The organism is Mesorhizobium sp. M0016 (assembly GCF_040324035.1).
Classification (GTDB): Bacteria; Pseudomonadota; Alphaproteobacteria; order Rhizobiales; family Rhizobiaceae; genus Mesorhizobium.
In genome coordinates, this window is sequence record NZ_JAMYVM010000008.1 from 112,979 (window position 1) to 170,649 (window position 57,671).

Below are 57,671 nucleotides of genomic sequence, written 5' to 3' on the forward strand. Positions count from 1 at the left end.
ACCGCTTTGGCTTCGCGGCGCACCCGGCCGGGGTTGAACAGCAGCGGCGCGCCCTTGCCGGTCAACCGGTCGAGCGTCAGATTGGTGGCGACATCGAGATCGGCGACGACGCCGTCATTGATGTTTTGGTGCACGGTAACGACACCGGCGCGGATCGCCTCTGCCGGCGTGTTCGGCGCAAAGTTGCCGCCAGCGAGGTGCATGATGCCGCCTTCATGGTCGTAGACGCCGCTGATGATCTTGACGAGGGTGGACTTGCCGGCGCCGTTGGCGCCCATCAGCACGGTGATCTCACCGGCATGCAGTTCGAGCGAGACGCCGCCAAGCACCTCGATATGGCCGAAGGATTTCCTCAGCCCGTCCACGCGGAACACGGCATCATTGCCCATTCGTTCCTCCCTGAAGATGACGCTATGGGCTACGTCATCAATTGTCAACTCGATTGACAATTGCCAGTCAGCTTCCTAGCTTGGCCTCACCGCCATCGCTCCACTATGATTGGAGCGAGCAAGCGGGAGGGTGAGGAATGACTGCGAAATTGCCGTTTGAAGCACTGTCGGTGGAGACGCTTGCAACGCGCCTCGGTACGAACGAAGCGCTGTGCGCCAAAATCGGCAAGGGCCCTTGGAAGGTGCGCGAGGTCGGCGACGGCAATCTGAACCTCGTCTTCATTGTCGAAGGCGGCTCGGGTGCGGCCGTGGTCAAGCAGGCCCTGCCCTATGTTCGCCTCGTCGGCGACAGCTGGCCGTTGCCGCTCAAACGCTCCTTCTTCGAGTATCACGCGCTGACGCGGCAAGAGGCGCGCGCGCCGGGCTCGGTGCCGGCGATCCTCCATTTTGACGAAGCCCAGGCGCTGATCATCATGGAATATCTGGCGCCGCCGCACATCATCCTGCGCCGTGCCCTGATCGACGGCCGCGAGTTGCCAAATATCGCCCGCGACATCGGCCTGTTCATGGCCCGCACTTTGTTCCGCGGCTCTGATCTCTCCATGCCCACCAAGGACCGCAAGGCCGACCTGGCGCTGTTTGCCGACAATGTCGAGCTCTGCGGCATCACCGAAGACCTGGTGTTTTCCGACCCATATTTCGATGCCAAGCTGAACCGGCACACCTCGCCGCAGCTCGACGGCCTGGTTGCCGAACTGCGCGCCGACCGCGACCTCAAGGTCGAAGCGCAGCGGCTGAAGCATATCTTCGCCGCCAACGCCGAGACGCTGCTGCATGGCGACCTGCATTCGGGCTCGATCATGGTCACCGACACCGAGACGCGGATGATCGATCCGGAGTTCGCCTTCTACGGTCCGATGGCCTTCGATGTAGGCATGCTGCTCGCCAATTTCTGGATGTCCTACTTCTCGCAGCGCGGCCATGAACAGAAGGGCAAGCGTGACGCCATGCGTGCCTATCTGCTCGGGGTGACCAACGACACCTGGACGGTGTTCCGCGCCGAGTTCTCGCATCTATGGCGCACCGAGCGCACCGGCATGCTTTACCAGAAGAGCCTGTTCGAGGATCAGGGCGACATTCTCGCCTCGGAGCAGGCGCTCGACCATGTGCTGCACCAGATCTGGACCGACCTCTTGGGCTTTGCCGGCATCGAGGTGCACCGGCGCATCCTCGGCCTCGCCCACAATGCCGATTTCGAGACCATCGAGGACGAGGATCTGCGAGCCTCCTGCGAGGCCAAGGCGCTGAAATTCGGCCGTCACATCGCCGTCAACCGGCGCCAGATTCACGGCATGGACGAGGTCAATAATCTGGCCGCTTTGATCGAACGGGAGAGCAGGATTTGAACGTCGGCGAGCGCCACTACCGCACCATCTGGCTGAGCGACGACCAGCGTTCGGTCGAGATCATCGACCAGCGCTGGCTGCCGCACGAGTTCCGGGTCGAGACGATCGGGAGCGTTGCCGGCATCGCCACCGCGATCCGTGACATGTGGGTTCGTGGCGCGCCGCTGATTGGCGTCACCGCGGCCTACGGCGTCGCCATCCAGATGGCGGACGATCCGTCTGACGAAGCGCTCGACGCGGTCTGGGAGACGCTGCACAAGACGCGGCCGACTGCGATCAATCTACGCTGGGCGCTGGACGAGATGCGGCGGTTCCTCAGGCCGATCGTATTGGGACAGCGCGCGGAGGCGGCCTATAAGCGCGCTGCCGAAATCGCCGACGAGGATGTCGATCTCAATCGCGCCATCGGCGAGAACGGGCTTGCCATCATCAAGGAGATCGCGGCACGCAAGAAGCCGGGCGAGCCGGTCAACATCCTCACCCACTGCAACGCCGGTTGGCTGGCGACGGTCGATTACGGCACCGCCACGTCGCCGATCTATCTCGCCGTCGAGGCCGGCATTCCGGTCCATGTCTATGTCGACGAGACGCGCCCGCGCAACCAGGGCGCCCAGCTGACCGCCTGGGAGATGGCCGGCCACGGCGTGCCGCACACGCTGATCGTCGACAATGCCGGCGGCCATCTGATGCAGCGTGGCGCGGTCGACATGGTGATCGTGGGCACCGACCGCACCACGGCCAATGGCGACGTCTGCAACAAGATCGGCACCTATCTCAAGGCGCTCGCCGCCTCCGATAATGAGGTGCCCTTCTACGTCGCTCTGCCCTCGCCGACCATCGACTGGACGGTGGGTGATGGCCTGACCGAAATCCCGATCGAGGAACGCTCCGGTGACGAGGTGTCGCTGGTCTGGGGCAAGACGGCGGACGGCAAGATTGCGCAGGTGCGGGTTTCGCCCGAAGCGACGCCGGCGGCAAATCCGGCATTTGACGTGACGCCGGCACGGCTGGTGACGGGGCTGATCACCGAGCGCGGTGTGGCCAAGGCTTCGCGCGAAGGGTTGAAGGCAATGTTCCCCGAACGCGGATAATCTCCCCCTCGAGGGGGGAGATGTCGCCAAAGGCGACAGAGGGGGTCGGCGCGTCCTGACGCGACCTCCCAGCACCGACAGATGACGCTAGCGCTCCAGTCGAACCGACCCCCTCTCGCCTGCCGGCCATCTCCCCCTCAATGGGGGAGATTAGCGCCTCACCGGCTGGCTACCGGATTTCAGCCCTGCAACAAGAATTGCGGCCTCGATGGCGGCTGACGGTTGCGGTTCTGGCGAAATCCGGCCAGAAGCATCTGGCCGGCAACCGGCCGGCCCGCGACGTTGCGCTTGAAACCAGATACGGGAGACTATTGGGTGGCTCGCATAACACTGAGACAATTGCTCGATCACGCCGCCGAGTACGGCTACGGCGTACCCGCTTTCAACATGAACAATATGGAACAGGGCCTCGCCATCATGGAGGCGGCCGAGGAGACCAAGTCGCCGGTCATCCTGCAGGCAAGCCGCGGCGCCCGCGCCTACGCCAATGACGTGGTGCTGGCCAAGCTGATCGACGCGCTGGTCGAAATCCACCCCGACATCCCGGTGTGCATGCATCTCGACCATGGCAACAACGAAGCCACCTGCGTCACCGCCATCCAGTACGGCTTCACCTCGGTGATGATGGACGGCTCGCTGAAAGAGGACGGCAAGACGCCAGCCGACTATGCCTACAATTCCGGCATCACCCGGCGCGTCGTCGACATGGCGCATTGGGGCGGCGTGTCGGTGGAAGGCGAGATCGGTGTGCTCGGTTCGCTTGAGAGCGGCGGCGGCGAGCAGGAAGACGGCCACGGCGTCGAAGGCGCGATCAGCCACGACCAACTCTTGACCGACCCAGTGCAGGCGGTCGAGTTCGTCAAGGACACCCATGTCGATGCGCTGGCTGTCGCCATGGGCACCAGCCACGGCGCCTACAAATTCTCGCGCAAGCCGGACGGCGCGGTGCTGGCGATGAATGTCATCGAGGAAATCCACCGCCGCCTGCCCAACATGCATCTGGTCATGCACGGCTCGTCCTCGGTGCCCGAGGACCTGCAGGAGATCATCAACAAATATGGCGGCCAGATGAAGCCGACCTGGGGCGTGCCGGTGGAAGAGATCCAGCGCGGTATCAAGCACGGCGTGCGCAAGATCAACATCGACACCGACAACCGCATGGCGCTGACCGGCGCCATCCGCAAGGTGCTGACCGAAAACCCGAGCGAGTTCGATCCGCGCAAATATCTGACGCCGGCGATGGCGGCGATGCGCAAGCTGTGCAAGGAGCGCTTCGAGCAGTTCGGCACCGCCGGCAATGCCCAGAAGATCAAGCCGCTGCCGGTAGCTGAGATGGCCAAGCGGTACAAGTCGGGCAGCCTTGATCCGAAGTTTGGGTGAAGTACCTGGCGCCTCTTCCTTCTCCCCTTGTGGGGAAGAAAGAAGAGCTCTTGACATAAAAAAGGCCGGGCGCGAAAGCGGCCCGGCCAAAAGAAGGTCAAGAACCTTCAGAGGGGAACACCGCTCGGTGGAATGGGAGGAAACCGCCGAACGATAATTCCTATATGCGCGTATTCGCGGCAGATGGCGACGAACGGCTTTCTAAAAGAACGTGAGATTCGGAAATTTCGTTCTCGTTTTGAAAGATTTCAGCCGGCTGAGCGCCGGTTTCCAGGAGATCGGCGTAGTGCCGGCGCGCCACGTCGGGATGCGAGCGCAGGCGGCTCTTCAGCACATTGGTACCGACATTGCGAAACAGCGGATTGTCGGGATCGCTGGCCGGACCCCGCGCCTCGGCCGCCAGTTCCTCGGGCAGGTTGAGCAGCGGGATCGTGGCGTCGAGCCGGGCGCTGAAGAAGAAGGGCACCGAAATCCGCTCGACACCGGCCGGTGGCGTTACCACGCGGTGGACCGTTGCTCTCAGATACCCGTTGGAGGCCAGCTCGAGCAGTTCGCCGATGTTGATCACCAGCGTGTCGGGCAGCGGATCGACGTCGACCCAGGCACCGTCATATTCGACCTGCAGCCCCTTGCTCTCGTCCTGCAACAGAAGCGTCAGGAAACCGCCATCCTTGTGCGCGCCGACGCCTTGGTTGTCGCCGGTGGCGTCGCGGCCGGGGTAGCGCACGATCTTCATGCGATGGTTGGGCTCGGCCCGGTAGACGGGATCGAAGGCGTCCTCGGCCTGATCGAGCGACAAAGCGAAGGCCCGGAGCAGCCGGATCGCCACCGCCGTCGCCTTGGCCTGCCATGCGAGTAGCGCCGGCTTCAGCTCGGGCAGCGTGGCCGGCCACTGGTTGGGCCCTTGCAGCCGCGTCCAGGCGGGCACGCCGGGGCCTTGTTCGATGGCCGGGCGTTCGACGCCGATGTCGAGCTGTTCGCGCCAGTCGGCCTTGCCTTTGGTCAGCTCGCCGCCGGCGCGCGTATAGCCGCGGAACTGCGAGGACTTCACCATTTCGATCGCCAGTTTGTCGGCTTCCGGCAAGGCAAAGAACCGGCGCGAGGCGTCGAGCACTTCTGCGGTATCCGCAGCCGATATGCCGTGGCCGGTCAAATAGAAGAAGCCGACATCGCGCGCGGCCGTGCGCAGGTCGAAGAGAAACGTTCGCCGCTCGGAAGCGCCCTGTTCGAGACGGCCGAGATCAAGCACGGGTACGATCCTGGGCATGGTCAAGCTCCTTGTTCCGCTGTCACGGTGGCACGCAGGCCGGTCCGATCAAAGCAACGCGCAATCCAATCTCGGCGCCGATAGAGAAAGCCGGCGCTGCGTTTGGCAGCCTGCCGGCAAATAACGTTCGTGGCGCTCATCCGCGCCGGTCCAGCCTGGCGACCAGCCGGTCACCGACCCACTGGATGCCGCAAACGAGGATGATCAGCACAATGACCACGGCGACCATGACGCTGGTCTCAAAACGCTGGTAGCCGTAGCGGATGGCGAGGTCGCCAAGCCCGCCGGCACCGATGGCGCCGGCCATGGCCGAGGCGCCGATCAGGGTCACCAGCGTCACCGTGAAACCAGCAACGATGCCGGGCAAAGCTTCGGGCACCAGCACCTCACGGATGATCGTCCAGCGGTTGCCGCCCATGGCGCGCGCCGCCTCGATCAGGCCGCGATCGACCTCGCGCAGCGACACTTCGGCGATGCGGGCATAGTAGGGCGTCGCCGCAATCGACAACGGCACGATCGCCGCCCAGGTGCCGATCGAGGTGCCGACGATCAGCCGCGTCACCGGGATCAGCGCCACCAGAAGGATGATGAAAGGCACCGAGCGGAAGCCGTTGATGACGGCGCCGAGCGCGCGGTTCACCCACAGGCTTTCGGCAATGCCGCCGCGCTCGGTGGCAATCAATGCCAGGCCGAGCGGCAGCCCGAAGACGAGCGAGATGAGGCCCGATGCCGCCGTCATCAGGACCGTCTCCCAGATCGAGCGCAGCAGAAGTTCAAACAGAACCGGCGACATGGCCAAGCACCTCCACCCGTGCGTCGCGGGCCTTCAGGAATGCGATTACTTTGGACAGATGTTTCGGATCGTTGCCCGCGACCGCAAGGAACAGCGTGCCGACCGGCTGCTGCTGGACATGGTCGATGCCACCATGGACGAGGCGGAACCGTCCCGGCACGGCCACCGCAAGATCGGACAGCAGCGGACCGCGCGCGGCCTCACCTGCGACGTCGACCCTGAGGATGAGCTCGGCGCCGCCTCCGGGAGCAAGCCGGCCGGCAATCTCGGCCGGCAGTTGCGGGCGGATGCCGCCGAGCAGGCTCCTGGTGATTTCGGAACGCGGCTCGGCAAAGACCGACCACACCGGGCCTTGTTCGACGATGCGCCCGGCATCGATCACCGCGACGCGGTCGGCGATCGAGCGGATCACCTCCATCTCGTGGGTGATGAGCAGGATGGTGAGGCCGAGCTGCCGGTTGATGTCTTTCAGCAAGGCCAGGATGGAGCGCGTCGTCTCCGGATCGAGCGCTGAGGTCGCCTCGTCGGACAGCAGCAGCGCCGGCCGCGCGGCCAGCGCCCTGGCGATGCCGACGCGCTGCTTCTGGCCGCCCGACAGCGAGGACGGATAGGCCTTCGCCTTCTCCGACAGGCCGACGAGGTCGAGCAATTCGGCGGCGCGCGCCAGCCGTTCGGCCTTTGGGCGGCCCTCGATCTTCAGCGGCAGCGCGACATTGTCCTCCACGGTCTTGGCCGACAGCAGATTGAAGTGCTGGAAGATCATGCCGATGCGACGCCGCAGCGGCTGCAATTCACGCTCGCCGAGCCGGCCGATCTCGCGGCCCTCGATGAAGACGTCGCCGGAGTCCGGCCGCTCCAGCCCGTTGAGGCAGCGGATCAGCGTCGACTTGCCGGCGCCGCTGCGGCCGATGATGCCGAGGATCTCGCCCTTGCGCACCGTCAGCGAGACGCCGTCGAGCGCAGGCGTCGCGCCAAAGCGGCGCTTGAGGTCGACCAGGCGTACGACATCTTCTTGCCCGGCCGATATATTGACCGGACCGGATGCCTCGGCCGTGACGTGCTGGTTCATCTCACTGTCCGTTTCAACGCTCGACAAAATGCGACAGCGGCCCGCTCAACAGCGGGCCGCCTGCTCCTGACAACCAGGCGCCAATCAATAGGCGCTGATCCCGGTGCCCTTGTAGACCTTGTCGAACTCGGCCTTGACCGCCTCGTTCTGGTAGGACGCGACCAGCGTCTTCACCCACGCCTCGTTCTCGTTGCCGGATTTCACGGCGATGAAGTTGCGGTAGGGGTTGTCGGCCACTGGCTCCTGGGCGATGCGGTTGTCCGGGCCGAGACCGCTCTTCAGCGCCCAGTCGGTGTTGACGACAGCCGCGTCGAGATCCTCGACCGAGCGCCCGACAATGCCGGCATCCAGTTCCTTGATGACGACCTTCTTCGGGTTCTCGGCAATGTCGGCGGTGGTCGCCAGGATGCCGGTGCCGTCCTTCAGCTTGATCACGCCTTCGTTCTGCAGAACGCGCAACGCGCGGCCCTCATTCGAGGGGTCGTTGGGCAAGCCGATGACGGCGCCTTCGGGCAGGTCGGCAACCTTGGTGTATTTCTTGGAGTAGAGGCCGATCGGCCAGACGCCGGTGTAGCCGACGCGCACGATGTGGTACCCTTGGGTCTTGATCTGGTTGTCGAGATAGGGCTGGTGCTGGAAGGCGTTGGCGTCGATCTCGCCGCGCTCGAGCGCCTCGTTGGGCTGGGTGTAGTCGTTGAACACCACGGTCTCGACGGTCAGGCCTTTTTCGGCGGCCTGGGCGACGACGACGCGCCAGACATCCTCATCCTCGCCGCTGATGATGCCGACCTTGATAGACTTCTTGTCCTCGGCGAAGGACGGCGTCGGCTGAGCCAGACCGGCAAGCGTGACGGCCGAGGCAAAAAGTGCCGCAAGGGCAGCTCGCCGGCTGATGGCTGAAAAAAGAAGAGAGCTGGAAGCGTTTCCGCGTTCGGACATTGTCGATCCCTCGTAATCCTGAAGTCATTGCGGCGAGGTGGAATACCAAGCCTTGACGACATCATCGGCAATGCTGCTTGCCGGATCAAAGAACCGCATTTCTTCTCAAACACGAAGCCGGGAATATTCTCTCAAAGATTTCGCAATTGCGAGAACGGTCACGCCGGACCGGTCAGAATGTCTCGACAAAGGGCCGCAGCTCGACCTCGAAGCTCCAGGCGCTGCGATGCTGGCGATGGGTCGCGAGATAGGTCTGCGCGATCGCATCGGGCGACAGCTGGCTGTCCGGTCGCTCGGGCTTCGTCCCGACCGGCTCGATCTGGCCGTCGATAATGAAATGGGCGACATGGATGTTCTTCGGGAAGAGTTCGCGCGCCATCGACTGAGCCAGACCGCGCAGGCCGAATTTCGGCATGGCAAAGCCGGCGGAGTTGGGAAAGCCCTTGATGCTGGCGGAGGCGCCGGTGAAAAGAATCGAACCGGAGCCGCGCGCAAGCAGCCGCCGCGCCGCTTGCTGGCCGACCAGGAAGCCGCCATAGGCGCCGACAAGCAAGGCTTGTTTGACCGCATCGGGATCGACCTCGGCGATCGGGCCGCGCGTGCGGCCGCTGGCATTGAAGACGGCAAGGGCCAGCGGGCCTTGCTTGTCGGCGGCGTCAAACAGGCCGGCGACGGAGGCCGGATCGGCGACGTCGGTTTCGACGGCCAGCGCGCCGGTTTCCCCGACCAGCGCCGCGAGTTTGGCCGTGTTGCGGGCGGCCAGCACCACACGATAGCCTTCCGTGGTGAGAAGGCGTGCCAAAGAGGCGCTCAGGCCCGCACCCGCGCCGGCGATCACTGCGACTTCGGATGCCATGTCGTTTCTCCTTGGCGATGACGTGTTCGTCTCATAGCTGGCGTCTTGAGCGGCGAGACGCAAGAACGACGTTGCTCGATTTTCGCTGTTCGGTGAAAAACCCTGCCGGCAGGTTCGGAGCAATCGACCGCGGCCAGGGTCTTGCCTGGCGAGACAATCCGTCCGACAGGTGATTGCGTTGGAATCGCAAACGGTGTCGCAAGGGAGTCGACCGTGGAACCAATCTGGGCCGTCGGCCTGATGACCGGCACCGTGCTTGACGGCAATATCGACGTGGCGCTGATCAAGACCGATGGCGAGCGGATCGCCGATTTCGGCACCTATACGCTGGCCCCCTACCCCGCAGCGATCCGTGCCTTGCTGGAGAAGACGCTGCGTCAGGCCCGGGTGTGGAATTTCGACGGGCCGGAGCCGGCGATCTTTGCCGAAGCCGAGGAGGCGCTGACGCGGGCGCAGTCGGCGGCGGTGAAGGACCTTGTCGAAAGCTACGGCCTGACCATGGGCGATATCGGCGTGGTCGGTTTTCACGGCCAAACCGTGCTGCATCGTGCCCCGCAACCCGGGCGGCGCGGCGATACGCGCCAGTTGGGCGATGGCGCGCTGATGCATTCCATTTTGGGCGCCAAGGTCGCCTATGATTTCCGCTCGGACGATGTGCGCGCTGGCGGCCAGGGCGCACCACTGGCGGCTGCCTACCACGCGGCGCTTTTGAGGGAAGCCGACGCCAGCGGGGACACCGCTGTGCTCAATCTCGGCGGTGTCGGCAACGTCACTTGGTGGGACGGCAAGGACAACATCGTCGCCTTCGACACTGGCCCGGCCAACGCGCCGCTCAACGATTTCATCAAGGCAAACGGCCTCGGCGAGATGGACCGCGACGGCGCACTGGGCGCGGCCGGCACCGTCGATGAAGTGCGGCTGGCCAAATTGCTCCAGCATCCGTATCTGACCAAGCCCTATCCGAAATCGCTCGACCGTTTCGACTTCGGCGCCGCCATGGCCGACGGCCTCGGCGCAGAGGATGGGGCGGCGACGCTGACGGCCTTCACCGTCTCGGCCGTCGGCAAGGCGCTCGATTTGTTGCCGCGCCGGCCGAAGCGGCTGGCGGTCAGTGGCGGCGGCCGCCGCAACCCGACGATGATGGCGATGCTGGCGAGGCGCGCCAACGTCGAGGTTGTGCAGGCCGAGACACTGGGCTGGAAAGGCGATGCGGTGGAGGCCGAATGCTTTGCCTTCCTTGCCGTGCGCGTGCTGCGCGGCCTGCCGATCAGCTTTCCCAGCACCACCGGCGTGCCGCGGCCGATGCAAGGCGGGCGGCTGGCAGGTTAGAGCTTCTTCTGCAGGAAGATGCGGCTGCGGCCGACGGGAAAGTCAGGCAGTTCGCCGAAGCGCCGGTAGCCTTGCCGCTCATAGACTTTGGCCGCTGTCGGATTGAACGTATCAATCCAGGCGTTTTGGCAGCCGCGCTTGACCGCTTCCTCCTCGGCAGCGCCCAGCATGTCGCCGGCCATATGCCGGCCGCGCAGGCGTTCGTCGACCCACAGCCACTGCACATAGAGCCAGCCCCAGGCGGTGTATCCCGAAATGCCGGCGACGACAGCGCCGTGCTCATCACGAACGAAGACGGCGATCGGCTTGCGGCCGGAGGGGCCGACATCGCCGTCATTGAACGCCGTCAGCCGCTCGGCCAGGAAGGCGAGGTCGTCTGACGAGGGGTCGGCAGTGGTTTCAAGCGTCGTCTTCATCCGGGCGGGGCTCGCATGGCAAGCCAAGCTCTAGCGAAGGACGGGATGAGAACGCAAGCTTTACGGCTTGATGGGCAGCGGCGATCGCCATGACCCCGCTGCTGCCGCAACCAGCATCAGCACGGCGGCGACGATGGCGCAGATGGCAAAGCCGAACGATGAATAAAGCGGCCCGAAGCTGGTGGTGCCGATGAAGACGGCGAGGTAGGTGACCGAGCTGTTCAGGCCCATGATGGTGCCACGGCGCGACGGATCGAGCGCGGTAAGGCGCATCACCAGCACGTTCAGGCCGAAATGATTGGCAAGGCCCCAGATGGCGATCATAGCCAGGATCAGCACGAAATTGCTGCTTGCGAGCGCGATCGCGACATAGACGACGGCGACCAGCAGATAGGCGAAAGGCATGACGCGCCGTGCGCCGATGCGGTCGATGACGCCGTCGAGGAAGGCCGCGGCGCCGAAGCCGGCGCCGTAGGCGAGTGCGGCCAGCGCATTGGCGCTGACGGGCTCGCCCAGATCCTGGTGCAGATGATCGCCGAGATAGCCGTAGACGCCGTAAAAAGCGGTCATGAAGGCGGTGCAGGCGATGAGCAGCGGCACGATGCCCGGAATGGCCAGCGCAACGAACGGCGACGGCGCCGGGCCGCTCTTCCTGACGTCGCTGAGCGAGGTCATCGACAAGGCAGCAAGCGCAATGGCGGAAAGCACCGCGACGGCGGCGAAGACGGCGCGCCAGTGCACGAGATCGGCAAGCACGGCCGACAGCGACACGCCGGCCACCATGGAGACCGTCCAGCCGGTCAGCACGACGCCGATCGTGCCGCTTTCGCGGCCGGGCGGCGCAATTGCCGCTGCACTGGCATAGATGGCCGGCATGGCGACGCCGGCGGCGATGCCGGCGACGGCCTGGGCCGCGACCAGCATGATCACCGTCGGCGCCAGCGCGCTGGCGAGAAGCCCGACCGTCAGCAACAGCAGAGCGCCCTGCAGCATGCGGCGGGCGCCGACGCCGTCGATATAGCGGGCGAGGAACAAAGCGCTGGCGGAAGTGCCGAGACCGAAGGCAGCCGACGCGGCCATCACCGCCGGCACGCTGGTGCCGAAGGATGCGGCGACTGCCGGAGCAATTGGACCCAGGACCAGCGAGTTCGAGCCGATGACGGCGATGCAGCCGGTCAGGAGATAGGCCAGCGCCGGGATCGGCTGATGGAGCGTTGCAGCTTGATGCGCGTTCGTCATCGGGTCATAATGGCCGAACTGAATTCCGCGACAACAAGGAATTTCGATATGGACGAAGAAACAGATGGGGTTCTGCAGAATAAGGTAGCTCCCCGAGAGCTCGACGCAATCGACCGAAAAATATTAGGCGTGCTGGTCGAGGATGCGACGATCAGCTACGCCGAACTTGGCGAACGCGTCTGCCTGTCGCCGCCGGCGGCGCATGAGCGGGTCAAGCGCCTGCGGCGCAGCGGCGCCATCCGCGGCACGGCTGTGATCATCGACCCGAAGGCGGTGAAAAAGCCGCTGCTCACCTTCGTGCATATCGATACCAAGGGCTGGGGCAAGACGCCGGAGCTGATGGCCGTTTCGCAATATCCTGAGGTCGAGGAAATCCATTCGGTGGCCGGCGACACCTGCCTGCTGCTCAAGGTCCGCACCGAGGACACCAGGGCGCTCGAAGGCCTGCTGGCGCGTCTCTACGAAACGCCCGGCGTCACCTCGACGCGAAGCTATGTCGTGCTGTCGACCTATCTCGAGCGCCCGGTGCAGCCCGAGATCACCGCGCAATGGCCGACGCCCCGGCATATGGCCACGCCGTTGTACTGATCTGCGCTATCTTCGTCTTGCCGGGGCCACAACAATCCTTCACAAACGGCACCCTATATTGATGCCAGGCATTGATTTGGGGTGACGAGAGGCGCGGCTTGGAATTCGAACTGAAAACCATCGAGGCGCTGGCCCCCGATCAGGCGTCGCTAAGCGCCGCCTCGAAGCTCACCAAGCGCTCGAACTGGCCGCGGCTGGAGAAGAACGAGCAGCAGGCGCTGATCTGGGGCGAATGCCAGGGCTCGGGATCCAACCCCTATCGCACCGTCGTCGACACCGGCGACCACGGCTACAAATGCACCTGCCCGTCGCGAAAATTTCCCTGCAAGCACACGCTGGCGCTGATGTGGATCGCCGCCACGGCGCCGGCCAGCTTCACATCAGCCGAAACAACGCCGGAATGGGTCAATGACTGGCTTGGCCGGCGCAGGAAGAGTGCGCCCCCGCCGGTCGACGCAAAGTCTGGCAGGGGCGCGTCTGGCAAGAGCATTGGCGAGGCCTCGCAGGCAGAGGAAAGCACCGTCGATGACGCCGCCGCGACGGAGCGCCGCGAGACGGCGCAGCGCAAGCGGGCGGAAGATACGCGCACCGCGGTGGCAGGCGCGCTGGACGAACTCGACCAGTGGATTGCCGACCAGCTGCGGCTCGGCCTTTCCGCCTTTGCCGACGCCAGCAGCGAGCGCTGCCGCCGCATTGCCGCCAGGCTGGTCGACATGAAAGCAACGGCGCTTGCGGGACGCATCGACGAAATCCCGGCCCGGCTAATGGCGCTGCGCAGCGAGGAACGGCCGGACGCGGCGATCCGCGAACTCGGCAAGCTGGTTTTGCTGGCCAAGGCCTGGCGCTCGGCGCCAGACGATCCCGAATTGAAGCGGCTGGTGTCGGCATCCGAAACCCGCGACCAGGTGCTGGCCAATCCCGATGCAAGACAGGTCGACAGCCAGTGGGAAGTCATCGGCGAGAAGATCGAGACCCGCCGCGACGGCCTTGTCAGCCATTCTACCTGGCTGCTCGACCTGAAAAGCCCGACGCCGCAATTTGCGCTGCTACTCGATTTCTTTCCGGCCTCGGCCGGCCGCCGCTCTGCCGCGTTCACACCTGGCGACCGGTTCGATGCAAGGCTGGTGTTCTATCCGTCACGCCAACGGCTGCGGGCGCTGGTAGCGGAGCGCAAGGGCGATGTCGTGTCGGGCGCCTGGCCGGATTTCGGCCTCGGCATTGTCAAGGATCCGCTGGCGGCGCATGCGGCGCACCAGGACGCAGCACCCTGGTCGACCGATAGCCCGCTGATGCTGCCTGCCGGCGCGATCCTGCTCGATGAGCGCGGCACCGCCTGGTGGCAAGCGGCGCACGACCCGCAAGGGATCGCCCTGCCTGTCGCCGGAACCGTCGATCAAACCGTGCTCGGTCTCGACCTTTCGGCAACGGCAGCCCTGTGGAACGGCGCGCGGCTCGATCTGCTCGCCGCGCAAAGCGGCTTCGGGAGGCTCGATCTGTCATGAACGAGCTCGAGCAAACCGGCCTGGCGACGATGCGCGACTGCTGGATCACCGGCGGAACTGCGTTCGATCTGGCGCCAGCCGCGTGGAAGGAAATCGCCGGCGGCGCAAGCCCGGACGAACGGGAGCGGCTGTTGCTGGCCATCGCCGCGCAGGCGCTCGATGTGGGCTTAAGGCCAGCCGCGCCGAAGTCGCTGAAGCGGCGCCCGCCGCTGCCGAGGCTTGGCCTGCCGCTGCTGCCGGAGCGGTTGCGGCCGCTGTTGCGGGCTGCCTTGAAGAACACCGCCGATGCGCGGCGCAAGGCGCGCGTGGCGACGCTCGTCGCCGGCCGTGGCTACGTGCTGCATCCGATGGACTGGATGCCGTCGGCATCAGACCAGAACAGCCCTGACATCTATGCGCCGTGGATCGACTGGCAGGCCAGCGTCGAGGGGCTGAAGATTGCGCCGCAGGAGCAACTGACGGTGCAGAACTGGGATGACTTTTACCCCGCCGCGCGCCGTATCGCGTTGACCGAGATGCGCCGTCGCGATCCGGCCACGGCCCGCAGCCTGATGGAAGCGAAGGCGCCCGGCGAGCCGGCGGAAGTCCGGCTGGCACTGATCGAACTCATGCATTTCGGCCTGACGCCTGAGGACGCGCCGTTCCTGAAAAGCCTGGCCACTGACCGCTCCGGCAAGGTGCAGGAACTGGCGAGCCGGCTGCTGGCGAGGTTGGGCGAGCACGGTCGTGTTGGTGGCGGTGCCGACGATCCCGTTGCCGAACTTGCCACCTTCATCGCAGAAGGCAAATCCGGCTTTATCCGCCGCCGCACCACCTACACCCCGGCAAAACTCAAATCCCCGGCGCAGGAAAAGCGCCGCGCCGAACTGTTCGAGACCTGCAATCTGGTCGACCTTGCTTCCCGATTTGGGGTCAGCGAACCCGATTTCATTGCAGCCTGGCAGTTCGGTGCCGACAACAATGCCGACATCCAGATCTCACGAATGGTCGCCGCGTCGGGCAGCGACGCTGCAGTAACGCAGATGGCCGACACGCTGATCGCCGAGGGTGGCAAGCCGGCACTGTTCGTGCTGCACCTGACACCGCGCCTGGATAGCCGCAGGAAGCGTGTCCTGGTCAGATTGATCCTGAAAGATACGCCGCAGTATGTTAGCACGCTCACCCTTGCCGAGGGCTTCGAAGCCAACTGGCTGGATTGGCCCGACCTGACGAACGGCCAGAGCTTGGCGGTGTTGCGTTCGGCTGTCGCCGGCAATGATGACGCGATGAAGCGAACCGTCGACGACCTGTTGGAAACTTTGGGCTTTCTGGCCACTGCGGCGACAGCGGAAAAATTGATCGAGCATGTCGTTGCGGCCGGCATGCCGCCGGCGGCAGCCTCGCTCGCTTTCCTGCGCCTCAACGCGGCCCTGACGGGAACCAACCCATGACAATCCGGAGAACAGCACCATGAACGCAGCCATCCGCCTCCCCGTCGAGCAGGCCTATGCCGCTGAACTGCAGGCGCTGGCGCGCAATGACGACAAGCAAAAACCTGCGGGATGGAGCCTCTCGCCAAAGGCCGTTCTGACCTACCTGCTCGGCGGCAAGGCAAGCGACGGCACCGTGATATCGCCGAAATATGTTGGTCGCCGCCGGCTGATGGAAACCGCGGTGGCGACACTCGCTACCGACCGCGCGCTGCTGTTGCTCGGCGTTCCCGGCACCGCCAAGTCCTGGGTGTCGGAACATCTCGCCGCCGCCATCATGGGCAACTCGACGCTGATCGTGCAGTGCACGGCCGGCACCGACGAGAACCAGATCCGCTACGGCTGGAACTATGCGCAGCTTTTGGCCAAAGGGCCGAGCCAGGAGGCGCTGGTGCCGACGCCGCTCTACCGCGCCATGGAGAGCGGCAAGCTATGCCGGCTAGAGGAACTGACGCGCATGGGCTCGGACGTGCAGGACACGCTGATCACCGTGCTGTCGGAAAAGATGATGCCGATCCCGGAGCTCAACACCTCGCTCTATGCCCAGCGCGGCTTCAACATCATCGCCACCGCCAACAATCGCGACAAGGGCGTCAACGAACTGTCCTCGGCGCTGAAACGCCGCTTCAATGTGGTGGTTCTGCCGCTGCCCGAAGACATGGCCGAAGAGGTGGCGATCGTCTCCAAGCGGGTCGACGAGATGGCCGGCGGCCTCGACCTGCCGGTGCCGAAGAATGTCGGCGAGGAGATTGCGCGCGTGCTGACCATTTTCCGCGAGCTGCGCTCGGGCGCAACCGCCGACGGCAAGGTGACGCTGAAGACGCCTTCGGGTTCGCTCTCGACCGCCGAGGCGATCGCCACCATGGTCGGCGGCCTCAGCCAGGCGGCGTGGTTCGACAGCGGCAAGCTCGGCGCCGAAGGCCTCGCCGCCAGCCTTGTCGGCGCCATCGTCAAGGACCCGGTGCAGGACAAGGTGGTGCTGGAGGAATATCTCGAAACGGTGCTCAAGAAGCGGCCGGACTATGCCGGCTATTACGCGGCGCTGAACGCAGCGATCTGAGGTCATGAGCGACGTCGCCTATTTCGGCATCCGCCATCACGGGCCGGGCTCCGCCGACAGCCTGGTGCAGGCGCTGCGGGACTTGCAGCCGGTCGCGGTGCTGATCGAAGGGCCGAGCGACGCGTCCGCCCTGCTGCCATTGCTGGCGCGCCCGCAGATGCAGCCGCCGGTGGCGCTGCTCTGCTACCCCGAGGACGATCCGGCCGCGACAAGTTTCTGGCCGTTCGCCGAGTTCTCGCCGGAATACCAGGCGGCGGTGTGGGCGGTGGAGAACAAGGCGGCATTGCGGTTCATCGACCTGCCGTCATCGGCACGGTTCGCGGCACCGGCAACCGACGACACCGACAAAACGGCTGACGCCGACAAGCCCGAACCCAAGGACGAAACCGGTGAGGATGGCGAGCCCGCATCGCATCGCGACCCGATCGGCACGCTGGCTGCGGCCGCCGGCTATGAAGATGGCGAAAGCTGGTGGGCCGACATTATCGAGCAGAATCCGCAGCCGGGTCCAATCTTCGCTGCCATCACCGATGCGATGACGACGCTGCGCGACGGCGAATGTGCGATCGCGCCGTTCGAGGCCAAGCGTGAAGCGCATATGCGATTGGAAATCGCCGCCGCGCGCAAGGAATTCGCCGGACCGATCGCCGTCGTCTGCGGCGCATGGCATGTGCCGGCCCTGCAGGCCGCGCACACGCAGAAGAACGACCAGGCGCTGATCAAGGGAATTGCCCGGCGCAAAAGCATCATGACATGGGCGCCATGGACCGGGCCGCGTCTTGCGCTGGGCTATGGTTATGGCGCTGGCGTCGTCGCGCCCGGCTGGTGCAAGCATCTGTGGCGCACACGAGGGCGGCGCGACGCCGCGACGCTGTGGCTGGCGACGATCGCGGCGGTGCTGCGGGCGAAGGGCCATCTGGTGTCGACCGCGTCGCTGATCGAGGCCGAGCGGCTTGCGCGCACACTGGCTGCCATTCGCGAGCGGCCGAAGCCCGGCTTCGAGGAATTGCGCGATGCCGCGATCGCGGCGCTGTTCAACGGCGAAGCGGTGCTGTGGGCGCTGGTCGAGGCCGAGCTGCTTTTGGGCGCGGATGTCGGCGAGATTCCGCCCGACACGCCGCTGGCGCCGCTGATCGAGGACCTGCAGCGCAACCAGAAGGCGGCGCGGCTGAAGCCGGAGGCGCTGGAACGCGAGCTGTCGGTCGATCTGCGCAGCGAAAGCGGACTGTTTCGTTCGACATTGCTGCACCGGCTGAACGTGCTTGGCGTGCAATGGGGCAGGCTGGCCGACGCCGGCCGCAGCCGCGGCACCTTTCGCGAAAAATGGACGCTGGCCTGGGAGCCGGAATATGCCGTGCGCCTGGTCGAGAACCTGATCTACGGCCCGACTATCGAAAAGGCCGCCAATGGCCGCCTGATCCAGATGCTCGGTGCGGCCGCGAGCCTCGACACGCTTGCCGCCCTTGTCCAGAGCGCCATTACGGCGGATCTGTCGGAGGCCGCGAGCGCCGGCCTTGTAGCGTTGGAGGCGCGCGCAGCGCACAGCAGCGAATGCCTGGAGATGCTGGCCTCGGTGCCGCCGCTTGCCGACATCATCCGTTACGGCGAGGCGCGCAAGACCGAAACCAACCGGCTGTCCGGTTTGTTGGAACGGTTGATCGTCGAAGGCGCGATCGCGCTGCCCTATGCGGTGCGCGACCTGGACGAGCAGGCCGCCACCACGCTGGTCGGTGCTGTGCGCAAGGCCGACACGGCGATCCGGCTGGTCGAGCCCGGCGAAGGCGTGCTCGATGCATGGCGCAACGGCCTGACCGGCGTGCTGGAAGGTCCGGGCTCGACGGCGCTGCTCGCCGGCTGCGCCGCGCATCTGCTCTATGAAGCCGGCCAACTGTCGGCAGAGGACGCCGCCGGGCTGCTCGGACGCAGGCTGTCGCCGGGGACGCCGGTCGCCCAGGCAGCGGGGTTCTTCGAAGGTTTCTTCAGCACTGCCGGCCAGCGGCTGATCTACGACGAGGGCCTGCGCGGCGCCGTCGATGGGTGGCTGAAATCGCTCGACGAGGAAGCTTTCATCGCGCATCTGCCATTGCTGCGCCGCGTCTTCTCCAATCTGGACTCGATGGAGCGGCAGCGGTTGATCGAGGCCGTGCTCGGCCGCACCGCAAGGTTGCCGGCCGGCCTGACGCCGGCGCCGGATGGCGGCGAGGGCTGGCGCCGTCACCTGGAGCGGCTTGGGCCATTGCTGGCGGGCGGAGTGTGACAATGGATGACGAAGCCGAAGTGCCCGAACCCGGCCCAGCATCCTCCGATAGCGGGCGCGAGCGCCGCTGGCGGCTGGCGATCGGCGCCGATGACGAGGCTTCCTCCCTTTCCAGTGATGACAAAAAACTGTCTTCGGCGCTCGATGCGCTTTACGGCGACGGCGCCAATGCCGATGCCGACCCGCGCAAGCGGCGCGGCGGGCTCGGCCGCTCGGCGCCACGCGTGGCGCAATGGATGGGCGATATCCGCTCCTTCTTTCCCGCCCAGGTGGTCCAGATCGTCCAGAAGGATGCCTTTGAGCGGCTGAACCTGAAGCAGATGCTGATGGAGCCGGAATTCCTCAAGGCGATCGAGGCCGACGTCAACCTCGTCGCCGACCTGATCTCGCTGCGTTCGGTGATGCCGGCCAAGACCAAGGACATCGCCCGCACCATCATCGCCGACATCGTTGCCAAGCTGATGCAGCGGCTGGAGCAGAAGACCGCCGAGGCGATCCGTGGCGCGCTCGACAAGTCGCGACGCACCAACCGGCCGCGCCAACGCGACATCGACTGGCCGCGCACCATCTCGGCCAATCTTCGCCACTACCAGCCTGAGCACAAAACCGTCGTGCCGGAAAAACTGGTCGGCTTCATGCGCAAGCAACGCCGGCTGGTCGATCTCGACGAAGTGGTGCTGTGCGTCGACCAGTCCGGCTCGATGGCGAGCTCGGTGATCTACGCCTCGATTTTCGCCGCGGTGATGGCGTCGCTGCCGGTCGTGCGCACCAAGCTGGTGTGTTTCGACACGGCCATCGTCGACCTGACCGAAGAGCTCAGCGACCCGGTCGAGGTGCTGTTTGGCGTGCAGCTCGGCGGCGGCACCGACATCAACCAGGCGGTCGCCTATTGCGCCGACCGCATCGAGCGGCCGACCAAATCCCACTTCGTGCTGATCACCGACCTCTATGAGGGCGGCAACGGCCAGGACTTGCTGCGGCGGCTTGCGGCGCTGGTCCGGTCCGGCGTCAATGTCATCGTGCTGCTGGCGCTGACCGATCAGGGCCGGCCGGGCTATGATCCGGCGATGTCGGCTTCGGTCGCGGCACTTGGCATACCGGTCTTCGCCTGCACGCCGGACCTGTTTCCCGACATGATGGCGGCGGCGTTGCGGCGCGAGGATATCGGCGCCTGGGCAGCCGGCGCCGACATCAAGCTGATCCGCGCCGAGACGGAGCCGAGCAGTCAGGCCTGACTATTCGAACGAATAGGCAAACCCGTCAGTGGAAGCGCTGACGGTCACCTTGGTCATCTTCTCGCCGTCGAGCGACCGGTTCAGCACGCCGCGGCTGAGTTCCGGCAACAGCGTGTTGGTGAGGATGGCGTCGATCATGCGGCCACCGGACTCGATTTCGGTGCAGCGCGCCCTGACCAGCGCCATGACGCCGTCGCCGATCACCAGTTCGGCGTCGTGGCTGGCGCGCAGCCGCCGCGCGATCTTGCCGAACTGATGGCGGGTGATGGCCTCGATCATCGAATCCGAGAGCGGATAGTAAGGGATGGTCACGACGCGGCCGAGGAAGGCCGCTGGAAACACCTTCAGCAGTGGAGCGCGCAGTGCAGCATCGAGGCCGTCGAGCCCTGCCCTCACCGTGCCGTTGCCGGTCCGCTCCATGATGACTTCGGAGCCGACATTGGACGTCAGCAGGATCAGCGTGTTCTTGAAGTCGATGCGCCTTCCCTCGCTGTCATCCATCATGCCCTTGTCGAAGACCTGGAAAAAGATCTCGTGGACGTCGGGATGCGCCTTCTCGACCTCGTCGAGCAGGATCACCGAATAGGGTTTTCGGCGCACGGCCTCGGTGAGAATGCCACCCTTGCCGTAGCCGACATAGCCGGGCGGTGCGCCCTTGAGCGTCGAGACGGTGTGCGCCTCCTGGAATTCGGACATGTTGATCGAGATCAGGTTCTGTTCGCCGCCATAGAGCGTCTCGGCCAACGCCAGGGCCGTCTCGGTCTTGCCGACTCCCGAGGGGCCGCAGAGCAGGAACACGCCGACCGGCTTTTCCGGCGCTCCGAGCCCGGCGCGGCTGGTCTGCACGCGCTTGGCAATCATCTCCATGGCGTGATCCTGGCCGACGACACGTTCGGACAGCGTGGTGGCCAGCTTGAGCGCCTTTTCGGTCTGGCTGGACAGCATCCGTCCCGTCGGGATGCCGGTCCAGTCCTGGACCACGGCAGCTACCGCATTGCGGTCGACCGACGGCAGGATCAGCGGCGTCTCGCCTTGCGCGGTGGCAAGCTCGGCCATGAGTTCACGCAGCCGCGCCAGATCGGCGGCAGGATCTGACGGCGCAGCTTCGGCAGCCGGCGCTTCGGTCTCGGACGTTTCGGCCTTGGGCGTCTCGGCCTTGGGCACCTTGGTCTTTTCTTCGTCCGGCGCTGCCGGTTCGGCTTCGGCCTCAGCTGTCGCCACCGCATCGAGCGGGACGCCGTCGCCGCGCAGCCGCGCGCGCAGTTCGAGGATCTCGGCAACCAGCGCCTTTTCGCGCTCCCAGCGCTCCTCGGCGGCGGCGAGCATGGTCCCGGCTTCAGTGAGCCCGGCCTCGACCCGCGCCTGCCGGTCAGTTACTTCGATGCCGATCGCGGCCTCGCGGCCGATGATGCCGCTTTCGACTTCCAGCGCCTGGCGGCGCCGCAAAATGTCCTCGACCTCGGCCGGCGTCGCATGCTGCGAGATCGCCACCCTGGCGCAAGCGGTGTCGAGCAGGCTGACCGCCTTGTCGGGCAATTGCCGCGCCGGGATGTAACGATGCGACAGGCCGACCGCCGCCTCGATCGCCTCGTCCAGGATCTGCACTTCGTGATGCTGTTCGAGCACGCCGGCTACACCGCGCAGCATGAGCACAGCGACCGCTTCCGACGGCTCATCGATCTTGACCACCTGGAAACGGCGGGTCAGCGCCGGGTCCTTTTCGATGTGCTGCTTGTACTCGGCCCAGGTGGTTGCGGCGATGGTGCGCAATTCGCCGCGCGCCAGCGCCGGCTTCAAGAGATTGGCGGCATCGCCGGTTCCGGCGGCACCACCGGCGCCGATCAGCGTGTGCGCCTCGTCGATGAACAGGATGACCGGCGTCTCGGATGACTGAACTTCGTCGATCACCGCCTTCAGGCGCTTCTCGAACTCGCCCTTGACGCTGGCGCCGGCCTGCATCAGGCCGACGTCGAGCATACGCACGCTGATGCCCTGCAGGGGCGGCGGCACGTCGCCCTGGGCGATGCGCAGGGCAAACCCCTCGACCACCGCGGTCTTGCCGACACCGGCCTCGCCGGTCAGGATCGGGTTGTTCTGCCGGCGCCGCATCAGGATATCGATGATCTGCCGGATCTCCGGGTCTCGGCCGACGACCGGGTCGATCTTGCCGTCATGGGCGCGCTGGGTGAGGTCTGTGGCGTATTTGGCCAGCGCGGAGTCCCCGCCCGGAGCTCGCCGCGGCGCCTCCGCGGTGGGAGCCACTGCTGCCGTGGCGCCGGCTTCGAGCGAACCGTCCACCACCTCGGCAAAGCGGGCGATGACCCCGTCGGCGTCGATCTTGTCGAATTCGCCGCTGATCTTCGCCACCAGGCCTTCCAGCACCGGCGTCTTCAGGCAGGCGAGCACGACATGGGCGCTGCGGACCTCCTCCATGCCGAATTCCAGCGTCGCCAGATTCCAGGCTTCCTGGATGGCGTGGAAAATGTGGTCGGAAAATTCCTCGATCGAGGTGGCGCCGTAGGGCAGCTTGTCGACGGCGCGGGTCATTTCGCTGGTAAGCCGGCTGGCATCGACGCCGGCATCGGCAATGATCATCTGCACATCCGAACGCTCGGACAGCACCAGTTGTTCTATGAAATGGACGAGTTCGACGTAAGGATTGCCGCGCAGCTTGGCGCTGTCGGCGGCGGCCTTGAAGGCGCGCAGGCAGACCGGATTGAGCTTGCCAACCAGTTCCTTGCGTTTGAACCCCTGCGACGACCGGCGCTGTTCCATCGAACGTGCTCCTGCAATCTGCCCCGTCGACAGCCTGCCACATAAGCAGCCGCTTGACAAAGCGCTTGATGCAGCCGGCCTTTTCCCTTTGTGGAGAGTCCCGCGCCGCCAAATGCAGACAACCACGATTTTTTCTAATCCTATGCGATGCGCTTCACATACGAGGTTGGCCAAGCACGCCATGAATTGCGCCATCCGAGACGCAGTTGCACCGACATTCATTAGCGCTCGTTAACTTTTGAGCGGATGGCGAATTGTGGGAATATGCAACCGTGTGCTAACGTTGGGTCACGTACGGTTTTAGAGCCGGTCGCCGGGGGTATCTGTGATCGATCTCGCACTCTGGCTTGCTCCGCTGGACGGTGAAAATCCGTCAGGCGAAGACTTGCGCAACGATCCGGCTTTTCATGAGCTGGAGCGGCTCACGGAGCCGCAGGTCAAGGTCGTCCATGACGGGCGCAACAAGCCAGCCGCGCAATCGACCATTCCGGTCGACTGGCCTGCCGTGCTCGGCAAGGCCGAGGAGTTGCGTTCGCATGGCCGCGACCTGCGCCTGCTCGTCATTGTCGCCCGGGCGCTGGCCAATGAAGAGGGATTGGCCGGACTGGCACAGGGCCTGACCCTGATTGCAAGGACCTTCGAGACGCATTGGGAGACGATGCACCCGGCGCTGCGGGCCAGCCCCCAACCACGCGAGGCCGCCCTGCGCCGCCTCAACGCGCTGGCCGACCTGCAGAACGGCCAGGAAGGCCTGCTGGCGAACCTCAGGCAGATGGTCTTCTTCGCGCCGCGTCCCATCGGGCCGATCAGTGGACGCGATCTCGAACAGGGTGCGCTCGACGATCGCGTCATGCTTCAGGAAGCGGCGTCGGGATTGAATGCCACGGAGAAGGCAGCGCTGGTCAGCGCGCACGGACAGCTCCTGAACCGGGTGGGCAGCGGTTGTGCCGCCTATCAGGACCATGCCGGTGAACAGATGACGGCGCTCATCGCCGGGGCGCACGCAGCGATCGAGGCGCTCGACGCAGTCGATGCGGCGCTGAATGCCCGCCTCGACAGCAACGGGGCTGCCGTCCCGGACCTGAAGCGGTTTTTGCAGCGCGTGCTGACGACGCTGGAACGCAATACGGCGGTCGAGACCACGGAAGAGGCAGCGACGAAGGGGGCGGCCAGCCCGGCTGCTCCCCCGGCAAGCCCGGCCGCGCCGGTCAGAAACGGTCATGGAGCCGAGACGATGGCAAGCTACGCGGAGACCGGTGCGGGGCTCCCGGACAGGATTTCCTCGCGCGACGATGTGGTGAAGTGCCTCGACCTTGTGGTCGCGTTCTACGACCGCACTGAGCCGTCGAGTCCGATCCCGCATCTCGCCCGCCGGGTGCGCAGGATGGTGCACATGGATTTCGTTGAACTGATGGAAGACCTCGCCCCGTCGGGGCTCAAGGAATTCCGGCTGCTCGCCGGCGTTCCCGACGCCAAGAAGACTGCCCAGAAGGATGAAAGGTAGCAACACATGCCAGCCGAAAGCAAAGCGAAGGTCATCGAGCGAAATCGCGCCCCGCGCGTGCAGATCGCCTACGATGTCGAAACCTACGGCAGCCCGACGACGATCGAACTGCCGTTCGTCATGGGCGTGATGGCCGACCTGTCGGGCGCATCGCAGACCAGGGAAGCGTCCAAGACGGTGCTCGACCGTTCCTTTGTCGAGACCGATGCCAACCGCTTCCCCAAATTCATGGAAGCGCTGGGGCCCAGGGTCAAGGCGCGGGTGAAGAACACGCTGCCGCAGGCCGAGGGACAGGAGCGCGACGAAAAACTGGCGCTCGACCTGACCTTCACCAAGATGGGCGATTTCGCCCCCGACAAGATCGCCGAACAGGTCCCGCAACTGGCCGAAATCCTGAAGATGCGGCGCCAGCTCGAGGAGCTGCTCGGCTTCATGGACGGCCGCGTCGATGCCGAAAAGCGCATCGCCCAATTGCTGAACAACCAGCCGCTGCTTGGCCAGATCGCCGCCCAGGCGCTGTCCGACGACAAGGGTGAGGAATAGATCATGGCCGAACAGCAAAAGACCGCAGCATCCGTCGCCGAGGCCGAGGCCGTCGATCTCGGCGAATTCAGCCAGCTCTTGGAGAAGGACTTCAAGGTCAAGAAGGACGACAGCGAGAAGCTGCAGCAGCTGGTTCGCAACCTGGCTCTGGCGGCGCAGTCGCGCTCCGAGACGACGACGATTTCGTCCAACTCGATCAAGTCGATCAAGTCGTTGATCGCCGGCATCGACAAGATGCTGACGACCCAGGTCAACGAAATCCTGCACGCGCCGGAAGTGCGGCAGATGGAAGGCACCTGGCGCGGCCTCTGGTACCTCATCAACAACACCGAGACGGATCAGAAGCTGAAGATCCGGGTGATGAACATTTCCAAGGAGCAGCTGGCCGATACGCTCGAAGACTATGAAGGCCAGATGTGGGACCAGAGCCCGATCTTCAAGAAAGTCTACACCGACGAGTATTCGATGCTCGGCGGCGAACCGATCGGCTGCGTCATCGGCGCCTACGAGTTCTCCAACCACCCGCGCGACGTCGGCCTGTTGCGCAACATCTCCGGCATCTGCGCCTCGGCGCACACGCCGTTCATCGCCGCCGCCTCGCCACGGCTGTTCCGCATGGACAGCTGGCAGGAACTGCCCAACCCGCAGGACCTGCAGCAGATCGTCTCCAACCCGGCCTACGCCTCGTGGCAATCGCTGCGCGAGAGCGAGGATGCGCGCTATATCGGGCTGACCATGCCGCGCGTGCTGGCGCGGCTGCCCTACGGCTCGGAGACAGTCCCGGTCAAGGGCTTCTCCTTCGAGGAGGAAGTGCAGGGCGATCACAACAAATATGTCTGGATGAACGCTGCCTTCCCGATGGGCGTCAACATCAACCGCAGCCACAAGCTCTATGGCTGGGGCACCCAGATCCGCGGCGTCGAAAATGGCGGCACTGTGCTTAACCTGCCGGTGCACTCCTTCCCGACCGATGACGGCTCGATCGCGATGAAATGCCCGACGGAAGTCGCCATCGACGACCGGCGCGAGGCGGAACTGGCCAAGCTCGGGCTGATGCCGATCCTGCACCGCAAGAACACCGATCTCGCGGCCTTTATCGGCGCCCATTCGCTGCAGGATGACGAGACGCGGGCGGGCCGCCTGGTCGACCCCGACGCCCAGTCCAACGAGCGGCTCTCCGCCAACCTGCCCTATCTGTTCCCGGTCTCGCGCTTCGCCCACTACCTCAAGGCGATTGCGCGCGACAAGGTCGGATCGTTCAAGGAACGCACCGACATGCAGATCTGGTTGACCGAATGGATCAACCGGTACGTGCTGGCCAACCCGGCGTTCGCCGACGACAAGGCGCGCGCCAAGCGTCCGCTTGCCGCCGCCGAGGTGCAGGTCGACAGCGTGGAGGGCCGGCCGGGCTACTACAACGCCCGCTTCTATCTGCGCCCGCACTACCAGCTGGAGGGCATCAACGCCTCGCTCAGGCTGGTGTCGGAATTGCCGTCCGTGAAGACCTGATTGCAGCAACCAAACCTTTGTTTGAAAGCGGTGGAGAACGAAAATGCCCACAATGAAGATCGACGGTTTTCTGAAAGTTCCGGATATCAAGGGGCCTAGCACACGCGACGGCCATGACGACGAGATCGAAATCCATGGCGTCGATTACAAGATGGTCGCGCCCTACGACCCCAATTCCCTCTCGCGCCGAGGCCGCGTGTCGATGGGCATGATCAAGTTCACCAAGCACTATGACAAGGCCTCACCCTATCTGGCCAAGGCCCTGTTCGAAAACAAGGCGCTGGACGAGGTCAAATTCTCCGCGCGGCGGACCATCGACGGCGAGAGCAAGGACTATCTGGTCGTTACCCTGACCGACGCCTCGATCATGGAATACGACATGTCGCAGGCCGATGATGAAGCCGACCTGATCCAGGAGGAAGTCTCCTTCGCCTACAAGAAGATCAAGTTCGTCTATGACGACAATGACGAAGCCGAAATGGATGTCTATGTCGGCAAGTGAGGGGCGAGCAAAGCGCCCTGCCGCCGACAAGGTACAGGCGGGCGGTTCACGGGCCAAGCGCGAGGCGGTACAGCCTTCGCTGTGGGACCGCCTCGTCAACGATCTGCCGGGCCTGAGCTCGGAGATAGACGGGCTCAGGCAGGCTCTGCAGGAGGAGCTTGGCGCAGAGCGCCTGGACGAGCTGCTGGCAGACGGACCGAGGCGCATCGACGCCGATGACGCATTGAACCCCGATCAGAAGCGCCGGCTGCACCGGCTGGCGTTTCAGAACCGGCACCGTGGCGAGCTTGAAAGCCGAGGCATCGTGGTGTCGCCCGATGTGCTGCGCGAGGCCGTGCGGCGCGACATCGAGGCGCTGTTCAACACCGAGCGTTTCGAATCCGCGCCGCTGCTATCAGATCTCGAGGCCGAGCAGATGACCGACAGTCCGACATCGCTGGCCGACTTTCCGGAGGTGCGCCGCAGCGTTGTCAATTATGGCGTGCCGTCCTTCTCCGGCCGGTCGTCGCGCGACTTCGATCGCGATGTTCTGGCACGCGAGATCCGCGCCGTGCTCGCCGCATTCGAGCCGCGGCTGAAGGAGAGCGCGACGAAAGTCACGGTCAACCTCGGCGACAAGACCGGCCTGAAGATCGAGATCGACGCCGTGCTGATCATGACGCCGACGCCCGAGCGCATGCGCCTGCGCACGACGATCAATCTCGACAACGGACTGGCGCGCACCGAGTTCAGGGAAGCCTGAGAGATGGACCGGGTCTTCGTAGAATATTACGAGGAGGAACTGTCCCACATACGCGGGCTGGCGGCGGAGTTCGCCGACATGCATCCGGCAGTTGCCCGCAATTTGTCGCTGGATACGGTGCCGTGTCCCGACCCCTATGTCGAGCGGCTGCTCGACGGCGTCGCCTTCCTCGCCGCGCGCACGCGCCTGAAGGTGGATGCCGAGCGCTCGCGGTTTTCGCGCAGCATCCTCGACGTGCTTTATCCCGATCTCGTCACGCCGGTGCCGGCAACCGCCATGGTGGTGCTGAAGCCCGGCCAGCAGGTGCAGACAATGCTTGCCGGCCACGTCGTCAAGCGCGGCACGCGGCTGGTCTCCAGCCTGCAGGCCGGCCTGTCGACACGCTGCACCTTCACCACCGCGCAGGACATGACGCTGTTTCCGATCGCGATCAGTTCGGTCGGCTATTTCCAGGACCGCAGCGCGCTTGCCGCCGCCGGCATCGGCCCGATCGCCGGCAAGGCCGGCGAAGCGGCACTTCGCATCACGCTGGCGCGGACCGGCAAAGGCAAGCTCGACGAACTGGCGCTCGACCGGCTCGACTTCTATTTCGCCAACCGCACCAAGGCGCCGCTGATCTTCGACGCCATCTTCGGAGTCTGCTCTGGTGTCGGCGCTCGACCGGAAGGCAAGACCAATCCATTGTCGCCGCTACCGCCGCCGGAGATGGTCGGCATTGCCGATGCCGAGGCGCTGATGCCGCGCACGCGGCCGACCTTCGAAGGCTACCGCCTGCTGCGCGAATATTTCATGATGCCCGAGCGCTTCCATTATGGGCGCGTCACCGGCTTGCTGCCGGTCGTGCGCAAATGCCAGGCCGGGCTCGAAATCATCTTCCTGTTCCGGCGTCCGGTGCCCGAACTCGCCGATCTGACGCCGGCGGATTTCGATCTCTTCGCCACCCCGATCATCAATCTCTTCGAGCGCGAGTGCAACATCGTCGAGCTCGACCAGCGCAAGACGCGCCAGGTGCTGCATGCCGACCGCACGCGGGCGCGCGACTTTGAAATCTACCGCGTCATCCGCGTCGAAGACGCCGATGCCGAGGGACCCGACGCGGAGATACCGGAACTCTTCAGCCTTGGGCAAAATCGCGGCAGCGGCTGGGTCTATTCGACGGAGCGGCGGCCGCGCCGGCCGACCGAGGACGAGCGGCGCCAGGGCGTGACGCGGACCTCCTATGCCGGCGACGACGTCTTCCTGGCGGTTTCGCGCCCAGTCAACAGTCAGGCCAACCGGCCGCTCAAGCGCGTCGATATCATGGCGCTTTGCACCAATCGCGACCTGGCCATCCTCGACGACACGCCGACCCTGACGCTGGAAGCCGGCGACCCTGTGGAGACGGTCCGGCTGCTCGGCGCATTGCGTTCGCCGCAGCCGGCGATCCCGGCAGCGCTGCCGACCGGCGCCGACGGCGAGTCGCGCGCCGACGACCTGGCCTGGCGGCTGGTGTCACAGCTGGCGCTCAACTTCCTCAGCCTGGCCAAGGAAGGCCGCGGCGTCGATCCGCTGCACGCGCTGCTCGATCTCTATGCCGAGCGCGGCGACCCCGGGCTCGCCCGCAATGTGCGCTCGATCGTGCGCATCGACTCGCGCGCGGTGATCGAAAGGCTGGCGATCGAAGGGCCGATGTGCTTCGGCCGCGGCACGGAAGTGACGCTGCATGTCGACCAGTCGGTGCTGGCGGGACAGAGCACTCTGCTGCTGTCGGGCCTGCTGTCGCGGCTGTTTGCCCGCCATGCCGGCATTAACGGGTTCGTGCGCACGCGCACGCGGTTGCTCCAGAAACAGGAGGATGTGCCATGGCCGATGACGCCCGGCAATCGCTACCTGATCTAGAGCGAGCCGCAACCCTGTCCGAGAGTTTCGACTTTTTCGAACTGCTGCGCCGGCTCGAACGGCAAGGCGGCCTGTTCGGCCATTCCGGCCGGCCGGACCGCGAGCCGGCAAGGCTCGGCCAGAATGTGCGGCTGTCCTTCGCAGTGCAGGACGTGGTGGATTTCCGCGAGCCGACGGACAAGTCGCCGGCACGCGTCACGGTCAACAATCTCGGCCTGCTCGGACCCGAAGGGCCGATGCCACTGCATCTGACGCGCTGGGTGCTCGATCGCCTGTCGCAACGCTGGTATGCCGGCGCCGAGGCGCGGCAGACGAGCGACACGACCTTCGTCGATTTTGTCAATATCCTGCAGCACAGGATGATCGCGCTCTACTATCGGGCCTGGGCGGATGCGCATCCGGCCGTGCAGGCCGAACGCGGTGTCGGCGGCCGCGTCCGTTCCATGCTGGAAGCGATGGCCGGCATCGGGCTGCCGGGCACGCAGGATGCCGAACTCGATACAGTAAAACTTCGCCAGGCCGCCTCGCTCGCTGCCCAAGTCGACGGCCCCGAGCGACTGACGCTGTTCCTGGCCGAAGCCTTCAAAGTGCCGGTGGTGCTGAAGGAGTTCGTCGCGGCCTGGATGACCATCCCCAAGGCGCTGCAGACGCGGCTTGCCGGCAGCTATGCCACGCTCGGCCGCAGCGCCACCATCGGCCCGCGCAGCTTCAGCCGGCAGAGCCGCATCGAGCTGCGCATCGGCGCGCTCAGCTATATCGATTACAAGGCCTTCCTGCCGGGCGGTGAGCGGCTGAAGCTGTTGAAGCAGGCGGTGCGCGACCTGATCGGCGAGACCATCGATGTCGATCTCAGGATCGTGCTTGCGGCAAAGGCAGTGCCGCCGGCGAAGCTCGGCACCGTCCAGCTTGCCCGCACCACCTGGCTGGCGCGACCGGTCGAAAAGGGGGACGCCGACGACATGCGGTTGCGGACCATCGTCGGCTGGCGGGAAGAGGTGGCGGCATGAGCCTGCTTCTGATTCTCGAACAGGGACCACGCGCGCAAGTCACGCGGCAGGCGCGGCTGGACGAGGGCGAGCTGGTAATCGGCCGCAGCGCCGACGCCGACTGGCAGATCAACGATCCCGACATGTTCGTCTCGCGCGCCCACTGCAAGATCACCAGCAAGCAGGGCGGCTATTTCGTCACCGATACCTCCAGCAGCGGGTTGTTCATCGACGATGCCGCCAGCCCGCTCGGCGCGGGAAATACCGCGCGCCTGCAAAGCGGCATGCGACTGCGACTGGGCGACTATGTGGTGTGGGTCGATTTGCAGACGGCGAAGACCGAGGCGCCGGCCTCCAGGCCTTCAGCGCCTGCCAGTAAGCCGGCGGCGTCGCGGGCGCCGGTCAGCCTCGGCGGCGACGATTTCTTTTCGTCCACCACGGAAGAAGAGCCGGGACGGCCACGCCCTGCCAACCTGCCCGATCCATTCGAAAAGCCGGTGCCCGGCGCATTCGCGCGTGCGCGGTCCGATGAACGCAGCTCGCAGGCGTTCGACGATCCGTTCAGCCTCGACCCTGTGGCAACGCCGGTGGCCGAGCCCACTGACAGAAACGGCGCCAAGCCATCGTTCGACGATCCCTTCGGCCTCGACTCCGCGCCGCGGTCGAGAGAGCCGAGCAGATCCAATCCTGAGAAGCTGCCGGCCTACGATGACGGGTTTGGTTTCGGCCCTGCCGGGTCCACCAGCCTCGACGCCGGCGTGACGGATGGCGGTGCAACCGATGCGCCCTCGCCTGCCCCCTCTGCAGCGCCCTGGGATCTGCCAGTCCGCGCGGTCGAGCCATCGCCACCGCAGCCACCGCCTCCCCCGTCTCCACCGCCACCACGCGCTCCTGTCCGCCAATCCGCGGCGCGGCCGTCAGCCGGACCGTCGGACGCGGAATTGCGCGCCGCTTTCCTGCGCGGCATGGGCATGGACGAGGCCGATTTTCCCGGCGGCGATCCGGTGGCCGACATGGAAAAATTCGGCCGCGAGTACCGGCTGATGATGGAAGGGCTGATGCAGCTTTTGCGCAAGCGCGCCGAAGAGAAGGGCAACGCTCGCGTCGCTCAAACGGTGGTTGGCGCATCCGAAGTCAACCCGCTCAAATTCCTGCCCTCGGTCGACGATGCGCTGGTAACCATCCTGGCCGAGCGCAGCCCCGGTTTCCTCGGCGCCGAGGCGGCGATCAAGGACGCGGTGCGCGATCTGGCGCAGCATCACGTTCGCGCCTGGCGCGGCGTGCAAGGCGCGCTCAAGCGCATGATCGACCGCTTCGATCCGGCGGCGATCGAGCAGGAACTGAAGTCGAGTTCGGCGATCGGCAATCTGCTGACCGGCGGGCGCGGAGCCAAGCTCTGGGAGTTGTACCAGAAACGCCACCGTGAAATCGCTCACAGCGCCGAGACGCGTTTTCTGGGCGAGATCGGCGCTGATTTTCGTGATGCATATGAGGAGGACTGAGACATGATCGACAGACGCGAATTTATCCTTGCCATCGGGGCGACGGGACTGCTGACGGCTTGCCAGAGCGGCCCGCCGAAACCATCCGTCATCACAGTGAATCTTGCCGGCGGCGCCGGCATGAACCCGGGACCGGGCGGCGGCGACAGGCCGGTGACGGTGATGATCTTGCGCCTGAAGAGCACCGGCGCCTTCAACTCGGCCGACTATTTCGCCCTGCAGGGCGGTGCCGGCGCGGCACTTGGCGGCGATCTCATCGGCTCCGACACGGTTTCCGTCGGACCCGGCAAGACCGCATCGAAGACCATCACGGTCGAGCCAGAAGTGGCAGCACTCGGCTTCGTCGCGCTGATCAGGGAACCCGGCGGACGCAACTGGCGCACGACCAAATCGGTTTCGCCGGGATCGAAGTTCACGGTCAATGTGAAGCTCGGCAGCGGCGGGATTTCCGCCTAAAGCGCGTCGCGTTTGAACGGATTCAGGCGACGCGCTTTAGATCTTTATTTTTATGCATGTCGTTCTCTCAAAACCGTGACCACTTTTGAGCGACATGCATGGGCGGCAAAAGTCCGCAAGCCGCGCAACATGATGAGCAGGAAGCAGAGAGTGCCGGCATGAGCGATGCAAACAGGGTGCTGTGGTCGGAGGGACTGTTCCTCCGCACCCAGCATTTCCAGCAACAGGACCGCTTCTTCGAAGCGACGGTGCGCGGCGCCTTGCAGGCCGGGCATCTGCATACGTTCGGCTTTCGAACGCTGACGCTCGATCAGGCACAGCTCGATGCCGGCCAGATCTCGGTGCTCTCGGCACGCGGCATCTTTCCAGACGGGACGCCGTTCGCGATCCCCGAGACGATGGATGCGCCGCGGCCGCTGGCGGTGACGCCGGAGATGGGCGCTGGACCGGTGCTGATAGCGCTGCCGCTCGAACCGCCAGGCGGCGTCGGCTTCGACCCCGCTCACGCCGAGCCGTCCGGCGCGCGCTATCGCGGCCGGATCGTCTCGGTGCGCGACGCCGTGCATGGCGGCTCCGACCCCGAGGAAATCGAGATTGCGCGGCCGCAGGCGCTGTTGCTGACGCCGGGCACGGCCGTCGGCGGTTACACCGCGCTGCCGGTGGCCGAACTCAAGGGCGTGCGCGCCGATGGCGGCGTGGCCTTGGACGACACCTTCCTGCCGCCGACCTTGGTCATCGGCGCGGCGTCCTGGTACAGCCGCCTGCTGCAGGAAGTGGTCACCGGCCTCGACCAGATCGCCGAGGCGCATGGCAAGATGGTGCTGGGCGGCCCCGGCCGCAGTGTCGAGGATCTTCTGATCCTCAATTTGGTCAACGCCGCGCGGCCGCGGCTGGCGCACATGCTGGCGCAGGACGTTTTCCATCCGGCTGAGGTCTACATGGAACTTGCCGGCCTTGCCGGCTCGATGGCGACCTACGGTTCGAGCGCAAGGCGGCTCGGCGAACTGCCTGTCTACGACCACATGGCGCCCGGACCCGCCTATTCGGCGCTGGCCGATGCGCTGCGTTCGCTGATCCTCAGCCTGCGCTACATCGAGCCGAAATCGCGCGCCCTGCCGGTCATGCGCCATGCCACCAATGTGTGGAAGATCCGCATCGACAACCCGAAACTTCTGGTGGCGAGCCGCATCGTGGTGCGGATCGGCTCCGAACTGTCGGAGGATGCCTTGCGCAAGATTTTCGTCAACCAGGCGACGGTCGGCTCGGCCAGCGAATTCGAAGGGCTGTGGAAATCACGCCTGCCCGGCATTCCGCTGAAGCCCCTTCATTCGCAGCCGCGCGAAATTCCCTATGACGGCGACCGGCTGTGTCTCGAACTGGACCAGAAAAGCGAGCACTGGGCCTCGCTGCTCGAAGCGCCGGGTTTTGTGATCGGCGTTTCGGGCGTGCTGCCCAGCGAACCGCAGGTCGACTGCTACTCGGTCAACAGGTGAGATGATGAGCAGGGACGATCCGTTCGGACTGTCCGAGGATCGGGAGCGGACGCGCATCCGCCTGAGCGGAGCGCCGACGCCGCGCGCCATGCCGCTGCCGGCGTCGGGCGTCACCGCGAAGCGCTCCGCGCGCGCGCATCCGAACGTGCTCGTCAACGCGTTCTCGCCGCTGCTGGAATTTGCACCCGAACTCGAAAACGCGCAGCCGCCGGAGAACCCGGAAGCCCTGCGCACCAGGCTGCTCGACGAACTTGTGCGCTGCCGCGACACCACCATGGCGCAGGGCTCCTCGCTCGAGCGCGCCGACCAGGCCGCGTGGCTGGTGGCTGCGTTGCTCGATGATCTGGCGCTGAATACGCCGTGGGGCGGGGCCAGCGCCTGGCCGCGCCAGCCGCTGGTGGTGATGCTGCGCGGCGACGTCGACGCCGGCGCGCAATTCTTCGCCCGTCTTGAAGAGCTGGAGCGCCACCCCAACCGCGACCGCGAAATGCTGGAGCTGCAATATCACTGCATGGCGCTCGGCTTCCGCGGCAAATATCGCGTGCCGGGCCGCTCGGGCGACCGTTCGCTCAATGCCGTGCGTGTGGCGGCCGCGCGTTTCCTGCGCGACAGCGACGGCGAAGGCGCACCGCTGTCACCCAACTGGAAAGGCGTGATCGCCTCCGACGAACCGCAGCGCTTCATCGTGCCGATCTGGGTGATGGTTGCGGCAGCGGCGGTGATCGCGACAGCCATCCATATCGGCCTGTCGATGAGCCTGAGCAGCCAGGCGGTCGAGCTTTCGGCGCTGGTGCGCGCACTGCCGCCGCCGACGCGTACGGATGTCACCCGCGCTTCGCCGAAGGTCGACGCGCCGCCGCCGGTGGCCGTGGATTTCGCGCTGCTGCCGGAATTCCAGGCGGCGGCGCCGGACGAGCTCAAGAGAGCGCTGAGCGGCACGGAGAGCGTGTCGCTGGCGCGGCTGGTCATCCAGGCCTCCAATCCCGAACTCTTCCAGTCGTCGCGCGCGCAGCTGACAGACGGCTTCGATCCGCTCATCGCCTCGGTCGCCAGGGTGATCCTCGAGAACCAGGAGCTGATCGGCGATATCACCGTGGTCGGCCACACCGACGGCGTTCCCTTGCAAAAGACCAACCCACTGTCCACCAACCAGCGGCTGTCGGAAGCCCGCGCCGCGGAAATTGCCGATATCCTGATTCAGAACGGCGTGCCGAAGGAGCGCGTGCGCTCCGAAGGCCGGGCCGCCACCGATCCGGTGGCCGACGACGGCACACGCGAAGGGCGGGCCTTGAACCGCCGCGTCGAAGTGCTGGTCGAAAAGAGGCTGTGACATGTTCATCCTGCGCTTCCTCTGGGCGGTCCTGACTTCGCGTTTCCTGTGGACGCTGATCGGCCTGGCGCTGCTGTCGCTGATCATCTGGGTATTCGGCCCGATCGTACGGGTCGGCGACTATGTGCCGATGGCGTCGGAGACGGTGCGCATCGTCATCATCGCTCTTCTGGTGATCTTCTGGCTGATCTGGCTGATTGTCGCGCAGCGCCGCGCGATCCGCGCCAATCGCATGTTCGTCGCCGAGATTTCCGCCCCGGTCGAGGAAAAGCGGCTCAGCCCGGGCGAGGAAAACGTCGCCGCGGTCGGCGCCAAGTTCCAGGACGTCATGGTCGAGTTGAAGCGCCGCAAGCTCGGCGGCCGCAAGTTCCTGCGCGAGATGCCGTGGTATGTGATCGTCGGCCCCCCGGCGACCGGCAAGACGACGGCCTTGCGCCAATCCGGCCTCAACTTTCCGATCGACCTGACCGACGATCTGCAGGGCATCGGCGGTACCCGTAACTGCGACTGGTTCTTCTCCGAAAACGCAGTGATGATCGACACCGCTGGCCGCTATGTCCAGCAGGAAAGCCAGCCCGATGTCGACGCCGTGGAATGGCTGGGCTTCCTCGATCTGTTGAAGAAGCATCGTGGCCGTCGTGCGCTCAACGGCGTCATCGTTGCGCTTGGGATCGACGCGCTGTCCGAGGGCGACGAAGCCGTCAAGGCGCATGGCCGCAAGATCCGCAGGCGCCTGGCCGAGCTCGAGGAGCGGCTGGAAATCCGCTTGCCGGTCTATCTCATGCTGACCAAGGCCGACCTGATCAGAGGCTTCGAGGCCTTCTTCAGCGGCCTGTCGACGGCGGCGCGCGAACAGGTATGGGGGACGACCTTCCCGCTCGATGCACGCGTCGACGCCAAGATGATCGCGGGCGAAATCACGACGCTGTCGAGGGAGCTGGAAAAGCGGCTGGTGCCGCGGCTGGAGGATGAGGACAAGCTGGCCGAACGGGCCGAGATCTTCCGCTTTCCCGCACAGCTGCAAAGCCTGTCCGAGCCGATCCAGGTGCTGGTCGAGGCGATGTTCGGCGAGAGCCGCTACGAGGAGGCAGCCTGGCTGCGCGGCCTCTATCTCACCTCGGCGACCCAGGAAGGCGCGCCGATCGACCGGCTGACCGCGGCGCTCGCCTCCTCCTTCGGCCTGCCGGCACGACGCACGATGCCGACGCAGCGCTTCGAGAAGCGCAGCTTCTTCCTCAAGAACCTTTTGACCGAGGTGATCTTCAAGGAGGCCGGGCTCGGCACCTTCGATCCGCTGGCGCAGCGCCGCCGCAGCTGGATCTGGCGCGGTGCCGCCGCTGCCAGCGCGGCTGCGGCCATACTCGCCGGCGGCCTGTTCACCTGGTCCTACTACGACAATCGCAACGCCATCGCCGCGCAAGCCGGCCAGTTCGAAGCACTGCAGGCGCCGCTGACGTCGACCGCCGCGACGCCCGCCTCGGTGCTGCAGCCGGCTATGGACGTTGCCCTGACCGCCATGGACGAAGTCGCCAATGCCAGGACTGCGCCTCCCAACAAGGCACAGGACCTGCTCGGACCATCGGCTTCGGCCGAGATGATGCGGGCGCAGACCGACACCTATGACCACGCTCTGCGCAACGTGCTGGAGCCGCGGATGGTGGCGTTGCTCGAAGCGACCATGTGGCGGCAGATCCGCGATCCGGACTTCATGCTGGGGGCGCTCAAGACCTACCGCATGATGACCGGCCTGTCTCAGATGGACTCCGACTTCGTCGAGAATTGGTGGGTGAACGACCTGCCCGAATTCGCGCCGGCCGCGCCCTTCCCGACCGCCGATGCGGAAGAACACCAGTTGGCCGCGATCCGGCGCATGGCGGTCGACGACAGCTACATCGCGCCCGACCAGGCGCTGGTCGCCGAAGCGCTGAAAACGGTCTGCACGATCTCGCTGCCGGCGCGGGCCTACAAGCAATTGCTGGCCGATCCGGCGGTGGCCGGATTGAAGGAATGGATCCCCGCCAATTTCGCCGGGCCGAACGGCGCCAAGGTGTTTTCGCGACGCTCCGACAAGACGCTGCGCGTCGGCATATCAGGCGCCTTCACCTATGACGGCTTCCACGACGCGATCCTCGACCGGGTCGAGGATGTGGCCGCCCAGGCGGCACTCGACCGCGCGGTGTTTGCCGGCGGTTGCTCGGAAAATTCCGAGACCTCGGTGTCGGCGCTGTCGGAAGATATCCTGAAGCTCTACTATGACGATTACATCGCGCAGTGGGACAGTTTTTTGCGCGACATGCGGCTGGCGCCGCTCAGCGACCTCAACATTGCCAGCGAGAATCTGAAAGACCTTTCCAGCGCCGATTCCGCGCTGAAGCGGCTGCTGACGGCGGTGGTCCAGGAGGTCGACCTCACCCGCTCGGACGAGGCGCCGACCGACGACAAGGCGGCGGCGAAGGGCGGCTCGAAACTGCTGGGCAAACTCGGCAAACTGGGCAAGATCGTCAAGACTGGCGCCAAGCTGCTGCCGCGCGCAGGATCGGCCAGCGAAGTCGACCTGACCGGCACGCTGGTGGCCGAACACTTCAAGCCGCTCAAGAGCACGATTGCCGAGGTCGACGGCCAGCCGCCGGCGCTCGATGCCGCGGTCGTTGCGCTGACGGCGCTGTCCAATGTGCTGCAAACGGTGACCGCCAATCCCGACCCGCAGGACGCGATCAAGAAACAGGGCGGGCTGGCCGAACTGACCGGCGCCGTCGCCCGCCAGGCACAGATCCTGCCCGACCCGGTCAACACCTGGCTGAGCGGCATTGCCGGCGACACCAGCGGGTTGACGCAGAAGGCCGTGGCCTCCGAGCTCAACGCCATCTGGCGCGCCGATATCCTGCCCTTCTGCCAGGCCGCGCTCAACGACCGCTATCCGTTCAGCCCAGACAGCGCCGTCGACGTCAATGTGCGCGACTTCGCCCGCCTGTTCGGACCGGCAGGGATGATCGACGGCTTCATCAACGACCATCTGATCAGCTATGTGGACACCTCGGCGCAGCCTTGGAAATGGCGTGCCGATTTCGGCCTCGACCCATCGGCGCTCGCCGCCTTCGAGCAGGCGCGGCGCATCCGCGACGATCTCTTTCCCGGCGCTCAGGGCCCGGTGATGGCGTTCACGCTGGAGCCGACCGACCTGTCGCCCAACGTCACCCGCGTGACGCTCAACCTCGACGGCCAGAACCTGGTCTATTTCAACAATGCGACGCGACCTCAGCCGATGACGTGGCCCGGCAAGGACGGCACCGGCGTCATCTCGCTCGCCTTCCAGCCGATCGACGGCTCGCCCGAAATCATGCTCAACGAGACCGGCAGCTGGGCGTGGCTGAGGATGCTGCGCGGCGGCCGCTTCACCGGGACGTCGCTGTCCGATGTCTACAGCCTGCGGCTGGGGACGAAAGGCATGTACGCCGATTTCAAGCTCAAGGCGGCGAGTGTCGAAAATCCCTACAACCTCCAGATGTTCAAGAAATTCTCATGTCCGCCGCAGATCTGATCCTGCCTGGCTTCTACGGCAAAATGCCCGCCACCGGCGACTTCGTCAGCCGGCGGCTGACGGGCGAGTTCGTGCGGCTTTGGGACCGCTGGCTGGCGCAGCATCTGGTGCCGCTGTTTGGCCAGGACATCTGGCCGCCGGCCACGGCGCTGCGGTTTCTGGCCGGCCCGAACTCCTTCGGCGCGTCGGCGGGCATCATCCTGCAGAGCGCCGACAAGGTGGGCCGGAAATTCCCCTTGAGCGTCGTTGCCCTGCTACCCGAAGCGCCTGTCGCGCTGACGCATGCCGAGGCATGGTTTGCCGGAATCGAGGAGGCCGCCACCGCCGCCCAGCAGGGCGAGCTGACGCCCGAAGAACTGGATGCAGCTTTGACGGCACTGCCGATGCCACAGGCCGAGCCGGGCGAAGAGCTGATCGCCGACATGGTGATGTGGACGGCGCACTCCGACATTTTCGACATCGGTCCGCACGCGCCGCAACCGACGCTGGAGACAATCCTCGCCGGCAGCTGGGAGACCAGCTGATGGGAGCGCAACTCTGATGTTCGTCAGCCAGAACACCACCCCGTTTCTCGCCGAGACTTTTCCCTATCAGGACAAGCATTGCGTGAAGTTCTGCGTCGCGGTCGTTCGCGCGACATACGATGTCGATGAGCAAGGCAACTGCACGCCCAGCACGACGCAGTCACCCTTCGTCTACGCCGATACCCACTACGGCGATCCCGAGACAACGTCGGTACGCGTCGAAAGTGATTTCGTTCCGGTCAAGCCAAAATGCGAAGTGCTGCTCGACGCCCAGGCGGTCGCACCAATCGGCCGTCCAATGGAATCGATGGAAGTTGCGCTGATCGGGCCCGGCATCGACAAACGCGCCATCCTCACCGGGCAAAGACGCTGGTTCAAGACAGGTCTGGGTGTGCAGGCCTCACGGACTACGCCCTTTGTCAGCATGCCTCTCGCGTGGCATCTCACTTTCGGGGGAACTGACAGGACAGATCCCGAGAAGCCGCACGGCGATGGCGTGAACCCTATCGGCACCGGCTTCCTGGTGAGCCAAGCCAATCCCGACGGTGTCCTTTTGCCGTGCGTGGAGCACCCGCAATCACGTGTCCGCATCTGGAACGACCGCGTGAAGCCGATCGGCTTCGGCCCGGTGCCGCGCTTCGCCAAACAGCGCGCGCAATATGCGGGCACCTATGACAAGAACTGGCTCGACAATATTTTTCCCTACTTGCCGACGGATTTTGATGATCGCTATTTCCAGGCGGCGCCACAAGATCAGTGGCTTGATCTGCTCAGTGAAGGGATGGTTTTCGGCTGCCTGGGGATGACTGAAAGAGGGCGCTTCGCGGCTAGGTTGCCAAGGCTCTCCGTGCCCGTCCGGTTTGTCTACGAAGACCGCATTGAGCGCAAGACCCTCGTTCCCGACACGTTGAACATCGTGCCGCACGAAGGCAAAATCGTGTTAGTGGGCCGGGTGAGCACGAAGGTTCCGCGCAAATTCGTGAAACTGCAGCAGGTGGAGATTGGCGTTAATCTCATCCCGGATGATGATGACAAGCCACACTACGCTGGACTGGGCGTGGCAATTGAAGCCCTGAAAAACCAACGGCGCCTGTCATGAGTTGGGTCTCCTGCATCAGCCTAGTGACACCGGTTGGCTACAGCGCCGCCAGTTCGATCGCGGCCATGCGGGGAAAAATAGCCGCATTCAACGAGCTGAGCTATCATGATGCGGAAGGCGAGCCGATCATCGGCGCAACAGTCGACGCCTTGCCGCTCAAGCTGCGAGGTCGCGAGCGCATCTCGGCGCTGGTCAAACTCGCATTCGAGCAACTCGATGCCGACACCGTGACCGGTCTGCCTTGGGGGCAGATGCCCCTTCTGTTGTGCACGCGTGAGAACGAAATGCCTGGTGGCAGGCTCAAAGGAATTCTGGCGGGAATAACACTACCGGACGGACGCGGGCTGACGGGACCGAAGCTGCTGCATATCGCGGGCGGCCCTGTCGCGGTTTTCACCGCATTGTCCCATGCCGAGACGCTTTTGAAGAGCGAAGGATATCCCGCATGCATCATCGTCGCCGTCGATAGCCTGGTGGATGCGCGCACATTGTCGTGGCTTGATCTACATCAGCGATTGAAAACCAGTGCAGTCACCGACGGACTGGTTCCTGGTGAAGCTGCCGGGATCCTGGTGGTGACGCGCGATGCCGCTTCTTTGACCGCGATCAGCATTCTCGGCATCGGTTTTGGCGTCGAGGGGTCGACCTTGTTCAACGAGACGCCCTTCCGAGCCGACGGCTTGAGCGCCGCCCTGAAGGCCGCGCTTGCCGATGCCGGCGTGCCTATGCACAAAGTCTCGTTTCGCCTGTCCGACGTTGCGGGTGAAAGCTACGCTTTCGAAGAGTTGGTGCTGGCACAGATGCGCAATATGCGTGAAGTCCGGCCCTGCCAAGACGTTTGGCACGCAGCGGATTGCATTGGCGACAGCGGCGCCGCCGCCGGCATCATCCAGTTCGCCTGGGCCGAGCAAGCCTATGCGCGCAACTATGCGCCGGGAAAGCTCGCCGCGCTTCACGCAAGCTCTTGCTTCGGCCCAAAGGCCGCAGCAATTGTGGCACCCAGAAGGCCTAGTTGACCGATGACAAAGGACGTCTTCGCCGAGAAGTGGGAAATCGCCGGCAAGAACGGCATGAACAAGTCATTGGCGCGCTTTCCCGACGTGTGTCTGTCACCGCCTTCGCCGCCAGCCGGGCCTATCCCGGTTCCTTATCCTGACACGTCGTTTTCGAAAGACCTCCAAGAAGGGTCCGAGACGGTCAATATCGGCGGCAAACCCGCCGCGCTCGCCCAAAAGTCCTATTACAAATCGTCGCCTTTGGGCAACGAGGCGGCCACCCGGAGCTTTGGCGCGTCTGTCGTCACCCACCAAATCACCGGCAAGACCTACTTCCAAGCCTGGGCGATGACGGTGAAGTTCGAGGGCAAGAACGTTTGCCGGCATATCGACATAACAACAAGCAATCACGCCTCGCAGATCGGCGCAACGCCACCGGCGCCTACGAATGAAACCCAGGACATGAAACAGGCCAAGGCGGCCATCCAAGCCGGCAAATGTCCCTGTTGCGGCAACCCTTTGCATAAGTGGCAGAAGGACCCCAAGACCAAGAGACCGTATCGGGTGATGACGGCGGGCGCCTTCTGGCGAAAGCAGATCAGCTTGATCAAAGTGCCGGACAAGCAGGCCGAGAAAGATACACTAACTGAGACCCTCGAGCGGATGAACAGAAGAAAGACCAGGCAGCGCAAGAAAAGAAAGGACGGCCAGCCGAGTTGCCCAAATGTCCAGACGAAGGAGAACCAGGGCTGCGCACTCCATTTCGACATACCTCAGCATCGCGATAAGATTACGCGACATCGTCCGACCGTGAAGCGACCACTTGGTCCAACAGCGGCCCAGGCAGCGGGCGACGCCTTCAGCTCGAAGAAGAAGAGCGCGGTTCTGAGTATCTGGAGCAAGATGAACCCGACGAATCCGATTCCCGCTGCTTATCCCCCTCCAAACAAGCCACCACCTAGCAAACTAAACCACAAGACGCCGCGCATGGCAGGTGGTTGCAACGATCAAGGAAACGTCGTTCCCCAGCACTACATGAACACCAAGGCGTGCAACGATATCGAAGATGACCAGAGCGAACTGGAAAAGGTCGCGAGCCTAATTTATTGAGTAGACATGGAACACTATCCAAAGATCGCCAACACCGCATTCGAGGAACTCAGCTATGGGTTTCATCCCAAGTCGTTCGACCTCTATGCGTTGGACCTAGCCCGCCTCGAAACGAGCACACGCGCATGGGAGCGGATAGCAGCGGTTCTGCTAGGATGCACGCGCGGAAACTTTTCAAGGCTTCCGGAACTCGGCCCGTTGATGCGAGACAATCCGCTTTACCTACTTTGGCATGCGATCGCCAACATTTCCGGTTATGCCGGCACACTTCAGTCGGTGCGGCAGACTTTCGATCATATCGAGGACAAAAGCGGAGACAATTTCCTCTATTTCCTGGCAATTGCACTGGGAGCTACATCCAACCTCTCTGCGGTCGACTACCTTATGGAAGCGCACAAACGAGCTGGGGACATCGAGCCGCTAAGACAGATCGAGCAGGAAATATCCTTCCTTCTTGAAGCCGAGGATGGCCCATTGATGGCGGGTTCCATGGAGGAAGTCTTGACGGACGAGGGCTGGGTCGAGAGAGCTAACCGCGAGAGATATTTCGACCAAGTGAAGCAGGCGCGCGATGCGGTGCTAGAGCGCGTAGGCTCCAAGGATATTCCGATCTATGGAGGCGAGGCGATCGACATCGCCAAGATTGCGAAGCGCATGTATCGCAACTTGAAACAGGACGAGGAGCGGGAGCAAAGGCTGGCACGGGAAGCGACGCTGTTCGAGGCTACCACAGGCATCAATTGCTCGAAAATGTTCGATAGAAACGGCAACTTGAAATCGTTGCAGGCTGCCGGAATCCTCGAGACATTTTTCGACAGCGATGAGATCGGGGGCTTCAAGGCGGGGCAGAGATATTTTTTCGGTCACCCGATAGGGATCTGAGCAGTTCCACGCGTGTGCGGAGAGATCGCTGCTGCAAGGTTGGCCCTATCCGAAAAATCCACTCGCCTTGGCCCACTCCATGACTTTGTCAGCCAGCGGGATTTTTTGCTCGCCATATTCGAAGCGGTGGACAAATTCCAAACCGGCTTCGGCTGGGTCAATGGTGAACAAATCATCTTCTTGCGCAGCGTCGGGGAAGAGCTCCAGAAAAGCCGCACCCGCTGCGGCGGCCATCGCGGGTTCGCGCATGCGATCGACGAGCCAGTTGAGTTGGGTCTTGTCGTTGAGCATCCCAACTGCGCGGACAGCCGCCGGGTTCGCGGCGCGCATCAGACCTCCCAGCCAGGACCGGACTTCCCTCGACTGCGTTGTATTGATCAAAGTACGCAGCGCGGTGAGTGCGTTAGCGTCGTCTGATGCGGCTACGGCCTCAAGATCGGGCCTAACCCGCTCCCCAAATCCAAGCTCTGCGAGTGCGACACCGGCCCAGAAGCGTACCTGGGCATCGCGATCATCGAGCAGCGCCGCGACAACCTGGACAAGCTCGATATGTCGAAGTCTCGCCGTGAGCCTAAGACCGATACACCGCGTCTCTGCGCCAGAGTCCTTTAGCAAACGCAAAAGCGTTCTGCCGGGGTCCATCTTGTGCACGTCGATCGCGTGAGCGGCAAGTTGCCGCTTAACGGGATCCTCGTGCGACACCCACTGTCTGACCCACCTCGCGATCTTGTCCGCTCGATGGATTTCCAACGCGCCAACAAAGCCGTAGGCTGCGTTCCTTTCAGCGCGGAAGAATTCAATCGACTCGTTCAGGCTTTTTTCGTCTTCCAGCTCAATTGCCAGCCATGCACACGTGAAAAGTTCGCCTTTGTCGGGAAAATCGGCCCATTGTTCGATGGCAAATGGCCAAGCCGCCGCGCCGGCGATCCGCAGCGCGTCTAGATGCACCTCAAGCCGGTCGCCAAAGCTCTTTGCCACCTGAACGTCCGGCGGGTCTGCATTCAGCAGCGTATCTCTTTGCGCCCAAAGGAATGCCACCAATTCGACATGCTGACGGAGCACGTCATCAGCCACCCTGTTGGGCCGCGCCTGCGTTGTGACCTGTGGCCCAGTCATCAGTTCAGATTCACGGAGCCACCGCGGATATTGTTCGCACCGCTAGCATGGCTCACGATGTATTTTCCGCGAAGCGAGATATGTCCATCACTGTCAAGTATGAGACTGGACTTTCCGCAGCGAAGTTCGATCCTCTTCGAGGCCTTCAGTCGGACATATTCACCATCGCTGATAACGCGCTGGGCCGCGCGCTTGCGGGCTGGTTCGATGATCGGTCCCATGATGAGCGGACGTCTCGGGTCGCCGTCCTGAAACAGCAACGCCACTTCTGATCCTATCATAGCCTGATTGAGCTCAACCAGGCTTCTGGCCCTCAGCGCCATATCCTCGGGATTGCCGGGAAATACAACCAGCGGACCCTGATCGTCGAAACCAAGGAACAGCCCGATGACCACCCCATAGATACGCTCGACAACTTTGCTCATCGCGACCTCAATTCTCGTTGATCTTCGAGCCCTTCAGGATGATGTCACCCGAGGCCTTGGCGTTGATCTTACCAGATGCCTTCAAGAAAATGTCCTTTCCCTCCACAACGATCGTGCCATCCTTTTTCATGACAACCTTCGAACTTCCGCATGTTAGGGTGATGTCGTCCGCCGCTTCGATCGACAGGCTTTTGCCAGACTTTGTAACCGAGTCTTCCTTGATGTCGGTAAGGCTACCCTTTGCAATCTTGAGCATGAACCCGCCACCAACTTCAGTGGAGTCATTCGACGTGATTTTGGCTGTGCGCGAAGCGCCTACATCGGTGGCCTGTGACGCGGCGATCGCGACGGTCTGGCCAGCACCGATGCTGATGCTCTGATCGGCGCCGATGGTCCAGGTATCGCTCGTGCCTATGTTGTGCGTCTGGCTGATGCCCACGGTCATTGAGCGTGTCGCGCCGATGGTATTGGTCTGCACCGCACCCACGGTTCGGGTCTCGGAGGCCCCAACGGTATCGACCCGCGCCGCGCCAACAGTCACCGTCTGCACGATCGCCACGGTCTGCGTGTGATTAGCGCCGATCGTCTCGGTCGAGTTGGAGCCGATGCTTATCGTCTCGTTCGAACCCACCGTCAGCGAGCGGTTGACGCCGACGGTCTCGGTGTCGTTGTTGCCGATATTGGTGGTCTGGTCGACGCCGACCTTGACCGTCTTGTTGTTGCCGACGTCCTCGTCGAGGTTGTGACCGACGGAGTGCTTGGCGTCGTGGTCTATGCGGTCGGACTGGTCGTGCTGGACCAGCTTCTGGCGATCATTCTTGATCAGAAGGTGATGGTCCTTCTGCGCCTGGAAATTGACCAGTTCGGAGCCGGCCTTGTCCTCGAACATCAGCTCGTTGTAGCCGCCACCGCCCTTCGACGAGTTGGATTTCCAGCCCGACTGCGTGGCGTTGCCGGGCAGCCCGTAGGGCGGCATCTGCGAGGCGTTGTAGACCCGGCCGGTGATGATCGGCAGATCCGGATTGCCTTCGATGAAATCGACGATCACTTCCTGGCCGATGCGGGGAATCTGGATGAAGCCCCAGCCGCTGCCGGCCCAGGTCTGCGACACGCGCACGAAGCAGGAGCTCTTCTGGTCCTTCTTGCCCAGGCGGTCCCAGTGGAACTGCACCTTCACCCTGGCATATTTGTCGGTGAAGATTTCCTCGCCGGACGGACCGACGACCGTCGCCGTCTGTGGCCCGCGCATGATCGGCCGCGTCGTGATGCGCGGTGGCCGATAGGCGACTGAAGTCGGCGCCACGCCGAGCACGACCTTGAAATTCTCGCCATCGGTGTCGACGCCGGCGCGGTAGCCCGGATCGAACAGCCGGTATTCGGCGCTGACGACCAGATACTCCTTGTTCTGGTCTTTGCGCGGAAAGCCGTCGAGCTTGAAGGTGCAGCCGGAGAACAGGCCGCGCACGGTGCCGACGGCGGCAATGCGCATATGCGCCGCCTGGATTTCTTCGCGCCTGATCGCCGCCAGGCTGTCGCCGCGGCCGACTTCCAGATGCGCGCCGGGGTGGCGATAGTTCTCGCCGGCAGCCTGCTTGTGGCCGAAGGGCTGTGCCGACTTCGCCATCAAATCGGCGGCGGGCTTCTCGAAATCATAGTCGGTGTGGGCATAGGCGCCGGGGCGCACCGCGCTGCCTGGAATCCAGTCGGTGATGTACTCGACGTCGCGGCGCGAGCCCTGCCCTTCGAACTGATAGAGCACCGTCTCATAGCCCGGCGCTGGCTTCAGCTTGCTCATGGCGTCGGCCAGGATCAGTGTGTGCTCACCCTCGGCATGCTCGAAGAAGTACATTATGCCTTCATGCTCGAGCAGCCGCTGCACGAAATCGAGGTCGCTCTCGTCGTACTGCACGCAATATTCGCGCGGCGGATAGGAGCCCTGCAAGCGCTTCTCGAACTTGGCGATGCCGCCATATTTGGAGAAAATCTCCTCCACGATCTCGACGGCAGTCTTGTCCTGGAAGATGCGGCAGTCGGTGGTATTGCCGAGGAACCACAGCCACGGCCTGACGACCGCCTCATAGTGAGCCAGCCGATCTTCGATGCGGGTAAGGCGAAACTCGGCGATGAGGCCGCTGAACCAGCGCTTGGGGTCGGCCTCCCCTTCGATCGAAACGGTGCCGCCCAGCATCTTCAGCGGGTCGACATCGGCATTGGTCGAGACAAATCCAACGGTGTAGGCAAGGCAGCGGCTGATCTCGTCGCGGCCGACGAGATGCGTAAAGGTCAACAGCTCGGCGCCGACCGGCGTCTGCACAAGCGCGGCGCGTTGTTCACTCGGCATGGGTCGTGCCCCTCCTGAGCGCTAGTGTGGCAGGTTCGAAGCCCTTCTTGTGTTAACGACCTCACGTTCAGGGATATTTCGCAACTTGCCACCCAAGCCATGTTGAGCCTACCACATGTTCTATGGCAGACCAAAGAGGACAAGCGGCAGGCCGTTGCTGTTTGCGCCGCTTTCGCCAGTGTGAAACGCCGCTCTCCCGCTGTGCCCGCAAGCTGCTAGACTGTGGCACATCGGATCAATGGAAACGGCAGCGGTCGACGGTCCATAGCGCATGTTCATCAGTCTGCAGATCAGCAATGTCGATGTCCTGCCTGCCGGGCTGCCGCCCGGATACGCATCGCGCGACCGCGGCTTCGAGATTGGGCGGGAGAACTGTGCCTGGACCTTGCCCGATCCGGACAAGTTCATCTCCGGCCGGCATTGCGAAATCCGCTACGAAGGCGGCGCTTTTTTTCTCCACGACGTCTCGCGCAACGGCACATTCGTCAACGGGTCGAGCCAGCGCCTGACCGACCCGCACCGGTTGGCGCAAGGTGACCGGCTCCGGATCGGCCGCTATATCGTCTCGGTATCGATCGATGACGGGAACCCAGCCTTCGGTGGCCATGGTTCGACGCAACGGCAGATGCCCGTTGGATCCTTTCCAGACCATGCCGCATCGCCACGGTCACCGACCGCGCCGCCCGCTTCGCTCTCCAGCCGGCCGCAGCAAGCCGACGAGATCCTGCGCGCGATTGCCGCCGGCGCCGGCATTCCGCCAGAGGTGCTTTTGCTGCGCCAGCCGCAGGAGGTGGCCGGCGAGATCGGCGCGGTGCTGCGCATCGTCGTCGACGAACTGGTGCTGCTGTTGAAGGCGCGCGCCGCCGCGAAAGTCCTGGCCAAGACCAGCGACCGCACCATGATCAATTCCGCCGACAACAATCCGCTGAAGTTCGTGCCCGGGACAGACGAAATCCTCGACATCATGTTCGCGCGGCGCAGGGCCGGCTATCTCGAAGCCCGGCATAGCATCGAAGACGCTTTCCACGACCTCAAAACGCATGAATTCGCCACCTTCGCCGCCATGCAGGCAGCGCTGTCGCGGTTGCTTGACGATCTGTCGCCCGAGGCGATTGCGAAAAAACTGCCGCCATCCTCCTTTGCCTCGAAGAAGACGCGCGCCTGGGACGCACTGGTCGCGACCTGGCGGGCCAAGGAGGAAGCGCACGAGAACGGCATGCTGGACATATTCCTCACCTATTTCAGCGAAGCCTATGCCAAGGCCGCCAAGCAGAAGACTGGCAAGGGCTAAGCCCGCGCACCGCTGAAGACACCGTGAAGGCGACCCGAGCACGGGCCGGCCACCAAAATTGCGCCGGGTTTCCATCGCAACCTTCTGAGACTACGATCACATACGACGATTGAGCACGCGGGTACGGTTGGTCGACCTCGGGGGTCTGCGGCACATGTCATGTCACGGCGAGATAGCGTCCTGCGGTCCGCGTTCGCGCGGACATGGCGCTGTGCGTCGCGGCGCGCGGGCGTAGAGGCAGGGATCGGCGATGAGCTCGAAGGATGATCCTTTCGATCCGACCGGCAAAACCGTCATCCGCCCCAGCCGCCCCAATCCCGGCCGCAAGCAAAAGACGGTTCTCGCCCGCGATGCGCCGGCCCCCGGCAGTACGGTGATCGCCCCTGCCAGCGTCCCGGAACCCACGGTTTTCGATCCCAACGCCGGCCGCCAGCCGCCGTCCGACGTCACGGGGACGGTGATCTATCAGGGAACGCCCTTCGCCAACGCGCCGGCCGATCCGCCCGTTCACGGCTCAGCCGGGACGGCGGGGAAAACGCCATGGGATGCGCTGCTCGGCGCCAGCGATGCCGTCGATTATGGCGCGGCCAACCCGATCGTCGCTGCCGCGGCGCCCTTGCTGATACTGCTTGGGCATCTGCGGCTGATGGCTGTCGAAAGACCGGCCGAGCCGCTGGCGCAGCATGTCGCCGGCCTGATCGAGGATTTCGACCGCAAGATCGCCAGGACCGATACCTCGGAAGAGGATGCGCGCATCGCCAGCTATGTGCTTTGCGAAACCGCCGACGATATCGTCGCCAATCTGCCCGGTTCCAGCCGGGATGCGTGGGCGCAGCACGCCATGCTGCAGCGCTTCTTCCAGGTCAAACCCACCGGCGCCGGTTTTTTCCAGGCGCTGAACACGGTGCTGGCGACGCCGGAACCTCATCGCAATCTCATCGAGCTGATGCATGTCTGCCTGTCGCTTGGCTTCGAAGGCCAGTATCGCGGCCAGCCGCGCGAGAGCCTCGAACGGGTCCGCCGCGACGCCTACGAGACATCAGCCTATTTCCGCGTCCTCGGTGACGACGACATCTCGCCGCGCTGGCAAGGCTTGTCGGTCACATCGGCGCAAGGCTCCAGGCGGGTTCCGCTCTGGGCCATAGCCGCTGCAACCGCGGCAGTTTTGACCGCAGCCTTTTTCACGCTGCGCGTGCTCATCACCAATGATGGCGAGGCTGTTGCCGGCGAGTTGCTGGCGCTCAATCCGGCGACGCCGGTCACCATCGAGCGCACCGGTTTCGTGCCGCTGACCGAGGAGGTGAAAGTCGTCGCAGCGCCAACGACGATTGCGCAGGTCGATCGCATCCGCACTGCCTTGGCCAAGGAGATCGAAGGCGGCGGCGTCAGCGTCGGCACTAAGGGTGATTTCATCATCGTGGAAATCAGCAACGCCCTGCTGTTCCAGTCGGGACGAGCCGAGGTCAAGCCGGAGTTCGAGCCGGTGGCCGCCAGCATCGCGGCGGCTCTCGACGCGGAGCGCGGGCCGATCCGGATCGTCGGCCACACCGACAACGTCAAACCGAAGAAGACCAGCGCCTTCAAATCGAATTTCGACCTCTCCGTCGCACGTGCCCAGTCGGTGGAAAAGATGATCGCAGCGCATTTCAGCGATCCGTCGCGGACAAAGGTCGAGGGCAAGGGCGAGGACGAGCCCATCGCCGACAATGCAACGCCGGACGGCCGCGCCAAAAACCGCCGTGTCGATGTAATGATCCCGCGGGAGGAGATGCTGTGACCGGCTGGCTGCTGCGCATCTTCAGCGCGCTCGCGCTCGCCGGCTTTGCCGCCGCGGTCTGGTACGCCGGCCCGTTAATCCGCTTTGCCGGCGCCCGGCCGTTGGATCCCATCTGGCTGCGGGCAGCGATCATCGGCATCGTCGTCGGAACGGTGGCGATCATCTATGCAATCCGGTTCTGGCGCAGGCGCAAGGCGCAGAAGGCGCTGGAGGCCGCCATGGCCAGCGCCGAGGATGACGGCAGCGATGCAAAGGTGCTGGAAGCTCGCATGAACGAAGCAGTCGCGACGCTCAGGCAGTCGAGCGGCAAGCGCAACTTCCTCTACGACGTCCCCTGGTACATCGTCATCGGCCCGCCGGGCGCCGGCAAGACCACCGCGCTGGTCAATTCCGGCCTGAACTTTCCGCTTGCCGGGTCGGGCCAGGCGCAGCCGGTGGCGGGTGTCGGCGGTACGCGCAATTGCGACTGGTGGTTCACCGACGAGGCGGTGCTGATCGACACGGCCGGGCGCTACACGACGCAGGATTCCCATGCATGGACCGACAGCAAAAGCTGGCTGGCGTTCCTGTCGCTGCTCAAGCGGCACCGGACGCGTCAGCCGATCAATGGCGTCATCCTGGCGATCAGCCTTGCCGATCTGATGGCGGACGGAGAGCAGGCGGCCCGTGTCGCCGAGATCCGCAGCCGCCTGCAGGAAATCCACGAGGTCCTGAAGGTCCGCTTTCCCGTCTACGTGCTGTTCACCAAGGCCGACCTGGTCTCCGGATTCATGGAATATTTCGGCGGTTTCGACGAAGCACGCCGGCGCAAGGTGTGGGGCGCGACCTTCCAGACCGCCGAGCGCGGCCTGAACATGGTCGCAGAAGCGCCAGCCGAATTCGACGCGCTGGTGAAGCGCCTGACCGAAGAGATGAGCGAGCGGCTGCAGGCGGAGACCGATCCGGTCGCGCGCATCGCCATTTTCGGCTTCGCCGCGCAGCTCGGTGCGCTGAAAGGCCGGATCGTGAATTTCCTCGAGGGCGTTTTCGAGCCGACGCGCAAGCAGCTGAACGCCCCCCTGCGCGGCCTGTATTTTTCTTCCGGCACGCAGGAAGGCACGCCGATCGACCAGTTGCTGGGCAGCATAGGCCGCAGTTTCGGCAGGAATGCCCAGGCGCATCTTTCCGGCACCGGCAAAAGCTTCTTCCTGCACGATCTGTTGAGCCGCGTCATTTTCGCCGAGTCCGGCTGGGTGTCCTATGACAGGGCGGCCGACAGGCGCGTTGCGATCGCCCGCTACGCCGGCCTGACAGCGATCGCGGCCATAGCGATCGCCGCGCTTGGCGTTCTCGGCCTGAGCTTTACGACCAACAAATCGCTGGTCGCCGCGACCGGCCAGGCGGCAGGCCAATACCGCGCGACAGCCGCGCCGCTGCTGGCCAGCACGACGGTGTTGGATGCCGACCTCGAAACCGTCATCGGCGCGCTCGATGCGCTGCGCGGCCTGCCGGCCGGCTACGATACGAGAGACCAGCCCACCCCGGCCACGGCGACGTTCGGCCTCAGCCAGCGTGAGCGTATCCTTTCGGCCTCCGAGACCGCCTACCGGCAGGGGCTGGAGCGGATGTTCCGCTCGCGCCTGCTGTTCCAGCTCGAACGCACGATCGAGGCCAGGATGGCCGATCCGATGGCGCTGTACGAGCCGTTGAAGATTTACCTGATGCTGGGCGGCAAGGCGCCGAAAGTGGATGACGAGCTGGTCGTCACCTGGCTGAAGCGGGACTGGGAACAGAACCGCTATCCCGGCGCCCACAATCGCGACGGCCGCGCGCAACTGGAGAAGCATTTGCGCGCCATGCTGGCCCTCGACGATGACCAGGATCCCTCGTTCGAACTCAACCGCGCGCTGGTCGAATCCGCCCAGCGCTCGCTCGGCCGCATGAGCCTTGCCGATCGCGCCACCGCGCTCATCCAGTCGGCCACCTATGCGGCGGCGCTGGACGATTTTTCGGTGTCATCGCAAGCCGGCGCGGAGGCGCCGATGCTGTTCGAGCGCAATGACGGAAACGATCTCGCCGGCCTTCGCGTCCCCGGTCTCTACACCCATGCCGGCTTCGACTTCTATCTGGCGCAACTTGCCAGGAGCGCGCAGGCGCTGGTCGACGATCAATGGGTGATCGGCTCGAGCGGCGAGCAAGGCGGCTTCGACCAGGAATTGCTCAAGCTCGGCTCGGAACTTCTCGACCGCTATGGCAAGAGTTTTGCGGCGGCGTGGAACGAGGTGCTCGACAGGTTGAAGTTCAAGGCAATGGCCGCCGACAAACCGCAATATCTGGCGCTGTCCGCAGCGGGATCACCGAGTTCGCCGCTGATGCAGCTGTTCGAGGCGATCGCGCGCGAAACAGCTTTGACGCAAGAGCGCAATCCGGCTGCGCCGTCTCAAGACAGTGGCCAGGAAATCGCGGCACGCGCCAAGGGCCTCGCCCGCATCGGCATCGAGCTTGCAGCGCGCAAATCGCAGAGCAGGGCCGGGACCGCCTTTGTCAGTACGCAGAACCAGGATCCCGGCGCCAACATCGAAGCCCAGTTCCGGTCTTTCCAGGCTTTGGTGGCCGGGGCGCCGGGGCAGCGGCCGCTCGACGCCCTCACCCAGAATTTCCGCGAAATCTATCAGAGCGTGCGGCTGGCCGCCGATGTCCCCGCCCAGACGGACCAGGCCAACGCCAATCTGCAGCTGCAGATCTCGACGTTACGCGCCAATGCTTCGCGGCTGCCGAAGGCGCTGGCCAGGATGGTGAGCGCGGCGGCGGACGATTTCGAGGGCACCGTCGCCGAAACGTCGACCACGCGTCTCAACGAGATGCTGGAGGAGACCGTCGGCCGTCCGTGCGAAGAGGTGATTGCCGGGCGCTTTCCATTCGCCCCCGCCGGCACCGACGATGTCGCCATGGCGGATTTTGCCAGATTGTTTTCTCCGGGTGGGGTTCTCGACCGGTTTTTCGCGCAGAACCTGGCGTCGCTGGTCGACATGAGCGGCCAGGACTGGGACTGGAAACAGGACACCAGGTTCGGCCGCAATCTGGCGAAATCGACGCTGAAGAACTTTCAGCTCGCGGCACAAATCCGCGCGGCTTTCTTTCCGCTCGGCGGGCCGGTGCCGTCGATCAACATCACCTTCACGCCGCTGTCGCTGCATGGCGATGCCGACATGGCGCTGCTCAATATCGACGGCCAGGTGCTGCAGGCCACCCAAGCCGGCAACACGCCGGGCCTGATTCCGTGGCCGGGCAAGACCGGTTCGGCCAGTCTCAGCCTGACGCCGGAGCTGCCCGGCCGCGAGTCCGCAATCAAGTTCGACGGTCCCTGGGCGTTGAAACGATTGCTGGACAAGGGGCAGGTCACCGCCAATGGCGACAGTCTCGAAGCGCATTTCCTCATCGGCGGGCGCGATGTCGCCTACACGATCAAGACCGGGGAGGACGGTAATCCGTTCACGCTGCCGGCGCTCTCCGCGTTCAGCTGTCCGAAGGCTTTCTGATTGCATGGCAGGACCAAAGATTGCAGGACGCAGAGACAGCGGCGGCACCACACCGTCCGTCATCAGCGGCTTAGATTTCGATACTCTAATGAATGGGGCTGTGGCAGACTGGCCAGGCACGTCAGCCAAGGCGTTGCGGAGCATAGGCAAGTGAACGATGCCGCCTTTGAGAGCTACGGCGTGAGCCACAAGGGCTGCGTGCGCGACCACAATGAGGACAGCTTTCTGGTCGAGCCGCAGATCGGCCTCTGGGTGGTGGCCGACGGCATGGGCGGGCACGAGGCCGGAGAAGTCGCTTCGGCAAGCATTGTCGAGCATCTGGCGACGATCGGCATCGCCAGTTCGGCGCCGGATCTGCGCGCCCGCTTTGAGGATCGGCTGAACCGGGCGCATGCCGAGATTCGCCGGATTTCGCGCTCACGCGGCGTGACCATCGGCTCCACCGTTGCCGCACTGCTGGCCATGGACGGCAGGTTCGCCTGCCTGTGGTCGGGCGACAGCCGCGTCTATCTCGTGCGCAACGCCGCGATCTCGCAGATTTCGCGCGACCACACCGAGGTGCAGGAACTGCTCGACAGCGGCGCGATCAGCGCAGCCGAAGCGGAGAACTGGCCGCGCCGCAACGTCATCACCCGCGCCATCGGCGTCAACGACGAAATCGCCATCGACTTCCAGCAGGGAGAGACCCTTGCCGGCGACATCTTCATCCTCAGCACGGACGGGCTGACGGCGCATGTCAGTGACGCGGAAATTGCGGCAGCAGTGCTCTCGGCAGCGCCGCAGGCTGCCTGCGAAAAGCTGCTTTCCATGGTGCTTGAGCGCGGCGGCACCGACAACGTCACCATCGTTCTGGTCAAGATCAGAGACAAAGGCAATGGCCTGTCCCGAGCAGGAGGCCACGACCGATGAGCTCCGACGACAAGACCCGGCTATTGCCCAACATGGCGGATACCAGCGTCGGCACGCAGCTCAGCGGCATCTACGAGCTCGACGAACGCATCGCGTCGGGCGGCATGGGCGAAGTCTATCGCGGCCACAACATCCAGACCGGCGATCATGTCGCGATCAAGATCGTGCTGCCGGAATTCGCCCGCGATCAGACGATCCTGTCGCTGTTTCGCAAGGAAGCCTCGATCCTCAACCATCTGTCGCATGACGCGGTCGTGCGCTACCACGTCTTCACCATAGATCCCGGCATCGGGCGGCCCTATCTGGCGATGGAATTCGTCGACGGCCAGTCGCTCTACGACATCATGCGCGGCGGGGCGATGGCGACTCCGGATGTGCGCAAACTGTGCCACCGGCTGGCCTCGGGCCTGAGCGCCGTGCACCAGGCCGGCGCCATCCACCGCGATCTTTCGCCCGACAACATCATCCTGCCGGGAGGCCGGGTCGAGCGGGCAAAAATCATCGATTTCGGCATTGCGCGATCGGCCGCGGTCGGTGGCGAGACGCTGATCGGCGGCAAGTTCGCCGGAAAATACAACTATGTTTCTCCCGAGCAGCTCGGGCTCTATGGCGGCGAGGTCAGCGAACAGTCCGACATCTACAGCCTGGGGCTGGTGCTGGCGGCGGCGCTGCGCGGCAAGCCGATCGACATGGGCGGCTCGCAATACGAGATCGTCGAAAAACGGCGGACCGTGCCTGATCTCTCCGGCATCGATGCCGATTTCAGGGACATTGTCGAAGCGATGCTGCAGCCTGACCCGGATGATCGACCGGCCAGCATGGCCGAAATCGCCCGGTTGACGGGCGACGACAGCGACGCGACCTTGCCGCCGGCCTCGCTTGCGCCCCGGCCCGGCCTGCCGCGAACCGGGCAAACCGCCGGGCCTGTTTCGAAGATCGGGGACTCGCCGGCCCAAGGCTTCGGTTCGGCCCCGCCAAGCGGCACGGCGGAGCCGTCTTTCGTGCCGCACGTGCGCCCAGCGCACCTGTCGCAGCCGAAACCGGCTGCTGAAACTCCCAGACGAGCAAGCACACCGCCGAAGCGTGCTACTACAGGCAGAAATCTGACGATCGCGGTGCTGTCGGCGGTGGCCGTGGTATCGCTTGGAGGGCTCTATGCATCGGGTATCGTGGGATTCGGAGACCGGCCTCGCGTCACCGACACCGGCAAGCCGCTCCAACCCGAACTGACAAAGCCGATCGTCGCTGACAAGCCCGTTCCGGACACTGCGCCGGTCGAGAAGACGGTGCCAAAGACGCAACCAGCGGAGACTGCGGCTGAAGATCAGGCCAAAGCGCCGGTCGAGCCGCAGCCGACGCCACCAGTCGCGTCGAGCGCTACGGCCCCGCAGCCGGCCGAACCGACCGACAAGACCGTCGCGCTGCAACCGCCATCCGGCCCGTCGAAGCCCGATGCCGCGAAGAACCCGGAGCCTGTCAGCACGCCGGTAGAGCCCAAGGCGACAGCCCCAGAGCCAGCCACGCAAACACCTGAACCGACGGCCGAGGCCCCCAAACCCACAGCACCGACGCCGCAACCCACCGCTCAACCGCCCGAGCCCAAGGCGCAGGCGCCTGAACCGACCGCGCAGGAGCCCAAGCCGGACATGCAGGCGCCTGAACCGACCGCGGAGCCTAAGCCGAGCCAGCCCGATATTGCCAGCGGCGAGCAGGCCGACAAGCCGGCAGAGCCCGTTGCCATGAACGTGCCCAAGCCGGAGGTGCCGCCACCGGCCGATGCGGCCGCGGAGCGGGTCACCTGGGTACGCGCCTTCAATGGTGGTGACTGTTTTTTTGCGACGGTGACGTCGGCCGCCGACAAGGGTGTCGCGATCGAGGGCTTCGGCACGTCGGTGCCACCCTTCGAACAGTTGCTTGGGGAATTCCAGGCGAAGTTCCATGTCGAGCCGGATATCAGCGTCCGCCTTATCCAGCCCCCGCAATGCGGGATCACCGGCTTCCTGCGTTTCATGGGCGCGAGCACGGCCGACAGGCCGCAGCTTGTCCTCGACCAGACATCGGTGCCGGACGGCTCGCCGATCGACGGCACGCTGGTGACGCATGGCGGGCTGGTGTCGAGCGTGTTCCTGATCGACCACAGGGGCATCGCCTTCAACCTCGACGACCATGTTGTCGTACAAGCCGACAAGGCGACCTTCTCGATCCCGATCGGGCTCGGCGCCGCCGACAAGGCGGCTGGCAAGGCGTTGCCGCAGATCATCATGGTGATCACCGGGCCGCAGGACATTAAGGCGGCGGACTTCACAACGCCGAGGCCGGCCTCGGTGCTGTTGCCCAGGATACTCGACGAGATCGGCGCCAGGAGTTCGGCATTTTCGGCGACCGCCAAATATTTCCGCCTCGGCGGCTAGCACCGACGCCGATGCAACGTCGTCGCCGAGATCCCGTCCTGCTTGCCCGGAACGTGCGGGTGAAGCTCGCCGCGAGCGCGGTCGCGACGCTGTTGCTGGCGCTTCTTTCCACCGGGCAAGCGCGCGCCGAATTCACCGTCTGCAACCAGACGCTCGACGTCGTCAATCTTGCCGTCGGCCAGAAGGTCGACGATGCCGACCAGACCGATGGCTGGTGGACCATCGGCGCC

45 protein-coding genes (2 of these 45 running past the window's edge) are annotated in these 57,671 nt (G+C 64.5%); 33 read left to right on the forward strand and 12 right to left on the reverse strand.

The genetic code is table 11. The annotated features are described in order from the left end of the window. Positions 1 to 389: the 5' portion of a sugar ABC transporter ATP-binding protein gene (locus NKJ88_RS14615; protein WP_023709946.1), read on the reverse strand. It extends 1,123 nt beyond the left edge of the window; the window shows 389 of its 1,512 coding nt (coding positions 1–389); its start codon is at positions 387 to 389; its stop codon lies off the left edge, out of view. 137 nt (positions 390 to 526) lie between these two features. Here NKJ88_RS14615 and mtnK point away from each other — a divergent pair, with 137 nt between their 5' ends. The 3 genes from mtnK to fba all read left to right on the forward strand — a co-directional run bounded on the left by mtnK (position 527) and on the right by fba (position 4,266). Then, positions 527 to 1,795 carry an S-methyl-5-thioribose kinase gene (gene mtnK, locus NKJ88_RS14620; RefSeq protein ID WP_023668574.1) on the forward strand — a complete coding sequence of 423 codons (1,269 nt, stop codon included), beginning with the start codon at positions 527 to 529 and terminating at the stop codon, positions 1,793 to 1,795. Further along, the gene (mtnA, locus tag NKJ88_RS14625) at positions 1,792 to 2,886 is read left to right on the forward strand and encodes an S-methyl-5-thioribose-1-phosphate isomerase (protein WP_023668575.1); all 1,095 of its coding nucleotides are present in this window, start codon (positions 1,792 to 1,794) and stop codon (positions 2,884 to 2,886) included. Before mtnK ends, mtnA begins: the two co-directional genes overlap by 4 nt. 315 nt (positions 2,887 to 3,201) lie before the next feature. Next, positions 3,202 to 4,266: a class II fructose-bisphosphate aldolase gene (gene fba / locus NKJ88_RS14630; protein ID WP_023729260.1), complete on the forward strand. Its 1,065-nt coding sequence runs from the start codon at positions 3,202 to 3,204 to the stop codon at positions 4,264 to 4,266. Positions 4,267 to 4,426: 160 nt separating this feature from the next. On the opposite strand, the gene NKJ88_RS14635 is transcribed toward fba, so the two are convergent. The 5 genes from NKJ88_RS14635 to NKJ88_RS14655 form a co-directional block, all read right to left on the reverse strand. Further along, on the reverse strand, positions 4,427 to 5,533 hold the full coding sequence (locus NKJ88_RS14635) for an isopenicillin N synthase family dioxygenase (RefSeq protein WP_352444473.1): 1,107 nt from the start codon (positions 5,531 to 5,533) through the stop codon (positions 4,427 to 4,429). A 136-nt stretch (positions 5,534 to 5,669) separates the two neighbouring features. Beyond that, positions 5,670 to 6,326: a methionine ABC transporter permease gene (locus tag NKJ88_RS14640; protein WP_023668578.1), complete on the reverse strand. Its 657-nt coding sequence runs from the start codon at positions 6,324 to 6,326 to the stop codon at positions 5,670 to 5,672. Further along, a complete protein-coding gene (locus NKJ88_RS14645) occupies positions 6,307 to 7,395 on the reverse strand; it encodes a methionine ABC transporter ATP-binding protein (protein ID WP_023687042.1) in 1,089 nt (362 codons plus the stop codon). Before NKJ88_RS14645 ends, NKJ88_RS14640 begins: the two co-directional genes overlap by 20 nt. 84 nt (positions 7,396 to 7,479) lie before the next feature. Continuing rightward, positions 7,480 to 8,334, reverse strand: coding sequence for a MetQ/NlpA family lipoprotein (locus NKJ88_RS14650; protein WP_023668580.1), 855 nt, complete (start codon positions 8,332 to 8,334; stop codon positions 7,480 to 7,482). A gap of 172 nt (positions 8,335 to 8,506) precedes the next feature. Then, positions 8,507 to 9,190 (reverse strand): SDR family NAD(P)-dependent oxidoreductase, encoded by a 684-nt coding sequence (locus NKJ88_RS14655; protein ID WP_023668581.1) that lies wholly within the window; start codon positions 9,188 to 9,190, stop codon positions 8,507 to 8,509. Between the two features lie 213 nt (positions 9,191 to 9,403). Between NKJ88_RS14655 and NKJ88_RS14660 the strand changes: the two genes are divergently transcribed. Beyond that, entirely contained in the window at positions 9,404 to 10,519 is a 1,116-nt protein-coding gene (locus tag NKJ88_RS14660) for an anhydro-N-acetylmuramic acid kinase (protein WP_352444476.1), read from the forward strand. On the opposite strand, the gene NKJ88_RS14665 is transcribed toward NKJ88_RS14660, so the two are convergent. Further along, positions 10,516 to 10,935 (reverse strand): GNAT family N-acetyltransferase, encoded by a 420-nt coding sequence (locus NKJ88_RS14665; protein WP_023684459.1) that lies wholly within the window; start codon positions 10,933 to 10,935, stop codon positions 10,516 to 10,518. The two genes, NKJ88_RS14660 and NKJ88_RS14665, sit on opposite strands and share 4 nt — an antisense overlap. Positions 10,936 to 10,995: 60 nt before the next feature. Then, the gene (locus NKJ88_RS14670) at positions 10,996 to 12,174 is read right to left on the reverse strand and encodes an MFS transporter (protein ID WP_023696650.1); all 1,179 of its coding nucleotides are present in this window, start codon (positions 12,172 to 12,174) and stop codon (positions 10,996 to 10,998) included. A 48-nt stretch (positions 12,175 to 12,222) separates the two neighbouring features. On the opposite strand from NKJ88_RS14670, the gene NKJ88_RS14675 reads away from it, so the two are divergent. The 6 genes from NKJ88_RS14675 (at position 12,223) to NKJ88_RS14700 (ending at position 20,285) form a co-directional block, all read left to right on the forward strand. Continuing rightward, on the forward strand, positions 12,223 to 12,762 hold the full coding sequence (locus tag NKJ88_RS14675) for an Lrp/AsnC family transcriptional regulator (RefSeq protein WP_023724276.1): 540 nt from the start codon (positions 12,223 to 12,225) through the stop codon (positions 12,760 to 12,762). Positions 12,763 to 12,860: 98 nt separating this feature from the next. Continuing rightward, positions 12,861 to 14,264: an SWIM zinc finger family protein gene (locus tag NKJ88_RS14680; RefSeq protein ID WP_023684463.1), complete on the forward strand. Its 1,404-nt coding sequence runs from the start codon at positions 12,861 to 12,863 to the stop codon at positions 14,262 to 14,264. Beyond that, entirely contained in the window at positions 14,261 to 15,694 is a 1,434-nt protein-coding gene (locus NKJ88_RS14685) for a DUF5691 domain-containing protein (protein WP_023732190.1), read from the forward strand. The genes NKJ88_RS14680 and NKJ88_RS14685 overlap by 4 nt, the downstream gene beginning before the upstream one ends. A gap of 19 nt (positions 15,695 to 15,713) precedes the next feature. After that, the gene (locus tag NKJ88_RS14690; RefSeq protein ID WP_023834853.1) at positions 15,714 to 16,793 is read left to right on the forward strand and encodes an ATP-binding protein; all 1,080 of its coding nucleotides are present in this window, start codon (positions 15,714 to 15,716) and stop codon (positions 16,791 to 16,793) included. 4 nt (positions 16,794 to 16,797) lie between these two features. After that, a complete protein-coding gene (locus NKJ88_RS14695; RefSeq protein ID WP_352444480.1) occupies positions 16,798 to 19,050 on the forward strand; it encodes a DUF5682 family protein in 2,253 nt (750 codons plus the stop codon). A 2-nt stretch (positions 19,051 to 19,052) separates the two neighbouring features. Next, complete coding sequence (locus tag NKJ88_RS14700; RefSeq protein ID WP_352444482.1) at positions 19,053 to 20,285, forward strand: VWA domain-containing protein; 1,233 nt, start codon at positions 19,053 to 19,055, stop codon at positions 20,283 to 20,285. On the opposite strand, the gene tssH is transcribed toward NKJ88_RS14700, so the two are convergent. Continuing rightward, positions 20,286 to 23,060: a type VI secretion system ATPase TssH gene (gene tssH, locus NKJ88_RS14705; RefSeq protein ID WP_023732192.1), complete on the reverse strand. Its 2,775-nt coding sequence runs from the start codon at positions 23,058 to 23,060 to the stop codon at positions 20,286 to 20,288. It lies immediately after the preceding gene. Positions 23,061 to 23,385: 325 nt separating this feature from the next. Between tssH and tssA the strand changes: the two genes are divergently transcribed. The 17 genes from tssA to NKJ88_RS14790 all read left to right on the forward strand — a co-directional run bounded on the left by tssA (position 23,386) and on the right by NKJ88_RS14790 (position 43,653). Next, complete coding sequence (gene tssA, locus NKJ88_RS14710) at positions 23,386 to 24,564, forward strand: type VI secretion system protein TssA (RefSeq protein WP_023701537.1); 1,179 nt, start codon at positions 23,386 to 23,388, stop codon at positions 24,562 to 24,564. Between the two features lie 6 nt (positions 24,565 to 24,570). Further along, the gene (gene tssB / locus NKJ88_RS14715) at positions 24,571 to 25,107 is read left to right on the forward strand and encodes a type VI secretion system contractile sheath small subunit (protein ID WP_352444483.1); all 537 of its coding nucleotides are present in this window, start codon (positions 24,571 to 24,573) and stop codon (positions 25,105 to 25,107) included. 3 nt (positions 25,108 to 25,110) lie between these two features. Continuing rightward, positions 25,111 to 26,616, forward strand: coding sequence for a type VI secretion system contractile sheath large subunit (gene tssC, locus NKJ88_RS14720; RefSeq protein WP_023682611.1), 1,506 nt, complete (start codon positions 25,111 to 25,113; stop codon positions 26,614 to 26,616). A 52-nt stretch (positions 26,617 to 26,668) separates the two neighbouring features. After that, positions 26,669 to 27,118 carry an Hcp family type VI secretion system effector gene (locus NKJ88_RS14725; RefSeq protein ID WP_023673716.1) on the forward strand — a complete coding sequence of 150 codons (450 nt, stop codon included), beginning with the start codon at positions 26,669 to 26,671 and terminating at the stop codon, positions 27,116 to 27,118. Continuing rightward, the gene (tssE, locus tag NKJ88_RS14730) at positions 27,105 to 27,860 is read left to right on the forward strand and encodes a type VI secretion system baseplate subunit TssE (protein ID WP_023673715.1); all 756 of its coding nucleotides are present in this window, start codon (positions 27,105 to 27,107) and stop codon (positions 27,858 to 27,860) included. The genes NKJ88_RS14725 and tssE overlap by 14 nt, the downstream gene beginning before the upstream one ends. Positions 27,861 to 27,863: 3 nt before the next feature. Next, a complete protein-coding gene (gene tssF / locus NKJ88_RS14735) occupies positions 27,864 to 29,738 on the forward strand; it encodes a type VI secretion system baseplate subunit TssF (RefSeq protein WP_023682613.1) in 1,875 nt (624 codons plus the stop codon). Continuing rightward, positions 29,702 to 30,745, forward strand: coding sequence for a type VI secretion system baseplate subunit TssG (gene tssG, locus NKJ88_RS14740; RefSeq protein WP_352444485.1), 1,044 nt, complete (start codon positions 29,702 to 29,704; stop codon positions 30,743 to 30,745). The genes tssF and tssG overlap by 37 nt, the downstream gene beginning before the upstream one ends. Next, the gene (gene tagH / locus NKJ88_RS14745; protein WP_023673711.1) at positions 30,742 to 32,226 is read left to right on the forward strand and encodes a type VI secretion system-associated FHA domain protein TagH; all 1,485 of its coding nucleotides are present in this window, start codon (positions 30,742 to 30,744) and stop codon (positions 32,224 to 32,226) included. The genes tssG and tagH (NKJ88_RS14745) overlap by 4 nt, the downstream gene beginning before the upstream one ends. A 3-nt stretch (positions 32,227 to 32,229) precedes the next feature. Then, positions 32,230 to 32,682 carry a type VI secretion system lipoprotein TssJ gene (gene tssJ / locus NKJ88_RS14750; RefSeq protein ID WP_023673710.1) on the forward strand — a complete coding sequence of 151 codons (453 nt, stop codon included), beginning with the start codon at positions 32,230 to 32,232 and terminating at the stop codon, positions 32,680 to 32,682. Between the two features lie 158 nt (positions 32,683 to 32,840). Then, positions 32,841 to 34,175: a type VI secretion system baseplate subunit TssK gene (gene tssK, locus NKJ88_RS14755; protein WP_023692181.1), complete on the forward strand. Its 1,335-nt coding sequence runs from the start codon at positions 32,841 to 32,843 to the stop codon at positions 34,173 to 34,175. A 4-nt stretch (positions 34,176 to 34,179) separates the two neighbouring features. Continuing rightward, the gene (gene icmH / locus NKJ88_RS14760; RefSeq protein ID WP_023709960.1) at positions 34,180 to 35,505 is read left to right on the forward strand and encodes a type IVB secretion system protein IcmH/DotU; all 1,326 of its coding nucleotides are present in this window, start codon (positions 34,180 to 34,182) and stop codon (positions 35,503 to 35,505) included. A 1-nt stretch (position 35,506) separates the two neighbouring features. Next, positions 35,507 to 39,043: a type VI secretion system membrane subunit TssM gene (tssM, locus tag NKJ88_RS14765; RefSeq protein ID WP_352444487.1), complete on the forward strand. Its 3,537-nt coding sequence runs from the start codon at positions 35,507 to 35,509 to the stop codon at positions 39,041 to 39,043. Next, on the forward strand, positions 39,025 to 39,567 hold the full coding sequence (gene tagF / locus NKJ88_RS14770; RefSeq protein ID WP_023726336.1) for a type VI secretion system-associated protein TagF: 543 nt from the start codon (positions 39,025 to 39,027) through the stop codon (positions 39,565 to 39,567). The genes tssM (NKJ88_RS14765) and tagF overlap by 19 nt, the downstream gene beginning before the upstream one ends. Positions 39,568 to 39,583: 16 nt before the next feature. Then, positions 39,584 to 40,666, forward strand: a complete 1,083-nt coding sequence (locus tag NKJ88_RS14775; RefSeq protein ID WP_352444489.1) for a DUF2169 family type VI secretion system accessory protein — start codon at positions 39,584 to 39,586, stop codon at positions 40,664 to 40,666. 149 nt (positions 40,667 to 40,815) lie between these two features. Continuing rightward, positions 40,816 to 41,682, forward strand: coding sequence for a hypothetical protein (locus NKJ88_RS14780; RefSeq protein WP_155923223.1), 867 nt, complete (start codon positions 40,816 to 40,818; stop codon positions 41,680 to 41,682). Between the two features lie 3 nt (positions 41,683 to 41,685). Then, on the forward strand, positions 41,686 to 42,771 hold the full coding sequence (locus NKJ88_RS14785; RefSeq protein ID WP_023823519.1) for a DUF4150 domain-containing protein: 1,086 nt from the start codon (positions 41,686 to 41,688) through the stop codon (positions 42,769 to 42,771). Positions 42,772 to 42,777: 6 nt separating this feature from the next. Continuing rightward, positions 42,778 to 43,653, forward strand: coding sequence for a hypothetical protein (locus NKJ88_RS14790; protein WP_023823520.1), 876 nt, complete (start codon positions 42,778 to 42,780; stop codon positions 43,651 to 43,653). A gap of 45 nt (positions 43,654 to 43,698) precedes the next feature. Here the strand turns inward: NKJ88_RS14790 and NKJ88_RS14795 are convergent, their stop codons facing one another. Genes NKJ88_RS14795 through NKJ88_RS14805 form a run of 3 tightly spaced genes read right to left on the reverse strand, consistent with a single transcriptional unit; the run spans position 43,699 to position 47,535 of the window. Then, on the reverse strand, positions 43,699 to 44,727 hold the full coding sequence (locus NKJ88_RS14795; RefSeq protein ID WP_155923225.1) for a hypothetical protein: 1,029 nt from the start codon (positions 44,725 to 44,727) through the stop codon (positions 43,699 to 43,701). 41 nt (positions 44,728 to 44,768) lie between these two features. After that, positions 44,769 to 45,194: a DUF6484 domain-containing protein gene (locus NKJ88_RS14800; RefSeq protein WP_352444491.1), complete on the reverse strand. Its 426-nt coding sequence runs from the start codon at positions 45,192 to 45,194 to the stop codon at positions 44,769 to 44,771. Positions 45,195 to 45,201: 7 nt separating this feature from the next. Further along, positions 45,202 to 47,535 (reverse strand): type VI secretion system Vgr family protein, encoded by a 2,334-nt coding sequence (locus tag NKJ88_RS14805; RefSeq protein ID WP_023823523.1) that lies wholly within the window; start codon positions 47,533 to 47,535, stop codon positions 45,202 to 45,204. 271 nt (positions 47,536 to 47,806) lie between these two features. Here NKJ88_RS14805 and tagH (NKJ88_RS14810) point away from each other — a divergent pair, with 271 nt between their 5' ends. The 6 genes from tagH (NKJ88_RS14810) to NKJ88_RS14835 all read left to right on the forward strand — a co-directional run. Continuing rightward, positions 47,807 to 48,826 (forward strand): type VI secretion system-associated FHA domain protein TagH, encoded by a 1,020-nt coding sequence (gene tagH / locus NKJ88_RS14810; protein ID WP_352444494.1) that lies wholly within the window; start codon positions 47,807 to 47,809, stop codon positions 48,824 to 48,826. 250 nt (positions 48,827 to 49,076) lie between these two features. Next, the gene (tssL, locus tag NKJ88_RS14815; protein WP_352444496.1) at positions 49,077 to 50,603 is read left to right on the forward strand and encodes a type VI secretion system protein TssL, long form; all 1,527 of its coding nucleotides are present in this window, start codon (positions 49,077 to 49,079) and stop codon (positions 50,601 to 50,603) included. Continuing rightward, positions 50,600 to 54,121: a type VI secretion system membrane subunit TssM gene (tssM, locus tag NKJ88_RS14820; protein WP_352444498.1), complete on the forward strand. Its 3,522-nt coding sequence runs from the start codon at positions 50,600 to 50,602 to the stop codon at positions 54,119 to 54,121. Before tssL ends, tssM (NKJ88_RS14820) begins: the two co-directional genes overlap by 4 nt. Positions 54,122 to 54,271: 150 nt before the next feature. Then, on the forward strand, positions 54,272 to 55,030 hold the full coding sequence (locus NKJ88_RS14825) for a PP2C family protein-serine/threonine phosphatase (protein WP_023687014.1): 759 nt from the start codon (positions 54,272 to 54,274) through the stop codon (positions 55,028 to 55,030). Continuing rightward, the gene (locus NKJ88_RS14830; RefSeq protein ID WP_352444499.1) at positions 55,027 to 57,441 is read left to right on the forward strand and encodes a serine/threonine-protein kinase; all 2,415 of its coding nucleotides are present in this window, start codon (positions 55,027 to 55,029) and stop codon (positions 57,439 to 57,441) included. Before NKJ88_RS14825 ends, NKJ88_RS14830 begins: the two co-directional genes overlap by 4 nt. Positions 57,442 to 57,452: 11 nt before the next feature. Then, a protein-coding gene (locus NKJ88_RS14835; RefSeq protein WP_023667922.1) for a DUF1036 domain-containing protein crosses the window boundary here: on the forward strand, positions 57,453 to 57,671 show its 5' end (the start). The gene runs 243 nt beyond the window's last position; the window shows 219 of its 462 coding nt (coding positions 1–219); the start codon lies at positions 57,453 to 57,455; its stop codon lies off the right edge, out of view.

Excerpts from the sequence above, each read along its gene's own strand:
- mtnK (WP_023668574.1), top strand. The coding sequence starts at position 527 with ATGACTGCGAAATTGCCGTTTGAAGCACTGTCGGTGGAGACGCTTGCA.
- NKJ88_RS14635 (WP_352444473.1), bottom strand. The coding sequence starts at position 5,533 with ATGCCCAGGATCGTACCCGTGCTTGATCTCGGCCGTCTCGAACAGGGC.
- NKJ88_RS14640 (WP_023668578.1), bottom strand. The coding sequence starts at position 6,326 with ATGTCGCCGGTTCTGTTTGAACTTCTGCTGCGCTCGATCTGGGAGACG.
- NKJ88_RS14645 (WP_023687042.1), bottom strand. The coding sequence starts at position 7,395 with ATGAACCAGCACGTCACGGCCGAGGCATCCGGTCCGGTCAATATATCG.
- NKJ88_RS14650 (WP_023668580.1), bottom strand. The coding sequence starts at position 8,334 with ATGTCCGAACGCGGAAACGCTTCCAGCTCTCTTCTTTTTTCAGCCATC.
- NKJ88_RS14655 (WP_023668581.1), bottom strand. The coding sequence starts at position 9,190 with ATGGCATCCGAAGTCGCAGTGATCGCCGGCGCGGGTGCGGGCCTGAGC.
- NKJ88_RS14665 (WP_023684459.1), bottom strand. The coding sequence starts at position 10,935 with ATGAAGACGACGCTTGAAACCACTGCCGACCCCTCGTCAGACGACCTC.
- NKJ88_RS14670 (WP_023696650.1), bottom strand. The coding sequence starts at position 12,174 with ATGACGAACGCGCATCAAGCTGCAACGCTCCATCAGCCGATCCCGGCG.
- NKJ88_RS14675 (WP_023724276.1), top strand. The coding sequence starts at position 12,223 with ATGGACGAAGAAACAGATGGGGTTCTGCAGAATAAGGTAGCTCCCCGA.
- NKJ88_RS14685 (WP_023732190.1), top strand. The coding sequence starts at position 14,261 with ATGAACGAGCTCGAGCAAACCGGCCTGGCGACGATGCGCGACTGCTGG.
- NKJ88_RS14690 (WP_023834853.1), top strand. The coding sequence starts at position 15,714 with ATGAACGCAGCCATCCGCCTCCCCGTCGAGCAGGCCTATGCCGCTGAA.
- NKJ88_RS14695 (WP_352444480.1), top strand. The coding sequence starts at position 16,798 with ATGAGCGACGTCGCCTATTTCGGCATCCGCCATCACGGGCCGGGCTCC.
- NKJ88_RS14700 (WP_352444482.1), top strand. The coding sequence starts at position 19,053 with ATGGATGACGAAGCCGAAGTGCCCGAACCCGGCCCAGCATCCTCCGAT.
- tssH (WP_023732192.1), bottom strand. The coding sequence starts at position 23,060 with ATGGAACAGCGCCGGTCGTCGCAGGGGTTCAAACGCAAGGAACTGGTT.
- tssB (WP_352444483.1), top strand. The coding sequence starts at position 24,571 with ATGCCAGCCGAAAGCAAAGCGAAGGTCATCGAGCGAAATCGCGCCCCG.
- tssC (WP_023682611.1), top strand. The coding sequence starts at position 25,111 with ATGGCCGAACAGCAAAAGACCGCAGCATCCGTCGCCGAGGCCGAGGCC.
- NKJ88_RS14725 (WP_023673716.1), top strand. The coding sequence starts at position 26,669 with ATGAAGATCGACGGTTTTCTGAAAGTTCCGGATATCAAGGGGCCTAGC.
- tssE (WP_023673715.1), top strand. The coding sequence starts at position 27,105 with ATGTCGGCAAGTGAGGGGCGAGCAAAGCGCCCTGCCGCCGACAAGGTA.
- tssF (WP_023682613.1), top strand. The coding sequence starts at position 27,864 with ATGGACCGGGTCTTCGTAGAATATTACGAGGAGGAACTGTCCCACATA.
- tssG (WP_352444485.1), top strand. The coding sequence starts at position 29,702 with ATGGCCGATGACGCCCGGCAATCGCTACCTGATCTAGAGCGAGCCGCA.
- tagH (WP_023673711.1), top strand. The coding sequence starts at position 30,742 with ATGAGCCTGCTTCTGATTCTCGAACAGGGACCACGCGCGCAAGTCACG.
- tssJ (WP_023673710.1), top strand. The coding sequence starts at position 32,230 with ATGATCGACAGACGCGAATTTATCCTTGCCATCGGGGCGACGGGACTG.
- tssK (WP_023692181.1), top strand. The coding sequence starts at position 32,841 with ATGAGCGATGCAAACAGGGTGCTGTGGTCGGAGGGACTGTTCCTCCGC.
- icmH (WP_023709960.1), top strand. The coding sequence starts at position 34,180 with ATGAGCAGGGACGATCCGTTCGGACTGTCCGAGGATCGGGAGCGGACG.
- tssM (WP_352444487.1), top strand. The coding sequence starts at position 35,507 with ATGTTCATCCTGCGCTTCCTCTGGGCGGTCCTGACTTCGCGTTTCCTG.
- tagF (WP_023726336.1), top strand. The coding sequence starts at position 39,025 with ATGTCCGCCGCAGATCTGATCCTGCCTGGCTTCTACGGCAAAATGCCC.
- NKJ88_RS14775 (WP_352444489.1), top strand. The coding sequence starts at position 39,584 with ATGTTCGTCAGCCAGAACACCACCCCGTTTCTCGCCGAGACTTTTCCC.
- NKJ88_RS14785 (WP_023823519.1), top strand. The coding sequence starts at position 41,686 with ATGACAAAGGACGTCTTCGCCGAGAAGTGGGAAATCGCCGGCAAGAAC.
- NKJ88_RS14790 (WP_023823520.1), top strand. The coding sequence starts at position 42,778 with ATGGAACACTATCCAAAGATCGCCAACACCGCATTCGAGGAACTCAGC.
- NKJ88_RS14800 (WP_352444491.1), bottom strand. The coding sequence starts at position 45,194 with ATGAGCAAAGTTGTCGAGCGTATCTATGGGGTGGTCATCGGGCTGTTC.
- NKJ88_RS14805 (WP_023823523.1), bottom strand. The coding sequence starts at position 47,535 with ATGCCGAGTGAACAACGCGCCGCGCTTGTGCAGACGCCGGTCGGCGCC.
- tagH (WP_352444494.1), top strand. The coding sequence starts at position 47,807 with ATGTTCATCAGTCTGCAGATCAGCAATGTCGATGTCCTGCCTGCCGGG.
- tssL (WP_352444496.1), top strand. The coding sequence starts at position 49,077 with ATGAGCTCGAAGGATGATCCTTTCGATCCGACCGGCAAAACCGTCATC.
- NKJ88_RS14830 (WP_352444499.1), top strand. The coding sequence starts at position 55,027 with ATGAGCTCCGACGACAAGACCCGGCTATTGCCCAACATGGCGGATACC.